General features: G+C 32.7%; 55 protein-coding genes, 2 tRNA genes and 1 other RNA gene (2 of these 58 cut by a window edge). 39 read left to right on the top strand and 19 right to left on the bottom strand.

Annotation, left to right across the window (positions count from 1 at the left end):
• The 4 genes in view from ABIN61_01610 to folK are tightly spaced (at most 10 nt apart) and all read right to left on the bottom strand, a layout consistent with a single transcriptional unit that may run on beyond the window.
• A protein-coding gene (locus tag ABIN61_01610; GenBank protein MEO0292903.1) for a flippase-like domain-containing protein crosses the window boundary here: on the bottom strand, window positions 1-949 show its 5' portion. The gene continues 107 nt to the left of window position 1, outside the view; the window shows 949 of its 1,056 coding nt (coding positions 1-949); its start codon is at window positions 947-949; its stop codon lies beyond the left edge, outside the window.
• Between the two features lie 10 nt (window positions 950-959).
• The gene (panC, locus tag ABIN61_01615; GenBank protein ID MEO0292904.1) at window positions 960-1,808 is read right to left on the bottom strand and encodes a pantoate--beta-alanine ligase; all 849 of its coding nucleotides are present in this window, start codon (window positions 1,806-1,808) and stop codon (window positions 960-962) included.
• A complete protein-coding gene (locus ABIN61_01620; GenBank protein ID MEO0292905.1) occupies window positions 1,808-2,440 on the bottom strand; it encodes a deoxynucleoside kinase in 633 nt (210 codons plus the stop codon). Before ABIN61_01620 ends, panC begins: the two co-directional genes overlap by 1 nt.
• Window positions 2,404-2,901, bottom strand: a complete 498-nt coding sequence (gene folK, locus ABIN61_01625) for a 2-amino-4-hydroxy-6-hydroxymethyldihydropteridine diphosphokinase (protein ID MEO0292906.1) — start codon at window positions 2,899-2,901, stop codon at window positions 2,404-2,406. Before folK ends, ABIN61_01620 begins: the two co-directional genes overlap by 37 nt.
• Window positions 2,902-3,017: 116 nt before the next feature.
• Here folK and ABIN61_01630 point away from each other — a divergent pair, with 116 nt between their 5' ends.
• Entirely contained in the window at window positions 3,018-3,590 is a 573-nt protein-coding gene (locus tag ABIN61_01630; GenBank protein MEO0292907.1) for a pyruvate kinase alpha/beta domain-containing protein, read from the top strand.
• Here ABIN61_01630 and ABIN61_01635 read toward each other — a convergent pair.
• From ABIN61_01635 to ABIN61_01645, 3 genes are read right to left on the bottom strand one after another with little or no spacing between them, the layout of a single operon-like run.
• Window positions 3,587-4,372: an energy-coupling factor ABC transporter ATP-binding protein gene (locus tag ABIN61_01635; GenBank protein MEO0292908.1), complete on the bottom strand. Its 786-nt coding sequence runs from the start codon at window positions 4,370-4,372 to the stop codon at window positions 3,587-3,589. The two genes, ABIN61_01630 and ABIN61_01635, sit on opposite strands and share 4 nt — an antisense overlap.
• Window positions 4,369-5,124 carry an energy-coupling factor ABC transporter ATP-binding protein gene (locus ABIN61_01640; protein MEO0292909.1) on the bottom strand — a complete coding sequence of 252 codons (756 nt, stop codon included), beginning with the start codon at window positions 5,122-5,124 and terminating at the stop codon, window positions 4,369-4,371. The genes ABIN61_01635 and ABIN61_01640 overlap by 4 nt, the downstream gene beginning before the upstream one ends.
• Before the next feature lie 12 nt (window positions 5,125-5,136).
• The gene (locus tag ABIN61_01645; protein MEO0292910.1) at window positions 5,137-6,039 is read right to left on the bottom strand and encodes a M23 family metallopeptidase; all 903 of its coding nucleotides are present in this window, start codon (window positions 6,037-6,039) and stop codon (window positions 5,137-5,139) included.
• Window positions 6,040-6,217: 178 nt separating this feature from the next.
• Between ABIN61_01645 and ABIN61_01650 the strand changes: the two genes are divergently transcribed.
• On the top strand, window positions 6,218-6,607 hold the full coding sequence (locus ABIN61_01650) for a hypothetical protein (protein ID MEO0292911.1): 390 nt from the start codon (window positions 6,218-6,220) through the stop codon (window positions 6,605-6,607).
• A gap of 11 nt (window positions 6,608-6,618) precedes the next feature.
• Window positions 6,619-7,887, top strand: coding sequence for a radical SAM protein (locus ABIN61_01655; GenBank protein ID MEO0292912.1), 1,269 nt, complete (start codon window positions 6,619-6,621; stop codon window positions 7,885-7,887).
• Here ABIN61_01655 and ABIN61_01660 read toward each other — a convergent pair whose 3' ends face one another.
• Window positions 7,888-8,616: a hypothetical protein gene (locus tag ABIN61_01660; protein ID MEO0292913.1), complete on the bottom strand. Its 729-nt coding sequence runs from the start codon at window positions 8,614-8,616 to the stop codon at window positions 7,888-7,890.
• Between the two features lie 215 nt (window positions 8,617-8,831).
• On the opposite strand from ABIN61_01660, the gene ABIN61_01665 reads away from it, so the two are divergent.
• Together ABIN61_01665 and ABIN61_01670 are read left to right on the top strand one after the other, a co-directional pair.
• Window positions 8,832-9,389, top strand: coding sequence for a hypothetical protein (locus ABIN61_01665; GenBank protein ID MEO0292914.1), 558 nt, complete (start codon window positions 8,832-8,834; stop codon window positions 9,387-9,389).
• 23 nt (window positions 9,390-9,412) lie between these two features.
• Window positions 9,413-10,573, top strand: a complete 1,161-nt coding sequence (locus tag ABIN61_01670; protein ID MEO0292915.1) for an MFS transporter — start codon at window positions 9,413-9,415, stop codon at window positions 10,571-10,573.
• Here ABIN61_01670 and ABIN61_01675 read toward each other — a convergent pair.
• Complete coding sequence (locus ABIN61_01675; GenBank protein ID MEO0292916.1) at window positions 10,570-11,553, bottom strand: DUF1573 domain-containing protein; 984 nt, start codon at window positions 11,551-11,553, stop codon at window positions 10,570-10,572. The two genes, ABIN61_01670 and ABIN61_01675, sit on opposite strands and share 4 nt — an antisense overlap.
• Before the next feature lie 113 nt (window positions 11,554-11,666).
• Between ABIN61_01675 and ABIN61_01680 the strand changes: the two genes are divergently transcribed.
• The 10 genes from ABIN61_01680 to ABIN61_01725 all read left to right on the top strand — a co-directional run bounded on the left by ABIN61_01680 (window position 11,667) and on the right by ABIN61_01725 (window position 20,737).
• Window positions 11,667-11,740: transfer RNA gene (locus ABIN61_01680), tRNA-Arg, on the top strand.
• Window positions 11,741-11,754: 14 nt separating this feature from the next.
• Entirely contained in the window at window positions 11,755-12,210 is a 456-nt protein-coding gene (gene tadA, locus ABIN61_01685; protein ID MEO0292917.1) for a tRNA adenosine(34) deaminase TadA, read from the top strand.
• Window positions 12,197-12,283 (top strand) — tRNA-Ser (locus ABIN61_01690). The genes tadA and ABIN61_01690 overlap by 14 nt, the downstream gene beginning before the upstream one ends.
• A 23-nt stretch (window positions 12,284-12,306) precedes the next feature.
• On the top strand, window positions 12,307-15,432 hold the full coding sequence (locus tag ABIN61_01695; GenBank protein ID MEO0292918.1) for an FG-GAP-like repeat-containing protein: 3,126 nt from the start codon (window positions 12,307-12,309) through the stop codon (window positions 15,430-15,432).
• Window positions 15,433-15,448: 16 nt separating this feature from the next.
• Window positions 15,449-16,063, top strand: coding sequence for a hypothetical protein (locus tag ABIN61_01700; GenBank protein ID MEO0292919.1), 615 nt, complete (start codon window positions 15,449-15,451; stop codon window positions 16,061-16,063).
• Window positions 16,063-17,397 carry a cysteine--tRNA ligase gene (cysS, locus tag ABIN61_01705; GenBank protein ID MEO0292920.1) on the top strand — a complete coding sequence of 445 codons (1,335 nt, stop codon included), beginning with the start codon at window positions 16,063-16,065 and terminating at the stop codon, window positions 17,395-17,397. Before ABIN61_01700 ends, cysS begins: the two co-directional genes overlap by 1 nt.
• The gene (gene rsmB, locus ABIN61_01710) at window positions 17,382-18,662 is read left to right on the top strand and encodes a 16S rRNA (cytosine(967)-C(5))-methyltransferase RsmB (GenBank protein MEO0292921.1); all 1,281 of its coding nucleotides are present in this window, start codon (window positions 17,382-17,384) and stop codon (window positions 18,660-18,662) included. The genes cysS and rsmB overlap by 16 nt, the downstream gene beginning before the upstream one ends.
• Before the next feature lie 3 nt (window positions 18,663-18,665).
• Window positions 18,666-19,418, top strand: coding sequence for a PASTA domain-containing protein (locus ABIN61_01715; protein ID MEO0292922.1), 753 nt, complete (start codon window positions 18,666-18,668; stop codon window positions 19,416-19,418).
• A complete protein-coding gene (locus ABIN61_01720) occupies window positions 19,418-20,119 on the top strand; it encodes a PASTA domain-containing protein (protein MEO0292923.1) in 702 nt (233 codons plus the stop codon). The genes ABIN61_01715 and ABIN61_01720 overlap by 1 nt, the downstream gene beginning before the upstream one ends.
• A gap of 15 nt (window positions 20,120-20,134) precedes the next feature.
• Window positions 20,135-20,737: a biotin transporter BioY gene (locus tag ABIN61_01725; protein ID MEO0292924.1), complete on the top strand. Its 603-nt coding sequence runs from the start codon at window positions 20,135-20,137 to the stop codon at window positions 20,735-20,737.
• A 40-nt stretch (window positions 20,738-20,777) separates the two neighbouring features.
• On the opposite strand, the gene ABIN61_01730 is transcribed toward ABIN61_01725, so the two are convergent.
• The 3 genes from ABIN61_01730 to ABIN61_01740 all read right to left on the bottom strand — a co-directional run bounded on the left by ABIN61_01730 (window position 20,778) and on the right by ABIN61_01740 (window position 22,420).
• Window positions 20,778-21,455: an HD domain-containing phosphohydrolase gene (locus ABIN61_01730; GenBank protein MEO0292925.1), complete on the bottom strand. Its 678-nt coding sequence runs from the start codon at window positions 21,453-21,455 to the stop codon at window positions 20,778-20,780.
• A 458-nt stretch (window positions 21,456-21,913) separates the two neighbouring features.
• Window positions 21,914-22,069, bottom strand: a complete 156-nt coding sequence (locus ABIN61_01735; GenBank protein MEO0292926.1) for a hypothetical protein — start codon at window positions 22,067-22,069, stop codon at window positions 21,914-21,916.
• Window positions 22,070-22,291: 222 nt separating this feature from the next.
• Window positions 22,292-22,420 carry an IS630 transposase-related protein gene (locus ABIN61_01740; protein ID MEO0292927.1) on the bottom strand — a complete coding sequence of 43 codons (129 nt, stop codon included), beginning with the start codon at window positions 22,418-22,420 and terminating at the stop codon, window positions 22,292-22,294.
• Window positions 22,421-22,672: 252 nt separating this feature from the next.
• Here ABIN61_01740 and pilB (ABIN61_01745) point away from each other — a divergent pair, with 252 nt between their 5' ends.
• The 22 genes from pilB (ABIN61_01745) to nadD all read left to right on the top strand — a co-directional run bounded on the left by pilB (ABIN61_01745) (window position 22,673) and on the right by nadD (window position 47,276).
• Window positions 22,673-24,364: a type IV-A pilus assembly ATPase PilB gene (gene pilB, locus ABIN61_01745; GenBank protein ID MEO0292928.1), complete on the top strand. Its 1,692-nt coding sequence runs from the start codon at window positions 22,673-22,675 to the stop codon at window positions 24,362-24,364.
• Window positions 24,365-26,098, top strand: a complete 1,734-nt coding sequence (pilB, locus tag ABIN61_01750; protein MEO0292929.1) for a type IV-A pilus assembly ATPase PilB — start codon at window positions 24,365-24,367, stop codon at window positions 26,096-26,098.
• A gap of 22 nt (window positions 26,099-26,120) precedes the next feature.
• Entirely contained in the window at window positions 26,121-27,197 is a 1,077-nt protein-coding gene (locus ABIN61_01755; GenBank protein ID MEO0292930.1) for a type IV pilus twitching motility protein PilT, read from the top strand.
• Between the two features lie 20 nt (window positions 27,198-27,217).
• On the top strand, window positions 27,218-28,423 hold the full coding sequence (locus ABIN61_01760; GenBank protein ID MEO0292931.1) for a type II secretion system F family protein: 1,206 nt from the start codon (window positions 27,218-27,220) through the stop codon (window positions 28,421-28,423).
• A 14-nt stretch (window positions 28,424-28,437) separates the two neighbouring features.
• Window positions 28,438-29,931, top strand: a complete 1,494-nt coding sequence (locus ABIN61_01765; GenBank protein MEO0292932.1) for an ATP-binding protein — start codon at window positions 28,438-28,440, stop codon at window positions 29,929-29,931.
• Window positions 29,928-31,259 carry a sigma-54 dependent transcriptional regulator gene (locus tag ABIN61_01770; protein MEO0292933.1) on the top strand — a complete coding sequence of 444 codons (1,332 nt, stop codon included), beginning with the start codon at window positions 29,928-29,930 and terminating at the stop codon, window positions 31,257-31,259. Before ABIN61_01765 ends, ABIN61_01770 begins: the two co-directional genes overlap by 4 nt.
• 9 nt (window positions 31,260-31,268) lie before the next feature.
• On the top strand, window positions 31,269-32,408 hold the full coding sequence (locus ABIN61_01775) for a GWxTD domain-containing protein (protein MEO0292934.1): 1,140 nt from the start codon (window positions 31,269-31,271) through the stop codon (window positions 32,406-32,408).
• A gap of 79 nt (window positions 32,409-32,487) precedes the next feature.
• Window positions 32,488-33,213: an NAD-dependent deacylase gene (locus ABIN61_01780; GenBank protein ID MEO0292935.1), complete on the top strand. Its 726-nt coding sequence runs from the start codon at window positions 32,488-32,490 to the stop codon at window positions 33,211-33,213.
• Complete coding sequence (gene prfA / locus ABIN61_01785; GenBank protein MEO0292936.1) at window positions 33,203-34,294, top strand: peptide chain release factor 1; 1,092 nt, start codon at window positions 33,203-33,205, stop codon at window positions 34,292-34,294. The genes ABIN61_01780 and prfA overlap by 11 nt, the downstream gene beginning before the upstream one ends.
• Complete coding sequence (gene prmC, locus ABIN61_01790) at window positions 34,272-35,099, top strand: peptide chain release factor N(5)-glutamine methyltransferase (protein ID MEO0292937.1); 828 nt, start codon at window positions 34,272-34,274, stop codon at window positions 35,097-35,099. Before prfA ends, prmC begins: the two co-directional genes overlap by 23 nt.
• Window positions 35,096-35,890 (top strand): NAD(+)/NADH kinase, encoded by a 795-nt coding sequence (locus ABIN61_01795; GenBank protein ID MEO0292938.1) that lies wholly within the window; start codon window positions 35,096-35,098, stop codon window positions 35,888-35,890. Before prmC ends, ABIN61_01795 begins: the two co-directional genes overlap by 4 nt.
• A complete protein-coding gene (gene recN, locus ABIN61_01800) occupies window positions 35,887-37,539 on the top strand; it encodes a DNA repair protein RecN (protein ID MEO0292939.1) in 1,653 nt (550 codons plus the stop codon). The genes ABIN61_01795 and recN overlap by 4 nt, the downstream gene beginning before the upstream one ends.
• Before the next feature lie 190 nt (window positions 37,540-37,729).
• Window positions 37,730-38,800 (top strand): glutamine-hydrolyzing carbamoyl-phosphate synthase small subunit, encoded by a 1,071-nt coding sequence (carA, locus tag ABIN61_01805; GenBank protein ID MEO0292940.1) that lies wholly within the window; start codon window positions 37,730-37,732, stop codon window positions 38,798-38,800.
• The gene (carB, locus tag ABIN61_01810) at window positions 38,800-41,985 is read left to right on the top strand and encodes a carbamoyl-phosphate synthase (glutamine-hydrolyzing) large subunit (protein ID MEO0292941.1); all 3,186 of its coding nucleotides are present in this window, start codon (window positions 38,800-38,802) and stop codon (window positions 41,983-41,985) included. The genes carA and carB overlap by 1 nt, the downstream gene beginning before the upstream one ends.
• Before the next feature lie 65 nt (window positions 41,986-42,050).
• Window positions 42,051-42,719: an OmpA family protein gene (locus ABIN61_01815; protein MEO0292942.1), complete on the top strand. Its 669-nt coding sequence runs from the start codon at window positions 42,051-42,053 to the stop codon at window positions 42,717-42,719.
• Window positions 42,720-42,809: 90 nt separating this feature from the next.
• A complete protein-coding gene (locus ABIN61_01820; GenBank protein ID MEO0292943.1) occupies window positions 42,810-43,319 on the top strand; it encodes a hypothetical protein in 510 nt (169 codons plus the stop codon).
• Window positions 43,320-43,404: 85 nt separating this feature from the next.
• Window positions 43,405-43,761, top strand: a transfer-messenger RNA (tmRNA) gene (gene ssrA / locus ABIN61_01825).
• Between the two features lie 15 nt (window positions 43,762-43,776).
• On the top strand, window positions 43,777-44,313 hold the full coding sequence (locus ABIN61_01830; protein MEO0292944.1) for a DivIVA domain-containing protein: 537 nt from the start codon (window positions 43,777-43,779) through the stop codon (window positions 44,311-44,313).
• 9 nt (window positions 44,314-44,322) lie between these two features.
• A complete protein-coding gene (locus tag ABIN61_01835) occupies window positions 44,323-45,156 on the top strand; it encodes a purine-nucleoside phosphorylase (protein MEO0292945.1) in 834 nt (277 codons plus the stop codon).
• A gap of 166 nt (window positions 45,157-45,322) precedes the next feature.
• On the top strand, window positions 45,323-46,009 hold the full coding sequence (locus ABIN61_01840) for a tetratricopeptide repeat protein (protein ID MEO0292946.1): 687 nt from the start codon (window positions 45,323-45,325) through the stop codon (window positions 46,007-46,009).
• Window positions 46,006-46,722 carry an outer membrane protein assembly factor BamD gene (gene bamD / locus ABIN61_01845; protein ID MEO0292947.1) on the top strand — a complete coding sequence of 239 codons (717 nt, stop codon included), beginning with the start codon at window positions 46,006-46,008 and terminating at the stop codon, window positions 46,720-46,722. The genes ABIN61_01840 and bamD overlap by 4 nt, the downstream gene beginning before the upstream one ends.
• On the top strand, window positions 46,719-47,276 hold the full coding sequence (gene nadD / locus ABIN61_01850) for a nicotinate (nicotinamide) nucleotide adenylyltransferase (protein MEO0292948.1): 558 nt from the start codon (window positions 46,719-46,721) through the stop codon (window positions 47,274-47,276). Before bamD ends, nadD begins: the two co-directional genes overlap by 4 nt.
• Before the next feature lie 14 nt (window positions 47,277-47,290).
• On the opposite strand, the gene ABIN61_01855 is transcribed toward nadD, so the two are convergent.
• The 7 genes from ABIN61_01855 to panD all read right to left on the bottom strand — a co-directional run bounded on the left by ABIN61_01855 (window position 47,291) and on the right by panD (window position 54,051).
• Entirely contained in the window at window positions 47,291-49,297 is a 2,007-nt protein-coding gene (locus ABIN61_01855; GenBank protein MEO0292949.1) for a VacB/RNase II family 3'-5' exoribonuclease, read from the bottom strand.
• Between the two features lie 24 nt (window positions 49,298-49,321).
• The gene (rpoN, locus tag ABIN61_01860; GenBank protein ID MEO0292950.1) at window positions 49,322-50,734 is read right to left on the bottom strand and encodes an RNA polymerase factor sigma-54; all 1,413 of its coding nucleotides are present in this window, start codon (window positions 50,732-50,734) and stop codon (window positions 49,322-49,324) included.
• Between the two features lies 1 nt (window position 50,735).
• Window positions 50,736-51,455 carry an LPS export ABC transporter ATP-binding protein gene (gene lptB, locus ABIN61_01865; protein ID MEO0292951.1) on the bottom strand — a complete coding sequence of 240 codons (720 nt, stop codon included), beginning with the start codon at window positions 51,453-51,455 and terminating at the stop codon, window positions 50,736-50,738.
• A complete protein-coding gene (locus tag ABIN61_01870; protein MEO0292952.1) occupies window positions 51,427-52,248 on the bottom strand; it encodes an LptA/OstA family protein in 822 nt (273 codons plus the stop codon). Before ABIN61_01870 ends, lptB begins: the two co-directional genes overlap by 29 nt.
• Window positions 52,249-52,262: 14 nt before the next feature.
• The gene (gene lptC / locus ABIN61_01875) at window positions 52,263-52,760 is read right to left on the bottom strand and encodes an LPS export ABC transporter periplasmic protein LptC (GenBank protein ID MEO0292953.1); all 498 of its coding nucleotides are present in this window, start codon (window positions 52,758-52,760) and stop codon (window positions 52,263-52,265) included.
• A 77-nt stretch (window positions 52,761-52,837) separates the two neighbouring features.
• The gene (gene lipA / locus ABIN61_01880; GenBank protein ID MEO0292954.1) at window positions 52,838-53,710 is read right to left on the bottom strand and encodes a lipoyl synthase; all 873 of its coding nucleotides are present in this window, start codon (window positions 53,708-53,710) and stop codon (window positions 52,838-52,840) included.
• A gap of 5 nt (window positions 53,711-53,715) precedes the next feature.
• Window positions 53,716-54,051, bottom strand: a complete 336-nt coding sequence (panD, locus tag ABIN61_01885; GenBank protein ID MEO0292955.1) for an aspartate 1-decarboxylase — start codon at window positions 54,049-54,051, stop codon at window positions 53,716-53,718.
• A gap of 292 nt (window positions 54,052-54,343) precedes the next feature.
• Between panD and ABIN61_01890 the strand changes: the two genes are divergently transcribed.
• Both ABIN61_01890 and ABIN61_01895 read left to right on the top strand, forming a co-directional pair.
• Window positions 54,344-55,870: a T9SS type A sorting domain-containing protein gene (locus ABIN61_01890; GenBank protein MEO0292956.1), complete on the top strand. Its 1,527-nt coding sequence runs from the start codon at window positions 54,344-54,346 to the stop codon at window positions 55,868-55,870.
• Window positions 55,871-55,937: 67 nt separating this feature from the next.
• Window positions 55,938-57,671: the 5' portion of a tetratricopeptide repeat protein gene (locus ABIN61_01895; GenBank protein MEO0292957.1), read on the top strand. It continues 246 nt past the right edge of the window; only the first 1,734 of its 1,980 coding nucleotides appear in the window; it begins with the start codon at window positions 55,938-55,940; its stop codon lies beyond the right edge, outside the window.

A 57,671-nucleotide genomic window follows, 5' to 3' on the forward strand; every position in this document is an offset into this window, starting at 1 on the left:
TTGTAAATACGCCAAGCAAATTTCTTCCAATTATTCCTAAGAACAAAACAGCAAAAACCCCTTCAGTTACTCCAGTTGCCCCAGGAGTTGGAGAAAAGAAAGAAAAAAATATGACTACTAACTGTAAAAAGGCGATCTTAAAGAAAGATTCTTCTATTCCAATTCCTTTAAGGAGTAAAGAAGCTATAAAGAAATAAGGAATATAAGTAATAAAAGTCAAGAAGAAGCTTCCTATTGAATGCCATTTCTTTTTCTTAACAAAAAACCAAAATCCTTCTTTCATTTCTTCAATTTCTTTGAAAAGTTTAAAGATCAATTTTGTTCCTTTTTTTCTTTTTTTCTTGATTAATCTATAAACTAAACGTTTTATAATTTCTGGTTTAATAAGAATAAATGTTATAATGAGTATTATGATAGAATAAACAATAATACTGTATTTGGATAAAATATTTATGGATTTTATCTCGGTTTCTTTAATAAGGATAGGAAAAAGAAAAGGAAATAGAACGAGCATCATTATTGAATAGAAAATAGCACGAAGAAGAATAATAAGACTCCCTTTCCCGTAAGAAATCTTTGCTTTCTTCAACAGGTATAACTGAACCGGGAAGCCTCCTGTCTGGAAAGGAGTTACTGCAGCGAGAAAAGCCCCTGTTAAAATAATCTCAATAGAGGTCTTTAAATCACACCATTTATCGCTTACCCCTTGGCATAAAAGAGAAATTCTACAGCTATCTAATAAAACGTGAATTACCCAACATAATAGAGAAAATAATAAAAAAAATGGGTCTATTTTTTTGAAAGCATAAGAAAGTTTTTTTATAATGTTTAAACTAAACTTTTTCCCTGGTTCAGGATCGGAAAAAAAGAGAAGGGCTAACATTGTAAAAACAAGAAGTATTACAAATAACTTAAGCCCTTTTCTCACTTTAGTTTTCAAGGTTGCCATTTTTTATCTCCTATTTTAGGGAAATTTCCATATTGTCTATGAGTCTGGCTTTCCCTATCCATACAGCCATTAAAACCCTAACTGTTTTTTTAACTTCTTTTACTTCTTCAAGAGTTTCAGGGTCTACAAACTCTATATAATCAATCTTTGGATACTTTTTTGTTTTAATTAGTTCTATCATCTTTTCTTTTAAAAATTCAACATCACAAATCCCATTTTCTACTAATTTTTTTGCAAGGATTAGAGATTCATAAAGAACGCTTGCTTCTTTTCTTTCTATAGGAGTGAGATAAATATTTCTTGAACTTTTAGCAAGGCCATCTTCTTCTCTAACAATTGGAGAAGAAATAATTTTTATTGGGAGATTTAAATCTCTTACCATTTTTTTTATAATCACATATTGTTGGTAATCTTTTTCTCCAAAAATAGCCAAATCTGGTTGAACAATATTAAAAAGTTTTAAAACAACAGTTGTAACTCCTCTAAAATGGTTCGGTCTAGTCTTCCCACAAAGCTTATCTGAAAGTTCTTCAACTTTGCAGAAAGTTTTAAATCCCTCTGGATACATCTCTCTTACCTCAGGAATAAAAACAGCATCTACTTTTTTCTCTCTAAGGAGCTCTAAATCTCTACTTTCATCTCTTGGATATTCGTTGTAATCTTCTCCTTCACCAAATTGAGTAGGATTCACAAAGATTGATACAACTACTACATCTGATTCTCTTTTTGCAACATCAACTAGGCTTAGATGTCCTTCATGGAGAAAACCCATTGTGGGAACAAACCCAATTTTTATATTTTTTCGTTTTTTTTCTAAGGAGTAATTTTGTTGTTCAGTTATTTTTCTAAAAATTTTCATTATCCAAGAGATAAATAGTTGATTCCTGTCCGGATTGAATCAATTTCTTTTTTTAATAGTTCAAGATGAGAAGGCTCGTTTAAGAAGTCGAACTCATTCGAATTTACAATCAATACAGGGCTCTTTTGAAAATGGAAGAAATACTCATTATAAGAACTTACAAGAAGTTTTATATAATCTTCTTTTATCTTTCTTTCATAAGTTCTCCCTCTTTTTCTAATTCTTTCCATCAAGGTATCAACACTTGCCTGAAGATAAACCACAAGGTCTGGTTTTATAATATCTTTTTCAAGAAGATTGTAAAATTTCTCATATATAATGATTTCCTTCTCGTTGAGGTTAATTAATGCAAACAATCTGTCTTTATCGAATGTGTAATCAGAAATAACTCTTCTTGTAAAAAGTTCTCTATTGGTTAAATTTCTAAGTTCATTGTAACGAGAAAGTAAGAAAAAAATTTGAGTTGGGAAGGCATATCTTTCAGGATCTTCATAAAATTGAGGTAGGAATGGATTACCATCTATATCTTCAAGAACCATTTTCGCTTCATATTCTTTTGAAAGTAATTTAACAAGGGTTGTTTTTCCTACCCCTATTACTCCCTCAACTGCAATATACTCCCAGTTTTCCATACTTTTTTCTTATCAGGAGATTTTAATAGTAAATTTTTAATCTTTTCTCCGCTTATTGGTTCTATTTCCTCTTCTGCGATTTCTGAAAGTGGTTCAAGGTAAAAGTTTCTTTCTCTAAGTAAAGGGTGAGGAACTACCAATTTTGGAGTTTTAAATATTATACCTTTGATAAGGAGAAGGTCAAGATCTATAATCCTTGGTTCCCATTTTCCTTTTTTCTTTCTCCCCATCTTTTCTTCTATAAAACACAGGTTAAAAAAAAGATCCTTAATAGAGCAATTGGTCCTTATAAAGACACAAGCATTTAAGAATTCTGGTAGATCTTCTCTTCCCCAAGGCTCGGTCTTGTAGATATGTGAGCCCTTAACCTCTCCAAGTTTCGAAATCATATTAAATGCTATTTGAAGATTTTCATCTCTCTTGCCAATATTAGAACCAAGAGAAATATAAGCTTGAATCATTTTTTAATATATTTTGATTATAATTTATGATTTGATATTGTCAACACTTTATTTTTCTTTTGCCTCTTGCGGATTTAAAAGTACCAATAAAATTATATTTAAAAAGGAGGGAATAAATGGAAAAAATTTCTATAGAGACTGTCTATTTTGAAGAACCCGGAGTGGTAAATACAGAAGAGACTCTTAAAATTGCTTTAAAACGTTTGAAAGAGCTAAGAATAGAACAAATTGTTATTGCTTCTACAACGGGATATACTGCTCTTAAGGCTATGGAGCTTTTTAAAGATCCTAAGCCTATAATTGTTACTCACTCCACAGGTTTTAATAAACCAAATGAACAGGAATTTCCAGGAGAGACGAGAAAGAAGCTTGAGGAGATGGGTGCTACTATTTTGACCTCTCTGCATTCATTTGGTGGAATAGGAAGAGCGGTTCGTAAGAAATTCCAGACTTATCAACTTGAAGACATTTTGGCTGGAACCCTTCGCATTTTTGGAGAAGGGACAAAAGTGGCTTGTGAGATTACTCTTATGGCAGCAGATGCAGGGCTTATAAATACGGATAAAGAAGTCATTGCGATTGGAGGAACTGGAAGAGGTGCTGATACTGCTTTGGTTTTAAAACCTGCAAATACTCAGAATTTCTTTGATCTAAGAGTGAAAGAAGTTCTTTGTAAACCTCGATTTTAGAATTTAAGTGCTTCAATAAGCTTTTCCGTAGTATAAGGTATTATATCTGAACGTAGTTTAATACCATTTTCTTTAAGTTTTTCTGCAAGGATTACACTGGAAGGAAGATCGCATCCAGCTTTTTTTACTAACTCCCAATCCACCTCTTGAGGTGGAAAAGAGAAAATTATTTTTCCATCCATAAGTAAACTAACTCTATCTACAAAAGAAATAACACTATCGAAATCTTGAGAGATTATTGTTATTCCAAGCTTCCTTTTTAAGGTTTTGAGTACAGTTACAACTTTATCTTTATTTTTCCAATCTAATCCCACAAAAGGGTCGTCAAGGATAAGATAAGTAGGTTCCCATATGAGAAGAGAAGCTAAACATAACATCCTCTGTTCTCCATAAGAAAGCTCAAAGGGAGAATGGTTCAAAATATCTTCGGTGAGCCCTAATAATTCTAAAGTCTCTTTAATTTTTTCTTTGAGGCTTTCCCTTTCTTCTTTTCTTATACCGTAAATCATCTCTTCAAGGACTGTATCGTTAAAGAAAAAATCTTCAGGAAATTGAAACATTAATCCCATTTTTCTTCTTAAACTACTAAGATCCCCTTTTGCTAAAAAGATCCTACCCTTATTTGGTTGAAGAAGCCCTTTTAGTATCATTGCAAAGGTGCTTTTCCCTGCACCTGTTGGACCAACCAAAAGGTGAAATTCATCTAAACCGAGTGAAATTGAGCAGTCTTTTATAATCTCTTTATCCTCATAGCTAAAACAAACATTTTTCAGAATAATCATTTAAACACTTCTATAATTTTCTCATATTGTGAGATCTTTTCTTTATTTTCTTCAAGTAATCTAAAGAAAGAAGAGTCATATGAGAAATGGAAGATTCTTTCCAAAATAGAGGCGCTCCCATTAAAAGTTATTTTGCCGTTTTCTAAAAAAACAACTCTCTCCCCAAAATTTATTTCTTTGAAATTCTGAGTTATTATTAAAAGGGAAGAATATGACTTTTCCCAAATTTCGTAAATCTTTTCTTTCCATTTTCTGTCTAGGAAAGAGGTAACTTCGTCAAATATGATATATTCTGGCTCCATTGAATAAACACTTGCTATGGCTACAATCTGTTTCTCTCCGGCTGAAAGAGAAAGGGGGTCCTTTTCTAGAAGAAACTCAAGATTAAAATCTTTAATTATTGAATGGACCTTTTCTTTTATTTCTTTTTTGTCTTCTTTTATATTACTTAAGCCAAAACTAATTTCTCTCTCTACATTAGTTGTAACAAATTGAGTTTCCGGATCCTGAAAAACTATCCCAATTTTTTTTCTAAGAGATTTCAAGTCATACTCTAAAATGTTTTTTGAATCTATAAAGATACTTCCAGAAGAAGGAGGTATTATACCTGCAAGTCCGAGAGCAAGGGTGGTTTTACCTGAACCATTTGGTCCTAATAGAACAATTTTCTCGCCTTTATCCCAGGAAAAATTAAAATTTTGAAGGATAGTATTCCCATTCCTTTTTAAAGTTAGAGCTTCAGCTTTTATCACAAAAGAGTTAGGTTAATAAGTATACGGAAAAGTGTCAAGATAACCCATAGGGTTTACTACGTTACCTAAAACCCTAACCTCATAATGTAAATGTGTTCCGGTGGTGAAACCTGTGCACCCCATTGTTCCGATTACATGGCCTCTTTTCACTTCCTGCCCTTCCTTAACATAGGCTCTATTTAAATGAGCATATCTGGTGGAGAAACCATATCCGTGATCAATCACAACAACATTTCCATAACCTCCCCAGCGACCTGCAAATGTTACTACACCATCAGCAGTAGCCACAACAGGAGTGTTTGCTCTATTAGATATATCATATCCTTTATGAAATTCTTTCCCTCCTGTAATAGGATGAGGTCTCCATCCAAAACCACTTGTGATACGTCCTGTAGTAGGCCATAATGAAGGGTAATGAGAAAGTTTATCTTGTAATTCTTTTAATTTATTATCAGCATTCTTAAGGGTTTGCCGTTCAAGTTCTATAAGATTAGCAACTTTTTCAATCTGTCTTTCTACTTCTTTTACTCCCGAATCTAATTCTAAAGAATAAAACTCTTTAGTTTTTTGGAAACCACCAGTTCCCATTTCTTTAATCGCTTTGTTTACAGCTCTTAATTTTCCTATAAGGGATAATATTTCATTGTTTCTACCTATCTCAGCTAAATTTTCTTGAAGAGATTCTACTTTTTGTTTAATCCCTAAAAACTTAGTTAAATATTCGTTTCTTTTATATTCCAATTTCTTATATTCTAATAATAAAGCCTTTTTCTTAGTTCCCTCAATGGTTATATAAGTAAAGGCGCCAAGTAATGTGCTCAAGACTATGATAGTATAAAAAACTACCTTTTCACTAAAAGTAATACTCCATATTTTCCCTTTATAGGTAATAAAGAGTAAAGTCCATTTTTTCATTATTATTAATTAATATTTTAATAATTTATAAGAAGTTGTCAAGGGGAATTTTGTGTTAAAGTTTAAGATAGAGGTAAATAGGCAAATAAGGATATTTTGACTTTTCTTATAAATCTTAGTTAAGACTTGACAAGCTATTATTAAATTTATAATCTTTTAAAAAGGGGGAGGTTTTTAAATGAAAATAAAAGAGATTTTTAAACTTTTGATTGCATTTATATTAATTTTTGGTTGTGAATCTGGTAATGTTAGATATTATGATATTCCTGTGCCTGAACGGTATGGAGCCTCAGAATATTACAAATTAACAGAGCAAGCAAAAAGGAGATATTTAAGAGAATATCTTGGGTATGATGAGGAAACAATTGAATATATTATAAAAGGTAAAGTTTTTAAGGGTATGAGCACTGAACAGGCTTTGTTAAGTTGGGGAAGACCTGATAATGTAGATAGAAAAGAAGGAAGCTGGGGGGTTCAAGAGAAGTGGTTTTATGATGTTGATTTTCAAGGATATAGTTCTAAATATCTATATTTCAAAAATGGGCGGTTAGAAGAGTGGAAAGAATAGTTTAGTTTTTAATGAAGATTTTGTTAATAAATCCACCTATATATGACTTTGCTGCTTATGATTTTTGGATGAAGCCTCTTGGATTATTGTATATTTCAAGTCTATTAAAAAAAGAGAAACACAAGGTTTATCTATTGGATGTTGTAGATAGATTAGATAATTATTTTAGGGAGATAAAAAACGATTCCTTAGGTAGAGGAAAACTTAAATTTGTAAAGGTTGAAAAGCCAAAAATCTTAGAGAAAATCCCTGGAAAATTCAAAAGATATGGTTTACCAAAAAGAGTGATTTTTGAAAGAGTAAAAGAGTTTAAACCAGAAGTTGTGATGGTGAGTTGTTCAATGACTTATTGGTATCTTGGGTTAATTGAAATTAGAGAAATTATAAATTCTTTAGAAAATAAACCCATCTTAATTCTTGGAGGGATATATCCTTCTCTTTTACCTGAGCATGCTAAAGAACTTGGATTTGAGCGAGTTTATCCTATAGGGGAAAAATATATTAAGGAGATAGATTTTAAGATCCCTGATCATTTTGGCCTTTTCCCTCTTCCGGATTATTCTCACTATTCAAGATTAAATTATGTCGCTTTATCTACTTCAGTTGGTTGCCCTTTTAGTTGTCCTTATTGTGCAACTCCTTATCTTTATGAGAAAAAAGAGGAAAAGGAAGAAGAGCAAGTTGTAGATGAAATTTATTATTTTTATAAAAAAGGGATTACAAAATTTGCTTTTTATGATGATGCATTACTAATTCCTCCAGAAAGATTTATTAACTTATGCGAAGAAATAAAGGAAAGAGGTATTAAGGCCTACTTTTTTACTCCTAATGGGTTACACCCACGTTTTATATCAAAAGAGATCGCTCGTCTTATGTATGAAGCGGGCTTTAAAGAACCTAGACTCTCTCTAGAGACTTCTGATGAGATTATTCAAGAAAAATTTTATTTAAAGACTTCAAACTATGAATATGTTAAAGCTATTGAGAATCTATTAAAAGTTGGATATAAAAAGGGAGAGATTTATACTTATTTACTTGTAGGAGTTCCAGGAATTAGTTATGAATCTGTAGAGAAATCAATTCTTTTTGTGGGGAAAGTGGGAGTAAAGGTTTCTTTGGCTGAATTTTCACCTATTCCAAAAACCCCGATGGATGAAAATTTGCCAGATCCTCTTCTTACAAACAATACTGTTTACTACCGTTATAAAAATGAAGAGGATAAGATGATAAAAGTTAAGAAATTAGCTAAAGAGGTAAATAAAAAAGCAACAAATTTTTAGTTATAGATTATCAATAATATTCCACTTTGCAATCCATTTTCCTTGTCTTTCTCCAGAAGGATCTAATTTTACGTAATCCTTAGGAAGATATTCCTCTTTTACCGGAACGTCAATTCCTATAAGCTCGAGAATATAACCTAGACGTGCAACTAAACTTTTATTCTTACACCTAATAGTATATTCCATCAATTTCTTTATAGAAATATTTTTAATAAGACTTTCTATAATTTCTCTTAACTTAATTAGGTTTGGTGCGTAGTCTAATTCCTCGAGACAATCTACAATTGCTTTTTCAGGTTCTGCCATTGTAACTTTATTACCGTTAATGTTTAAGTGGCAGAAACCAAAGAACTTATAAGGTTTTAATGTAATATATTTGAAATTGTAATTTTTAAACACAATGGATCTCTTTCTTTTAGGAGTTGCTATATAATAAGTTTCTTTATTAAAAAATCCTTTATTTATATATGCAGATAAAGCTGTTTCAAACGATATATAAGAAGGTTGAACAGTCTTTGATGCAATCAAAAATGGGCACTCGGTCCCCTCTGGTAAGGTATATTTTCCTTTTTCTATTTCTTCTATCATGTTATCCATCTTAAGCTGATATGCCATTTGAGAAGCATAATTATTTGAAATTCCAAAAATAGAACATATATCTGAAATCGTGAAGAAATTCAGACCCATTTTTCTTAACCTTGATAATACCTTTCTCTTAGATATAGCCATATTAAATTATAATAAATGATAATTTAATAGTCAAGAGGTTTCTTAGAGATTAAGATAGCTCCTTTTCTTTTTGAGAGTAAAAATTGCTTTATGCAAAATTTTTTGCATTTTAAGAAAAGTTGTTTTTTTAATTATTTGTTAATCAATCACTTGATTTTAGGAACAAAAATTGTATATTTTAGAATGGATCTTTAAAGATATAAAGGAGGTTAATAATGAGAAAAATTATGATTATTTTCTTATTTTTACAAGGAGCTCTCTTTGCTCAACAGCAAGCTATAGGACCGAGCCCTCAATCTCAAGAGGTAAATTTAACTTTTATAATACCAATGATTGTTGGGATATATGTTAATAACGATGCAGAGTGGAATTTTGGGAATATAACACTTAATCCTCTTAATCCTATTTATCCTCCTTTTTCTTATCCGGAGTATTATTTCCCCACAACTCCAAATTCCTCTCCTTATCAGAGAATTCAATATATGGTTTCTGGTGTTCCTTCAGGATCTCCTGTGGGTTGGTCTCTTATTGTATATGGAAGTGGAGATCCTGGTAATGGTATTCTTCTTTCTGATATAGAACATAGCCCTGCAGGAATGGGAAGTTGGAAGGCTTTTCATACAATTGCTGCTCCAGATACTCTTGTGACTGGCCTAGGGAATACAGGAGGATGGCAGATTTTAAATCAAGATTATAGAGTAAAATTGGATGGAGACGAAGAGCAGTCTGCTGGTGTAAGCTGCGTTCTTACTTATACAATTCAAACTCATTAATAATTTGTCTATTTAAAAAAATTATGAAGCCACTCAAAGACATTCCAAGAAATGTAAAAGCTCTTGGAATTGTGAGTCTTTTAAACGATGCGGCAAGTGAGATGATTTATCCCTTACTTCCTGTTTTCCTTGTTTCTGTTTTGGGCGCAGGACCAGGAATTTTAGGAATTGTTGAGGGAATTTCAGAGTCTACTGCAAGCCTACTTAAGCTAATCTCGGGATGGGTTTCAGACAAAATTAGAAAAAGGAAATTTCTTATTTTTATAGGTTATTTCCTATCAGGTCTTGGAAGGCCTTTGATAGGATTGGCTGGAATGTGGTGGCAAGTTGCTTTTATAAGGTTTTTAGATCGTCTTGGGAAAGGAATAAGAACTTCTCCACGAGATGCTCTTATTTCTCTTTCAACTCCTTCTGAGAAAAAAGGTAAATCTTTTGGATTCCATAGGGCTATGGATCATCTTGGAGCTATAATTGGACCAATTTTTGCTGTAATTCTTTTGAAGTTTGGCTTAAGCCTTAAAAGTTTATTTCTTTCTTCGTTATTACCAGGCATTATAACAATTATTATTGTAACTTTATTTGTTAAAGAGAAAGAATTTAAAAACAATTTTAGAAAAAATATTGGGGATTTTTCTGTTCTCTCAAAGAACTTTAAACTCTATCTTTTTATTATTATTCTTTTTACCCTAGGGAATTCATCCGATGCTTTTCTAATTTTAAAAGCTAAAGACACAGGAATAGGAGTTAACTTTATTCCTATTCTTTGGATTTTATTACATTTTGTGAAAATGGTTTCTTCAATTCCTGGTGGAGAATTATCAGATAAAATTGGAAGAAGGAAAGTGATCGCGGCGGGCTGGATTATATATGCTCTTATTTATCTTGGTTTTGGTTTTTCATTTAAAGCTTTTCATATTTGGAGTTTATTTGCTCTTTACGGTATATTTTTTGGTCTTACTGAAGGAGTTGAGAAAGCCTTTGTTAGTGATCTTGTAAATAAAGAATCCCAGGGGACCGGTTTTGGTTTATATCATCTAACAGTTGGAATCGCAGCTTTTCCTTCAAGTGTGATATTTGGTTTTATATGGCAAAAATTTGGTTCTTTTTCTGCCTTTGCCTATGGAGCTTTTCTTGGGATAATTGCCTCTATCCTTCTTCTCTCTTTAGTTAGGGAAAGGAATTAATCCTTTTCAATTATTTCTTTTATTTTTTCTACTCTAATATTTTCTTCAGTCAAAAACTCATTTTTTATAAAAAGAATAGGGCTTACTTTTAATTTTTCTACTTTAAAAGACTCACACATTTTTTCGTAAAGTTCTCTATTTTTCTTATCTTTAATATTAAGCCTCTTAACAGAGATAAAAGGAAATTTGTATTCTAAATATTTTAATTCATAAGATGCTCTTCTACATTTATTTTCCACATCATAAAAATAAAAAAGAGGTAGTGCTTCTTTCCTGTTTATAGGAATAACTTTATCAACCTCTATCTTTGGTAATTCACAATTTTTATAGAAACAATCCCTTATCTTCATTTCAAGTTTTCCCTCTATTTCTTCTTTTCCACCCAAGATTGAATTTCCAATTACCAAAATTGGAAAACACTCTCTTCTTTCATTAAGTTGTTTTTCGAACTCAATCAACCTTTCATAGTTTATAGGGAAATTAATTTCAAAATAATTAACCTTGAGTCTGTATTTTTTCTCTAATGGTCCTAATATGTTCTTTTTTATGAAATTGTAATCGTTACAATTCTTTGGAGAGAAAAGATTTAAAGTTATAAGAGGAGGAAGGACATTTGCTTTTATCTTAAGTTCAATAATAGGTTTCTCAGGATCATTTGAGTGAACCTTTACTCCTTTAGAAACCTCCCCTATATATGAATTTGAGCTGAAGGTTACCTCAACACTACCACTTCCACCTGGGGAGATTTTTGGAGAAGATAGAATTGCTCCAGTGCAACCACAGGTTGATCTAACTTTTTCAATAATGAGAGTATCATCGCCCTCATTAGTGAATTTAAAAATGTGAGTTTTTTGGGTTCTTTGTTCCATCTTCCCAAAATTAATTTCTGTCACCTTAAATTTTATAGAAGGTGTAGCCTGTAAATTTTTCCAATTTATTAATAATATTAAAGTAGCAAAGATTTTAATTATTCTTTTCATCTTATAATAATTTTAATTAAGAAGCTCCTATTTTTCAACCCTCTTTAATGAAAATCTTCTGAGAGAAATAGTCCTTGACAGTATAAGGCTTTATTGTATATTTTAAAAAGGATACGCCTGTAGCTCAACTGGATAGAGCAGCGGACTACGGATCCGCAGGTTGGAGGTTCGAATCCTCTCAGGCGTGTTTTTTTAAGGTCTATGGAAAGTAACGACGAGAAATGGATGAGAGAAGCTCTGAAGGAAGCCGAGAAGTCTTTCAGAGAAGAAGAAGTTCCAGTTGGGGCAGTTGTAGTTAGAAATGGAAGTATTATTGGGAGAGGGTATAATAGAAAGGAAGCTTTAAAAGATCCTACTGCTCACGCTGAGATAATAGCAATAACAGCTGCGGCTAATTCTCTTGGAGATTGGAGATTAGAAGGTTGTGAGCTTTACTCTACTCTTGAGCCTTGTCTTATGTGCGCTGGGGCAATAATTCAGGCAAGAATAAGTAGAGTGGTTTATGGGGCGAAAGATGAGAAGTTTGGATCGCTTGGTTCTGTAATTGATGTTAGAAATAAAAGATGGAACTGGAACTTTGAGGTGGTTTCAGGCGTCTTGCAAGAAGAAGCGGCGAATCTATTAAAAGAATTTTTTAAAAATAGGAGGGATGGCTGAGTGGTCAAAAGCGCACGATTCGAAATCGTGTTTCCGTGAAAACGGAACGGGGGTTCGAATCCCTCTCCCTCCGGCGTTTTAAAAAAGGAGAAAGAATTGATTTTTTTGTTTTTATCTATAGGAATTAAAGAGCCTCTAAATAGAGAAACAATGGATTCTCTTAGTATTTTTAGTGACCGGGAATTTATTGAAAAACAGATTGAGGTTTTTGCTCTTCATCCTGATCATCTTCGTCATTTTGGTCCAAATCGTAAATCTCCTTTGTTGAGATCTAGACAAAAAAGCGTTTTACAATCTTATAGAAAGACAAGAGTTGGAAGTGTCGATACAATTAGAATTGCTGCAATTAGAGTTGAATTCTTACCAGATACAACCTCTCTCACTACAGGTAACGGTAGATTTATTCTTATTGGAAGTGGGAATATTTGTGATACAACTTTTGACACAACATTAATTGACGGTAAGGTGAAAATTGACACTTTGATTACAAGAAACCTAACTTATGATCCTCCTCATGATTTTACTTATTTTAATAGATTATTAGAAGCCCTTCACAATTATTACTGGAAGGTTTCATATAATAAACTCTGGCTTGAGTGGGAAGTTTTCCCATCCCAGATAGATTCTGGATACCAATTACCTTATGAGATGAGCTATTATGGCGATCCAAAATACTTCGTTTTGGGTTTTTTTAAATTGCTTAGGGATGCTGTTCTTTGTGCGGATAATTCGGTTGATTTTTCCGATTTTGATATTGTAATTGTTTTCCATGCTGGAGCTCCTTGGCAGACAGATCTTCGTGGAGATTCTCCTTATGATATTTATGCAGGATATGGTTCTGAGATGCATAAAGTGTTTGGCTCCTATCTAATAGTTGATGGAGATACAATTGATGAAGGCATAATAATGCCTGAAACAGGATTTCAAGATGGTGTTGCTTCTTATTTACAGGGATCTCTATGCCATGAGTTCGGTCATGCTCTTGGTCTTTTTGATCTATACGATGTTTCAGGGAAAAGTATAGGGATGGGAGGATGGGCTTTAATGGGAACTGGGAACTGGAATGTTGGAGGGCTTGTTCCTCCCAGGATGTGTGCTTATAATAGAGTTAAACTTGGTTTTGATGAGCCTTATTTAATTGATAAAAATGCTACTTCTCTACCAATAAAATGGACTGGTAGTTTTGATTCTTCAACGCCAAAGATTTATAAGATTCCAATAAATGCCGAAGAATATTTTCTTATTGAGAATAGATTTGCTTATGTTAATCCAGACACTTTTCATTACGTTCTTCCTTGCACAACGAATCTTGACTCGAATGGCTATAGGGTTTGGAAAGATAATGTTTTAGTAAATATAGATGATTACGAATCTTCTCTTCCTTTACCTTTTAACTCTGGGGGTCTTGCAATTTGGCATATAGACGAAGAAAAGATTGGAATAGCTGAGAGTTTAAATATGGTAAACGTTGGTTCCCCAAAAGGGATTGACCTTGAGGAAGGAGATGGTATACAGGACTTTGAAAAGTCATTATCAAAAATTCAAAATATAAATGCAGCATTCTATGGCTCTCAATTGGACGTTTATAGTTTAAAAGGGTACAACTATGAATTTTCTTCTAAGACTGATCCTTCTTCTTGTGACAATTTGGGTAATTGGACTGGGATAATAATATCAAATATTTCTTCTCCAGATACAATAATGTTCTTTGATGTGTTTTTTAACAGAATTGTTTCAGGATTTCCGAAAAAGTTTGGGGATAGAATGGATGTTATATCACCCCAAGATCTTAATGGTTCGATTTATATTGGAGATATGGGGGGAAGAATTTATAGAGCAAATCCAGATGATACTTTATTTAAAATGTGCGAGATTGAAGATTCAATATATAAAGATTCTACCTACACTACTCCTCTTCTTTCTGATATTACTGGAGATGGTGAGGTAGAAATTTTTGATATGACTATAAAAGGTAAAATTTTCCTCTATGACCTCTATGAAAGAAAGCTGTTAGATTCAATGAGGGTGAGAGGGGAAATATATGGAAATGCATCTGCTTATGATCTTCTTCCTGGAGGGGGGAAAGAAGTTCTTTTTGGAACTTCTTATGGGGAATTACATCTCCTTAAATGGGATGGCAATAAACTCTTAGAAGCAGAAGGTTTCCCTGTTTATGTAGGAGATTGGTTGGTGGCGACTCCTCTTGTTATTGGAAGTTCTATATATGTTTTACCTGCTAGTGGTGTTCTTTTGAAGATTTCTAAGGAAGGGAAGATTATCTGGAGAAGGGGTAAAGAATGTGTTTCTTATAGTTTGTCTTCTCCTGTAGCCGGGGATTTAGACCGAGATGGAATAATGGAAATTATATGTTCCACTGGAGCAAAAAAAGTTTTCTGTGTAGATACATTAGGTGTGATTGAATGGGAAAGGAATTTACCTGCAAAAACTTATTTCTCAACCCCAGGATTAGGAGATATAGATGGAGATGGATTCCTTGAAGTTGTTTTAGCTGATAGTGCAAACATATTTGCCTTAAACAGAAACGGTGCTCTCCTAAATAATTTTCCAATAAAAATTCATTTTTCTACCCAACCTCAATCTTCAATTGTCCTTGCTGATGTAAGTGGAGATTCTTTGTTAGACATTGTCTTTGGCTCTCCGGATGGCGGGGTTTTTGCCTTTAATGGAGAAGGAAAGAAAGTTGCAGAATTTCCATTTGGGGTAGGAAAAATAACTTATTCTACCCCTTTAGTTTGTGATATGAATGGAGATGGTCGTTCGGAATTATTTATAGGCTCCTCCAGTGGATGGTTGTATGGTTGGGAGACAGACGGATTTTACAGAAAAGATGGATGGAATAGAATTTACTTTAATAATGATCATCAATCTGTTTTTCCTGATTCTTTTCTACCAGAAAATTTCCAAAAAGAAAAGGGTATAGGAATTGAAGAATTCTATGTTTATCCTTCTCCTATAAGAAGAGGAGAAGAAGCTTACATAAGGTTTACCTTAGGTTCTCATTCTTCTAATGTGATAATTAGAATATACTCTCTTTCTGGAAGGCTTGTAACAGAGAAAAGGATAAAAGGTAATTCTGGACAGAATGAAGTTCGAATAGATGAAGAACTCACCAAAGAAGCCAATGGGATTTATGTGGCTACTATTAATGTTGATGATAAGTGTTTCCGTAAGATAAAATTCGGTTTATTAAATAGATTTTAAAAAGGAGGACTTATAAATGCTTTTTTTCTCTATACTTCTTTCAATCACACCAACTAAAGCAGCATTCTCCTCTTTTATCATCCCGGGTTCTGGAGATCTTCTTTTGGGGAATAAAAGTAGAGGTTTCTGTTTTATGGCTATTGAAGCAGGGATTTGGTTTAATTTCTATAATTCTTTAAAAATAGAAGAAAAATTTGACAAGATATCCCGAAATTTTGCAATTTTTTATGCTTCTGCTAATCCTTATAACAACGAAAAGAAATATTTTGATGCAATGGAGAATTTTTTAACAAATGTTGATTATAACGAATATATAAAAGAGAAAGCTAGAAAATTGTATCCTGATACATTAGACGAGAAAATAATGGAAGAAAGAATTAAAAAAAGAAAAGAATACATTGAGCAATATTCCTACATAGATCCTGATTCTTGGTCCTGGCAAACTCAGAAGTTTGCAGATACCTATAGGGATCTTAGGAAGGATAAAAGAAGAGCTTCTCAGAGAGCTACAAATATTATTGGACTTGCTCTTTTCAATAGAACTGTGAGTTTCTTTGTAACTTACCTTTGGGGCAAGAGAGTTTCTGTGAATTTAAAAGAAAATGAGATTGAAATAGGATTTAGCTTTTGATGAGGTTATATAATACTTTGAGTAAGAAAAAAGAAGATTTTGTGCCTTTGGTTAAGGACACGGTGACCATTTATTACTGTGGAATGACCTTACAAGAATCTCCCCATATTGGGCATGTAAGAGCTGTTTTAACAGCGGACATTCTACATCGATATTTAAAATATTTGGGTTATAATGTAAAGTTAATAGTTAATTTTACGGATATTGATGATAAGGTTATTAGAAAGGCAAAAGAAGAAAGAAAGGATTATAGAGAAATAGCTTCATATTATGAGACAGAATACAGGGAGGTTACAAGAGCCCTTAATATCTTAGAGCCTTCTTTTTCTCCAAGAGCAACGCAGCACATTGAAGAAATAATAAAGTTAATAGAAAACTTAGAGAAAAAGGGATTTGCATATCAAAAGGATGGAGACGTTTTCTTTCGCGTTAGAAAATTTAAAGATTACGGAAAACTTTCGGGAAAGAAGATAGATGAATTACGTTCTGGAGTAAGGATTGAGGTTAACGAAAAGAAAGAAGATCCTCTTGATTTTGCTTTATGGAAGAAAGGAGAACCTTCGGAACCCTTTTGGTTTTCTCCTTGGGGTAAAGGAAGGCCAGGTTGGCATATTGAGTGTTCTAGTATGGCAATTCATTATCTTGGAGAGACCATTGATATTCATGGAGGAGGAACTGATTTAATTTTCCCTCATCACGAAAATGAAATTGCCCAAAGTGAGAGTGCGACAGGTAAACCATTTGCCAGATTCTGGATTCATAATGGAATGCTTAATATAAAGGGTGAAAAAATGTCTAAATCTCTATTTAATTTTATCCCTATAAAAGATCTCCTAAGAGAATATGACCCTAACGTAATTAGACTTTATTTATTACAGGCTCATTATAGAAATCCAATTGATTATGCTCCAGAGCTACTTCAACAAGCAGCTTCTGCGTGGGAAAAAATTATAAATTTTCTGAAAATCTCTGAAGGGAGAAAAGGTAACCTTATTCCTGAAATTATCAAAGCCTTTGAGGAGAGGATGAATGATGACCTTGGAACACCTGAAGCAATAGCTCTTATGTTTAATTTGATTAATGAGGGATTAAAAGAAGAAGAAAAAATAGGATCATATAGAGAAACGCTCTTTTTGATCCTTCAAGTTCTTGGTTTTAAACCTATCGAAAAAGAAACGGCGTTAAAACCCTTAATTGATGAAATTTTGACTCTTAGAAAAGAACTTAGAAAGGAAGGGAATTATAAGGTGGCTGATCAGATAAGAGAAGTTCTTCTTAAGATAGGTATTATAGTTCAAGATGACAAAGAAGGCAGCAGATGGTGGATAAGATAAGGGGAAGGGAATTAGCCTTAATAGCTCTAATTAATTTCGAAAAAAAGAAGAAAATCCCGAGTAAATTGGGTGGATTTAAAATTATTGAAAAAGGGAATAAGCCAAATAGGGAGATCCAGAAGGCTTATGATTATTTCTTTGGAACAGTTAAAATGATTAGAAGAATTGATTACATTTTAGAAAAACATTTAAAAAATAAAAGACTAGAAGAATTACCCCTTCCAATAAGAAATATTTTAAGAGAAGGGGTCTATGGTCTTTTGTTTAGTGGAGATCCAGAGTATGCAGTTGTAAATGAAATGGTGAATCTTGCAAAGAAGTTTGGTCATAATGGAACAGTAGCTCTTGTTAACGCTGTTTTGAGAAATATACATCCTGTAGAGTATCCAAAGGAAAGAATTGAATATCTTTCTATTTATTATTCCTTTCCTGAATTTTTGGTTCGGATGTTACTAAAGGATTATGGGGATGAAATCACGGAGAAAATTTTAAAAGAGAGTAATAAACCTCCCATCACTACTATTAGAGTAAATAGAATAAAAGTAACTCCAGAGGAGGTCGTGCAGGAATTGAAAAAAAAGGGATTTAAGGTCCAAGAAATTGAAAATAGAAAATATAATCTTATTTCTGAAAGTAAGGTTATTTATAGTGAGAGTTTTAAAAAGGGACATTTTCAAATTCAAGGGGTCACTCAAAATATTAACATAGAGCTCCTTTCTCCTCAAAGGGGTGAGATTATCCTTGATTTGTGCGCTGCTCCCGGGACAAAGAGCACAGGTATAGCAGAACTTATGGAGGATGAAGGAATCGTGTTGGCTGTAGATAAGAAAAATTTACATCTTATTAGCCAGAATGCAAAAAGATTGGGGATAAAAAGTGTTTATCCGGTTAAGGCTGATGTATTAAATTTTAGTGTTAAAGAAGTGGATAGAATTCTTTTAGATGTTCCTTGCTCTGGAACTGGGATAATGAATAAAAAGGGAGATATTAGATGGAACTTAACCGAAGAATCTCTTGAAAGACTTATAAAATTGCAAAGAGAAATGTTATGGAAGGCTTCAGAAAATCTTAAACCAGGAGGTATTTTAGTATATTCCACCTGTTCTGTTCTTAAAAGAGAGAACGAAGAACAAATAGAGTGGTTTTTAAGAGAGAAAAGTGGTTTCACTATTGACTATGCGAAAAATAATGATATTTTTATTAAGAATCTACCAGAAGAACCTTTTTACGATGGTGGATTTGGAGCAATTATTAGAAGGAGGTAGCAAATGTACTACCAACAGAGTTCTGGTAAAGTTTTCTGGATAGCTTTTATTACTTCTTTAATAGTTTCTTCTTTGGTTAGTTTTACTATGATATATCTTCTTCCGCAGGCTTTATCTAAAAGAGAAAGCACTATAGAAGTTCCTGATGTAGAAAACTTAGAGTTATCTGCCGCCGAAATTCTTCTCAAAGAAAAAGGCTTAAAGATGATCGTAGAAGATGAAAGATTCCATCCGACAGTAAAGAAAGATAGAATAATTTATCAAAGGCCAGCTTCAGGGGAAAGTGTAAAAAGGGGGTCTACTATAAGACTCGTTGTGAGTAAAGGACAAGAAGAAACAAAAGAGGGAGAACTTATAGTTCCTTCTGTTATTGGTTTTGAGCTTAATCAAGCGAGAGTTTTTCTTTCGGAAAAAGGGTTAACTGTTGGAGTAGTTGAGAGAGAAGAATCTGAGGAAGCAAAAGATATTGTTTTAAGAACAGTGCCTGAGCCAGGACAGAAGATTACAAAGGACATTCCTATAAAATTGGTGGTTTCCTCAGGGACGAAAAAGGTAGAAGTGCCAAATTTAAGGGGTCTTAGTGAATACAGAGCTCGGTTACTTCTTGAAGAAAGAGGTTTAAGTTTAGGGAGAGTCCTTTTTACAACGAGTGCAGAACATTCTTTTGACATTATTATTTATCAGAATCCGAAGCCGGGCGAGATAGTTTCAAAAGGAACCAAGGTTGATATCACCATAAATAAGGAAGGTGGTTAATGAAGAAAAAGCTTATATACATTCTCATCTCTATAGGTTCCTTCTTTTTTGGTTTTGGTTCTTTTTATTTCTTGATGCCTCTTATAGTTCGTCAAAGTAAACCTGTTGAGGTTCCATACCTGTATAATATGAGTATAGAGAGAGCAAAAAATTTGCTATCAACAATGAATCTTCGGTGTGTAATTTTAGATAGTGTTAATTCTACGGAAGTCCCAAGAGGTTATGTGGTTAGAACCGAGCCGCCTCCAAAAGAAGATGTAAGAATGGGAGGGGTGATAAAGCTTATTATTAGTAAAGGACCAAAAAAGGTCCGTTTACCTAACATTATAGGTCTTTCTCGGAAAGAGGCTATTGATTCTTTAAATAATAATGGGCTAACAAATTATATCTTCGTGAATTATCCTATATCTAATAGAGATTTAAATAATAAAGTTGTGAAAACAAAACCTGCGATTCAGGATAGTATTGAGGAGGGAGGAATGCTCACAATATTTATAGGTTCAACTAAAAAGAAAGTCTTTCTAATGCCTAATATAATTGGAATGAATTTACAAGAGGCTCAAGAAGAGTTGAGTAGACGGGGTCTTATCTTAGAAGAGATTAAGAGAACCACAGGAAGTGATATTGTTATTCAGCAATCTCCATTACCAGGAGTAGAAGTTACTTCTGGAGATAGAGTTAGAATTGTTGTGGGAAAATAAGATTAGGAGGGGAAAGTGTTAACTAGACTAAGAGAGTTAGAAATAAAAATGTTAGAAAAGAAATCTTTTTTAGAATTTACGAAAAGGATTTCTTTTTCTTTAGGATTTGCTTCTTTAGTAGGGCTTTCAACCCATCTTAAGATATTTCTTCCTTGGTCGCCTGTTCCCATTACGGCTCAAACTTTTTTTGTTCTATTGGGAGGAATTTTACTTGGTAAGTTTTGGGGAGGAATTGCTGAATTAATTTATGTGGGATTGGGTAGTATAGGTCTTCAATGGTTTGCAGGAGGAAACATATTAGGGCCAACCGGGGGTTATTTAATAGGGTTTGTTTTGGCAGGATTCTTTCTTGGATACGTAGTAGAGGTTTATAAACCGAAAGGTTTATTAAATATATTTTTTCTAATGTTATTAGCCAATTTCTTTTTAATATATATCCCCGGGATCTTGTATCTTGGATTTTATCTATCTACGATTAAAGGAAGTTTCCCCGGAATTTATCAGCTACTCTTAATGGGGTTATTTCCATTTATTCCTGGAGATTTAATAAAAATCTCCTTTGCTTCCATTATTGCTTCAGTTTTTATTAAAAGAAAAAATTTCTCTAACAAAACTTAATTATTTGCTTTTTGTTTAAAAAATCTATAAAAAGGAGGGATTATAGTTTTATTTTATTACCTTCTATAAGTTTTACACAAGCTTCAACTACTTCAGAGTCGTATAATTTATCTTTCCCTTCTATAATTTCTTTTAAAGTTTTTTCTATGGAATGAGGAAATCTATAAGGTTGGGGAGAGGTCATCGCTTCTAATACATCTGCTACCGCAAGAATTTTCGCTCCAATATCAATTTCATGTCCTTTTAGACCGTCAGGATAACCCGTTCCATCCACCCTTTCATGATGTTGAAGTACTATTATTGAGGTCTCTTCCATAACTTTAACCTTTGAGATTACTTTATATCCAATATATGGATGGAATCTGGCTATATCATATTCTAACTGAGTTAAACTTCCGGGTTTATTTAGAATTTCCTCGGGAATACATATTTTCCCAATATCGTGGAGTTTACTCGCAGCTCTTAAAGTTAATTTTTGTTTAAAACTTAAATCCATATATTCTGCTAATTTTTCACTTATTTCTGTGACTCTAGTTTGGTGACGACTTATGTGATTACTAACCTTTTCGACGTATTGTTCTATCGCGGAAAGAGAATTAGTTATTGCTTTTTTTAGATACTCAAATCGCTCGTGTAATTCGTCTGTTGTATTTTCACGATCGGAAAATCCCTTTTCCCATGTAACTACCTTTTTGTGGAAATCCACAAATGATTGCATTTCACATACACCTCCAGAAATTTTTAAAATTAAAAATTTTATTATTTTAATTAATTTATTATTATATCTATTTTTTAAATTTTGTCAAGGGAGGTTTTTTCCTTGCTGTTAAATCCAAGGCAGGTGGTGGACACTTTGAGATATTTTAACATTCACAAGGTCTAATTCCAGATTAAGAGTCACAACCATTTTCTTCTCCAGGAGTTTATCAAGATCCGCCGCAAACAAGTGGACAAGTTGAGGAGATTTGTTTCTCTCAATAAGTATCTCTAAAGTGTTTTATCCTTCTTGTTTGAGTTCTTTCTCATCGTATTAAAGAAAAATAGATAATTATTGACTTTATGAAAGAAATGCTCTTTCCCTTCAAAGACTTCTATATCAAAGAATTCTCTTTCTATTATTTCTATAGATACTTCCTATGAACTCCAGACCATTATCATATTGAAATCTGACTTTATTTAGATGGACCCATTTCCCTTTAAAAACTCACATGAAAGCCTGGCAAATATGCACGAATGAGCAACACTGATGTTCTCGTAATAGGCGGTAAAACCACTTGATACACATCTCCCACTATACTGATATTCTACCTGTTCGAAAGCATTAAAAGCCATCCTTTTCCTTCTCTCTTTTCTCTAGGTAATTCGTCTCGCATGTAAAATCCTTCTGGCGGTTTCATGGGAAACAGGAACTTAGAAATCTCTAACCAATACCTTTATTGACATTTTACCCTTCTCTTTGCGTTTTTCTAAAGATCCTCTATGTGTTTGGGTGTCTTATTATGGACTCCCTGAGGTGCTCTAGAACGATTATATAAGCCTTCTATGCCACATTTATCAAATTTTAAGCCATTTGTAAACGGTAGGTCTTCCTGTAGTAAAAATCTGAGCCGCCTCGGTTATAGACTCTTTTTTAGCATATTTTACGAGATCAAATCGAATTTTTACCTTATCAAGGGGTTGCATATTTTTATAACCTCGTCCTATTGAGAATAAAACATATATCTTCCTTTCATTGTTTGTCTTTGAAAGGAGGATATTTATTTTAACTATAATTGCAACTCCTTAATTCTTCTAACCAACAATTTTTAGGTTTATATTTAAATCTACCCTCTTTATCCCCAGAACCTCCACAAAGTGTCCACCTGCTTTGGATTTAATAAATTATTATTTTTCCTATCTTGACTTTTACATTAAAAAGGGTTATATTTATATAAAGTGAGAGTCGGAAGAATATTATTATTGGATGGTGTTATCACAGAAACACAATTAAAGGAAGCGCTAAAAAGGCAGCGAGAGGTGGGAGGACGTTTAGGTACAAACTTATTAGAATTAGGCTATGTTAACGAAAGACAACTTGTTAGCGCTCTTGAGAAAAGTTTAAACGTAAAAGGTGTTGTCCTTTCTGATTATCCTTTAGATAAAGAAGTTTTAAATTTGATTTCCCCTGATATTGCTAGAGCTTATGAGTGTGTTCCTGTAGAGAGGAAAGGGAAAACCCTTTATTTGGCGATGATAAATCCAAGTGATGTTCAAGCCCAAGAAGATATTAGATTTAAGACAGGGTATGACATAGTTCCTTTAATAGCAGCTGAAAAATCTATAAAAAGAGTTTTAAAAGAACATTACGAAACTAAGGCTCTTGAAGATGAGGTTGCGGAAGAGATGGGTCTTAAAGAAGAAATAGAAGTAATGGAAGAAAAAGAAGAGGAAGAAGAAGCATCTGTTCTCACCGCTCAGATTGAATCTGGACCAGTAGTCCAATATGTAAATTATCTTTTGAAAAAAGCTGTAATGGAAGGAGTAAGTGATCTACATATTGAACCTTTTGAAAAAGATGTGAGAGTAAGAGTGAGAATTGATGGAGTTTTGCACGATTTTCAACCTCCTCCTTTTAAACTTTATAAAGCAGTTGTGTCCAGAATTAAGGTTATGTCAAATCTTAAGATTCAGGAGAAAAGGAGGCCTCAGGATGGAAGATTTCAAGCTCAAATTATGGGAAGAAAAATCGATTTTAGGGTAGGGGTTGTTCCAACTGTTTTTGGAGAGAAAGTGGCTATACGAGTTCTTGACTCTGAGAGTATAGAGTTTGATTTAACTAAATTAGGATTAGAAGGAAAAGCTCTAAGTGATACTATGAATGCAATAAAGAAACCCCACGGGATTATCTTAGTTACAGGTCCTACAGGTTCTGGAAAGACAACTACCTTATATTCAATTCTCAGAGAGATTAATAATATAGAAATAAACATTTCTACTGCTGAGGATCCTGTTGAATACACACTTTTTGGAATTAATCAGGTTCAAGTTAGGGAAGAGATTGGTCTTAATTTTGTAGAAGCTTTGAAAGCTTTTTTACGTCAGGATCCTGATGTAATTATGGTAGGAGAAATAAGAGATAAACCAACCTCAGATATTGCTATACGTTCTTCTCTTACTGGCCATCTTGTTCTTTCTACTGTTCATACAAATTCTGCAGCAGCTACAGTTACTCGTCTTATAAATATGGGTATCGCTCCTTTTCTTTTGGCTTCAACTCTTGAACTTATTATTTCACAGCGATTAGTTAGGACAATTTGCCCAAGATGCAAAGCTCCATATGAAATTTCAGAAGAAGAGATTTTGAAACTTGGTTTTGATCCTTCAAGACTGAATGGTAAAAAAGTTTTTCGGGGTTTTGGTTGCGATAATTGTAAAAAAACCGGTTATAAAGGGAGAGTTGGATTGTTTGAAGTTATGGTGGTTAGTCCAACTATAAGGAAAATGATTGTAGAAGGAGCTACTTCAGACGAAATAGAATTAGAGGCAAGAAAGGAAGGAATGGAGACTTTAAGGGATGCTGGTATTAAAAAAATTCTTGAGGGGATTACAACTCTTGAAGAAGTGGCTAGAGAGACTCAGGAGAGATAGATGCAGAGAATAGGGGAGATTTTAATTCAGGCTGGCAAAATTACTCCTGAACAGTTAAAATTTGCTTTGCAAAAGCAAAAACAAGTAGCTAAAAGATTAGGTGCAATTCTTATTGAAGAAGGTTTTATTACAGATAGTGAGCTTGCAAAGGTTTTGTCTTTACAGTTTCGTGTTCCTTCAATTGATATTAAACCCGAAGATGTGGATAAGAGTGTTATTTCTCTTATAAATAATGATATGGCACAACGATATCAAGTTTTTCCTATTAGGAGAAAAGGTGGAAGGTTGGTCTTGGGTATGGTTAATCCCGGGGATCTAGAGGCTATTGATGCTGTTGAGTTTAAAACCGGTTTAAAAGTAGAACCTGTTGTTGTGAGTTACTGGAAAATGAATCAACTTTTAAATCAATTTTATCCAGTTACTAAAGAAATAGACAGAATAGAGAAAAAAGAAGAGATGGAAGAGCAATTTATTTTCACAGAAGAAGATGCGGAGGATATTTTTATAAGAGAATCTGAGATAGAAGAAGAAGATTGGAGGGCTGAGGCTCAAGAGAAACCTGTAATAAAACTTGTTAATTATTTAATTACATCGGCAGTGAAAAAGGGAGCTTCTGATATTCATATTGAGCCTTATGAGAAAACTTTAAGGGTTAGATTTAGAATAGATGGTGTGTTACAACAAGTAGCTGAACCTCCTTATAGATTAAAAAATGCAATTTCTACAAGAGTTAAAATAATGACTGGCACTATGGATCCTTCAGAAAGAAGGCTTACTCAAAATGGAAGGATAAAAATTAGAGTGGATGGGAAACCAATTGATATTAGAGTAAGTATAATACCAACAGTTTTTGGAGAGAAAGTGGTGATGAGGATACTTGATCCTTCGGCTCTTATGTTAAATATGGAAGATCTTGGTTTTGAACCAGATGCTCTTGAGAAATTTCAAAAAGCTATTCTTAAGCCTTATGGATTGGTGCTTGTTACAGGACCCACAGGAAGTGGAAAATCTACAACTTTGTATTCTGCCCTTGCTGCCTTAAATAAACCAGAAGTAAACATTATGACTGTTGAAGATCCTGTTGAATATAACTTAAAGGGAATAAATCAAGTCCAAGTTAATCCGGAAATAGGATTTGATTTCCCTGAAGCTTTACGAGCTTTTTTAAGGCAGTCACCAAATATAATCCTTGTTGGAGAGATTAGAGAAATAGATACAGCTTCTATTGCGATTAGGGCAGCTCTAACAGGACATCTTGTTTTATCCACTCTTCACACTAATGATGCTCCAAGTGCTGTTCACCGATTAGTGGACATAGGTATAGAGCCTTTCTTAATAGCAAGCTCTTTGAATCTAATTCAAGCTCAAAGACTTCTTAGAAAAGTTTGTAAAAATTGTAGAAAAAAGATAGGACCGGAGGATGTAGATAAGATAGACATTCTTAGAAGTATGGGTCTATCTAAAGAGGAAATATTAAATGGGAACATATACAAAGCTGGAGAAGGATGCCCGGAATGTAATTCTACAGGTTATAAAGGTAGGATTGCAATAACAGAAGTAATGCCTATCTCAATGAATTTGAGAAAAATGATTCTTGAGAAAGCAACAACCGATGAGTTAAGAATAGCTGCTCAGAAAGAAGGGATGCGAACTCTTAGGGAAGACGGAATTGTTAAGTTAAAAAAAGGTCTCACAAGCCCAGAAGAAGTTTTAAGAGTTACTGTAGAGGTTTAAAAACTTAAAGAAGGAGTTAACTATGGATTATGATATGAAAACTTTGCTTGAAGAGATGGTGAGTAGAGGAGCCACAGATCTCCATTTAACTACGGCTTCACCACCTGTTTATAGAAAAGATGGGATCTTGGAGAGATCCAATTATCCTCCTCTTTCACCAGCAGATATAGAAAAATTAGTTTATTCTATATTAAATGATGAGCAAAAGAAAAAGTTTGAAATGAAGAAGGAGCTAGATCTTAGTTTCGGAATACCGGGGCTATCTCGGTTTAGGGCTAACGTTTTTTATCAAAGGGGGCAAATTGCCTGTGCAATAAGGACAATCCCATTTAAAATTAGAACTTTTAAACAATTAGGTCTACCTCCTATTGTTGCCGAAATGGCGAATAAACAGAAGGGTTTAATCCTTGTTACAGGACCTACAGGTTGTGGTAAGTCTACAACTCTTGCAGCTATTATAGATAAAATAAATAGAGAGAGGAAAGTTCATATTGTGACAATTGAGGATCCTATAGAATATCTATTTAGGCACGAGAGAGCCATTGTTAATCAAAGGCAAGTTGGTGCTGATACAGATGGATTTGCAATTGCATTGAAATACATTCTAAGGCAGGATCCTGATGTAGTTATGATAGGGGAGATGAGAGATAGAGAAACAATGGAAGCGGCTTTAAATGTTGCTGAAACAGGGCATCTTACGCTTGCTACATTACACACAAATTCAGCTGTTGAGTCTATTTCAAGAATTGTTGATACATTCCCAGAAGAAAGACACAATCAGGTTCGAGCTCAGATTGCTTTTGTTCTAATAGGTATAATAACTCAAAGTTTAATTCCAAAGAAAACTGGCGGAAGAGCATTAGCAGTAGAAATTCTCATTGGAACCCCAGCTGTTAAAGCTTTAATAAGAGATAATAAGACTCATCAATTGTATTCTCTAATGCAAGCAGGACAGAAATATGGAATGGTTACAATGAATCAATCTCTTTATAAGTTATATATGGATGGAGAGATAACCTTGGAAGACGCTATTTCTTATTCAAGAGAACCTGGAGAATTGGAAGAAATGATAGCAAAGAAACAAATGGTTTTACATTAGTTTTGGAAAGGAGGTGAGGAGTGCCTGATTATATATGGAAAGGAAGAACAGCAAGTGGAGCGATAGAAAGTGGAGAAATTACAGCTGCAAGCTTAGAAGAAGTTAATAGAATACTAAGAGAAAGAAAGATTGTTCCAACTTCTATCAGACCCAAACCGAAAGAAATAACGCTTCCTTTTTTAAAAGGGCGAGTTTCTACAAGAGCTATCTCCGTTTTCACGAGACAATTTTCTGTTATGATTAATGCAGGATTACCTTTAATAAAATGTCTTGACATTCAAGTCTCTCAAGTTGAATCTCAACGGTTTAAAAGCATACTTAAAGATTTAATTTCTTCCGTTGAAGGAGGGTCTACTTTAGCAGATGCTTTGAGAGGACATAAGGAAATTTTTGGAGATTTGTATGTAAATATGGTAGAGGCAGGAGAAAAAGGAGGTTCTCTTGCTTCAATTCTTGCACGTCTTGCCGATTATCTTGAGAAATCAGAGGAGATAAAAAGGAAAATTAGAGGAGCAATGATTTATCCTGCAGCTATTCTTTTTGTGGCTATTGTTGCTACAGCTATTCTTCTTGTTGCAGTAATTCCAGTATTTTCTCAAATGTTTGCAGATTTAGGAGGGCAGTTACCTCTACCAACGAGGATTGTTATAGGGTTGAGTAACTTCGTAAGGAAATACATCCTTTTAATTTTTGGCGCGGCAGTTGGACTTGTTCTTGCAATTAGATATTACTATAAGACTGAAATGGGTCATTTCCAGATAGATGGTTTTCTTTTGAAGATTCCTATATTTGGGACTTTGATAAAAAAACAAGCAATAGCAAGGTTTTCAAGAACCCTTGCAACACTTATTTCCTCGGGCGTGAATATTCTTGACGCTCTTGAAATTACAGCTGGAACAACTGGGAATAAGTTAGTAGAAAATGCAGTTTTACGGTCAAGAGCTTCAATAGCTCAGGGAGAATCCATTGCAGAACCGTTAAGTAAAGAAAAAGAGTTATTTCCTCCAATGGTTGTGCAAATGATTACGATTGGAGAACAAACAGGAGGTCTGGATGAAATGCTTGTGAAAGTTGCTGATTTTTATGATGCTGAGGTAGATCAAGCTGTGGCTAATTTAATGAGTGCTCTTGAACCTATTGTAATGGTTTTTCTTGGAGGGATTATAGGCGGATTGGTTGTTTCAATGTATCTCCCAATCTTCAAAATGGCTCAACAATTTATGTAATAAAAAGGAATTCTGTGAACAAAATTAAAAGATATTGTATATACAGATTTATCTTATTTTTACTTATTTTCTTTCTTATTTTCATCTTTAGGGAAGAAAGGAAAAGTTTATTTCCTTTATTTTTGCTTTCTTCTATTTTTATTCTTGATGAAATCTTTGTTCTTTCTTCACAAAAGAACCCTAATTTATTTAATTTAATTTTAGATGGGCTCTATCTTTCTCTTTCTGTTATTTTTACTGGAGGAGCTGTAAGTCCCTTTATTCCTTTTTATCTTCTTCTTATTATGTTAACCGCATATATGCTTGAACCCGTTCACTCTTTTATTATAAGTGGTTATTCAATTCTCTCATATGGATTTATTTCGCTTTTTCTAAGGGAAAAAATTCCTGGGAATCTTATTATGGTTGCTTTACCCGAACTTCCAGGATTAGAAACTGTTTTAATCGAGTTTGTCGTATTTTCTTTTGCTTTTATTTTTACTTCTGCTTTTACTTCTCTTATTATTCAAGTTTTTAGGAGACAGTTAATTAGATTTAAGATAGACATTTCCGATATTGTTGAGGCTATTGAATACGGAATTGTTGCAGTGGATGAAGAAGGTAGGATAGTTTGGAAAAACTCTAAGGCTTCTAAGCTGCTTGGAGTTTCTCTTCCTCGAGGAGAAAGGTATTTAGAAGTTCTACCTTCTCCTTTTAATGAAGCTTTTGAAAAAATATTAAAGAAAGAAGAGAAACAAATTGAACTTGAAGTTGGAGGTAAAATTTTTACTATAAGGGGTAATAATTTTGAAGATAAAGGAGTTATTTTTACAATTAAAGATAGCACTGAAGAGAAGGAAATAGAAAGAAAGATGCAGATGAGAGAGAAATTAGTTACTCTTGGAAATTTTGCAGCAAATCTTGCCCATGAGGTTAGGAATCCTGTTTCTTCGATTAGAGCTTCAGCAGAACTAATTTCTCCTTCAAAAGGTAAGGTTAATAAAAATAAAAAAATAAAAGAGGTTATATTAAAGGAGTCTGATAGATTAGACTATCTTGTGGAAAGCTTTTTAGATTTTGCAAAGAGTTTTGATCTTGAATCTAAAGAAATTCAAGTTTATTCTCTAATTGAAAATGTTATTCGGGATTTGAAAAAGAGCAAATATTTTAATAAAAATATAAAAATTCAGAATAAAGTTGGAAAAGAATTTAAGATAAAAGGAGATTATAACCTTTTAAGAAGTGTTTTTTTTAATCTTGGGGTTAATTCTTTGAAAGCAATCTCTAAAGAGGGAACTGTAGAGTTTGGGGTAGAAGAAAATGATAAAAAAGTAATATTTGTTAAAGATACAGGATGTGGAATTAAAGAAGAAGATTTAAATGAGATATTTTCTCCCTTTTATTCGCGTTTTAAAGAGGGTTTTGGTTTTGGGCTTCCTATAGTAAAAAAAATATTAGATTTACACAATTTTGATATTGAGGTTAAAAGTAAAGTTGGAGAAGGAACGGAGGTTAAAGTTATCATATGAATGAACGGATTTTGGTAATTGATGATGAGGTGAGTATTCTTGAAGTTATTAAACTTGGGTTAGAAGAAAATGGATTTAAAGTAGATATATTTTCTGATCCAAAAGAGGCTTTAGAAAAATTTTCTATGGAAAATTATGATGCCGTTCTTACTGATATAAATATGCCGGAGATGTCTGGACTTGAAGTCTTACATCGGTGTAAGGAAATAGATCCGGAATCGGTTGTCATTCTTATAACAGCTTATTCTTCTATTGATTCTGCAATAGAAGCAATAAGAGGGGGTGCTTTAGATTATATAAGAAAACCTTTTAGGATGGAAGAGTTAATCTTAAGACTGAAAGAAGCATTGGAAAGAGTTAGAACAAAAAAGAGTTTGAAGACTCTTAGAGAGGAGAAACTTGAAGAATTTAAAATTATCGGAAATAATGAAAAGATAAGGGAGATAAGAGAGAAAATAGAAAAAGTAGCTTCAACCACTTCTCCTGTTCTTATTTATGGAGAAAGTGGAACAGGAAAAGAATTGGTTGCAAATTTAATTCATTATCACTCAAATAGACCTGGAAGATTTGTTCCAATTAATTGTTCAGCTTTTCCATCAGAGTTGTTAGAATCGGAGCTTTTTGGATATAAAAAAGGAGCTTTTACAGGAGCAGATAGAGATAAAAAAGGATTGTTCGAGGTTGCTAATAAAGGAACTTTATTTCTGGATGAAATTAGTACACTTCCTTTAGAACTTCAACCAAAAATACTTAGAGCTATCCAGGAGATGAGTTTTACACCCTTAGGAGGGACAAAAGAAGTTAAAGTAGATGTAAGGATAGTGAGTGCTACAAACGAGAATATTGAGAAACTTGTAGAAGAGAAGAAATTTAGAGAAGATTTATATTATAGATTGAATGTAATTCCCATAAGAATTCCGCCTCTTAGGGAGAGAAGAGAAGACATTCTTGCTTTGGTTCAACATTTTAATAAGAAAATTTCGGCAAGGCTAAATTTGAAGGAGAAGATTTTTACGGATGATGCTTATGAAAAATTGATGAATTATAAATGGCCTGGAAATGTCAGAGAATTAGAAAATTTTATTGAAAGGTTGATTGTTTTAGAGAGTTCAGAAGTTATTGATGCTTCTCTTCTTCCAGATGAAATTGGAGGTAAAGAGGAAGGGGAAAAGTTTAATTTAGAAGAGATAGAAAAAAGAACCATAAAAAGAGCGTTGGAAGTCGCAAGAGGAGATAAAAGCAAAGCTTCAGAACTTTTGGGAATTCACCCCTCAACTCTTTATAGAAAGATTAAAAGTTATAAGTTAGAATCTCTTTTAGAAGTGTGAGGAGAGAGAATGTTTTTTGTTTCATTTTTAATAGGATTTAGTGCGGATTTTCAAGTAGGAAGAGACACTAATTTTGTTCCTTATGTGATTGCAAGTTATAGAATACCTTTTTCTGATTTGGTATTTTATAAAAGGGATACTTTCTATTTAGGAGAATATCTCGTTTCTTTAGCTTTGAAAAGAGATAGATATCAAATGGGAGGCAAGAGTAAAAAAAATAAAATATTGGTTAATGATTATAATGAAACCAAATCTGAAAATCTTTACCATAGCGATTCCATTAAAGTGGAAGTTCCTGAAGGAGAAGTAGAAGTTATTCTTACTCTTTCAGATATTAATTCAAATAGAGTTTGGAGTAAGTCGGAAAAAATAAAAATCTCAAAACTAAAGTCCCCAGACATTGGCTCTATAAGATGGCTTTCTAATCCTTCTAAAGAGGTCTTTACAAATAAAGATACTGTTAAAATTAAGATAAATATTTTAAGTAAAGAAAAAGAAAAAATTGGATTGACTCTTTATTTCAAAGATGAAAAAGAGAAGGTTTTTTTTAAAAGGGATACAACATTTTTTGTTAATAAAATTCAAGAAGTAAAAGTTTTTATTCCTGCTTCTAAATTTGAAGAAGGTTTTTATACTTTTTTTGTAGAACTTAAGCCTATAGAGAGAAAAGAAGTAATAAGAAAATCTATTTCTTTCAGGGTATGGCACCCTTTTTTCCAATCTAAAAGATTTTTAGAAAGAGTTAGGCAAATGGAATACATTGCTACTTCAAGTGAGATAAAGAAATTACTAACCGCGGAAATAGAAGAGAGAGAAAAGCTATGGAATGAGTTCTGGGAAAGTAAAGATCCAACACCTGGAGATAACATAAATGAGATCCAAATTACTTATTTTGAGAGAGTTGACTATGCAAATAAGCATTTTTCGTACAATTCTCTCTTTGAAGGTTGGAGGACAGATAGGGGAAAGATTTACATCATTTTAGGACCCCCTGATTATATAACTGAAGAACCTGTTAGTAACATTTCAGAATATTATGCTTATCAAATATGGTATTATTATGATAAAAGGTATAAGTTGATTTTTGTGCAGCGATATCTTACAGGAGATTATGAGTTGTTAAATCCCCCTCCTGAATATTGGAGATAATTTTAAAGTAAAGTCTTTATAAATCTATATTTTTTAAAAAGATGTTGACAATAGAAAAATCCAAAATACTTTTATCTATATGAAGATAGATAAAGAAGTTTTAGAAAGGATAAAAAAAGCTGAAACTGCATTCGCTTTGACAGGAGCAGGGAGTTCGGCTCCCTCAGGCATTCCGACTTTTAGAGGCAGTGAGGGTTTTTGGAAAGATAAGACTCCTTTTTCTGTTGAAATGTTTAAAGAGAATCCTCAAATAGTTTGGGAATGGCATATAGAGATAAAAAATTTGATAAAAAAAGCAAAGCCAAATGCTTCTCATTTCACTCTTGCAAAAATGCAAAAATTTTTTAAAGATTTTGCAGTAATAACTCAAAATATAGATAATTTACATCAAGAGGCTGGTTCAGATAAAGTTATTGAGCTTCACGGTAATATTTACAGAAACAAATGCAATGATTGCGGAAAAAAATATGGAGAAATAGATACAAAAGAAATCCCTAAATGTGAAGAATGTGGAGGTTTGGTAAGACCTGATGTTGTTTGGTTTGGAGAACCTCTTCCATATGATGCACTTCTCGAAGCAAGAAGATATGCAGAGAGAAGCGAACTTTGTTTTGTTATAGGGACTTCAGGGGTTGTTCAACCCGCAGCTTCTATTCCTCTTATTGCAAAAGAATATGGAGCTTTTGTGGTTGAGGTAAATATAGAAGAGACAGTTTTAAGTAGATACTTAGATTATTCTATTTTTGGAGATGTTTCAATAGTTCTCCCTGAACTTTATGAGGAGTTGCTTAAAAATGGAGGATAACTTTTTTTTAGAAAAAGCAAAGGAATATAAAACTAAATATGAAGAAGTTCTGAAGGCTCTTCAGAGTCCTGAAATTATTACTGAGAAGAAAAAGTTTATAGAATTGTCTCAAGAGAAAAAAGCCTTAGAATTGGTGATAAAACCTTTTGATGAATACAATAAAATTATGGAAAAGATAAAGGAAGATGAAAATATTATTGAAGAAACAGAAGATAAAGAAATAATAGAACTTGCGAAAGAAGAGATTCAAAAGCTGAAAAAGGAAAGTAAGAGATTACTAGATGAAATAAAAGAGGCTTTGATCTCTGGAGATCCTGATGATGATAAGAATGTGATTCTTGAAATTCGTGCAGGAACTGGAGGAGAAGAGGCGGCTTTATTTGCCGCGGATCTTCTGAGAATGTATTCTCGTTATGCAGAAAGTAAAGGATGGAAATTTGAAGTGGTTGATTTTAATAAAACAGGGATGAATGGATATAAAGAAGTTATCACTATTATTTCTGGTAAAAATGTCTATGGGAATTTGAAATTTGAAAGTGGAATCCATCGTGTGCAAAGAGTTCCAATTACTGAATCTAGTGGTAGAATTCATACTTCTGCTGTGTCTGTCGCTGTTCTTCCCGAAAGAGAGGAGGTAGAAGTAGAGATAAAGCCTGAAGATCTTAAAATTGATTTTTATTCGGCCTCAGGTCCTGGAGGACAACACGTAAACAAATCTGCTACAGCTGTTAGAATTGAACATAAACCTTCTGGACTTGTAGTTACTTGTCAAGATGAAAGATCTCAATATCAAAATAGGATGAAAGCAATGAGGCTATTACGAGCAAAACTTTTTGAGTTTGAAAAAGAGAAAGAGGAAAATGAGATTAGAACGAAAAGGAGACAAATGGTCGGTTCTGGTGATCGAAGTGAAAAAATAAGAACATATAATTTTCCACAGAATAGAATTACCGATCATAGGATTAATTATACTAAGTATAATTTGGATTCTTTTCTTGATGGGGATCTTGATGATTTAATAGAAAGTTTAAAAGCAGCTAATAGGGAGGATGTTTTAAATGAAGTTAAGAGAAGCTCTTGATCTTGGAACCAAAGAATTATCCAGATTTAGCAATAATCCGGAGTTTGAGAGTTTTGTTTTTTTGGAAGAATCTACGGGTAAAAAGAGGGAAGAGATTCTAACTAATGAAGAAGAACTTGATGAAAAAGCCTTTTTGAAGTTTGAGAATTATTTAAGAAGAAGAAAAGAAGGAGAACCTTGGCAATATATAATTGGCTCTACAAATTTTCTTGGTTTTAAAATTTTTATAGAGGAAGGTGTTTTTATTCCTCGACCCGAAACAGAGTTTTTGACATTTTTAGCCATTCATAAATTGAAAAATTTAAAAGCTCCTTTTATTCTTGAAATAGGAACAGGTTCGGGAGCAATATCTTTAAGTATTGCTGGTTCTTTAAAAGAAGCTAATATAATTGCTACAGATATTTCAAGGAAAGCTATAAAAATATGTAAGAAAAATTTTGATTTCCATAATCTTAGATCTTATGTGAGTATAGTTATTGCAGATTTACTAAGTTGTTTTTCAAAAGAGGAAAAGTTTGATTTAATTATTTCTAATCCTCCATATATTCCTATAGAGAATTTAAGCAGTTTGGATGAAGTTGTTAAGAAAGAGCCTATGCTGGCTCTTAATGGAGGAGAGAATGGTGTTTATTTTATAAATAAAATATTGGAAGAAGGTTCTCTTAGATTAAGAAAAGGAGGGTATATTCTTATTGAAATTGATGAGGTTAATTTGCCTTATATAAAGATCCCTGAAAGAATTTACGCTTCGATTTTACCTGATCAGTTTGGAAGAAATAGAATATTATTTGGGATAAGAAAATGAAAAATAAAATAATCGTTTTTTATACTCCAGGAAAAAAATATATTGAAACTGTTTTGGAAAAAATAAAAGAAGCAGCAAAGAATAATAATTATTCAGTCTCTGTATATAAAAAAGAAAAAGAAGAGTTAAAAGAATTTGATTTTGGAATTGCAGTTGGAGGAGATGGAACATTTCTCTGGGCAGCTTCAATTGTATGTAAATTTAATCTACCAATTTTGGGAATAAATTTAGGGAATCTTGGTTTTCTTACTGATATTAAAAAAGAAGAAATTGATAAAGTTTTTTTGTATCTTAAAGATAAAAATTATTACATTCAGGAGAGGTCTCTTTTAAAAGCTAATTTTAAAGGAAAAGAAGAAATAGCTTTGAATGATTGTGTTTTTTCTTCAAAGGATATTAGAGTCATTAATTTAGATATATTTATAGATGATGAATTTGTAACTCAAATTTCAGGAGATGGACTAATTATTGCTACTCCTACAGGGTCTACCGCATATTCTCTTTCTTCTGGTGGACCGATTTTAAAACCGGATGTTGAGGCTTTTGTGATAACACCAATATCACCACACACTTTGACTTTTCGCCCTATTGTGGTTAGTTGGAAATCTCGTATTCTTGTAAAGGTAAAAAGATCGTGTAATTTTATTTGTGACGGGCAGAGATTATTTAATCTTGATGAAGATGAAGAAGTTTTAATTAGAAAAAATGAAAGCCCTTTGAAGGTTGTGAAAATTAAGGATTGGAAGTATTTTAGTATTTTAAGAGAAAAATTAAATTGGGGGAATAAATGATTAAGGAGATGAGAATTAGAGACTATGCTCTTATTGAACGAGTTGAATTAAATTTCTCTCCGGGTTTTAATGTCCTGACAGGTTCAACAGGTACAGGTAAGTCTATAATAATAAATGCGCTTTCTCTTTTACTTGGAGATAAAGGAGATATAACTTCCATAAGGAGAGAAACTGATAGAGCTATTGTTGAAGGGATTTTTAATAACTCTCCACGAATAAGTAAGATTTTAGATAAATACGGAATACCAGAAGAAGAGGAACTTGTTATAAGAAGGATTATAAATAGAAAAGGAGGAGGAAGAATTTACATAAATGGTTCTATTGCCAATATTGAGATTTTAAAAGAAATTGGGGATCTCCTTTTTGATATTCATGGTCAGCATGAGCATCAATTACTTATAAGAGAAGAAACTCATATAGATTTTTTGGATTCTTATGGTAAATTAATGGAAGAGAGAAAATTAATGATGGAGAAATTTGATTTGCTTAAGAGTCTAAAAAGAGAACTTATAGAGATAACTTTAAAAGAAAAGGAAATAAACGAAAAGAAGGAGCTATATGAGTTTCAGAGAAATGAGTTGGATTTTATAAAATGGGAACCTAAAGAATATCAAGAACTGATAGAGGAGAAGAGAAAACTTGATAATTTTGAAGAAATAAAAGAATTAATGTATTATGCGAGTTCTTTATTAAGCGATGGAGATCAATCAATTCTGAGTAAATTGTCTTTAGTTACTTCAAATGTTAAAAGGGCGGGAGTTTTTGATAAAACCTTGGAAGAACTTGGAAGGAGATTAGAAGAAGCAAATTTGATTCTTCAGGATTCTTCTTTGGAGCTTGACAGATATAGAGATAGGCTCTCTTATGATAAAGAGAGGCTTCTTGAACTTACAAATATAGTAGATAGAGTGGAGAATCTAAAAAGGAAGTATAAAAAAAGTTTTGAAGACCTTCTTATATTAAAGGAGGAATTAAAGAAGAAGTTTTTTGATATAGATTCCTTAAAAGAAAGGGAGAAAGAATTAATAAGAAAGATAGAAGACGAAGAGAAAAAATTTCAAGAATTAATAGATAAAGTTTCGGAAAAAAGGAAAGAGATTTCCAAAGAATTTGCCGAGAAAGTAGAAGAAGAGTTGAGAGATTTGGGCTTTGAGAAAGCTCATTTTAAAGTGGAGATAAAAGAAAAAGAAACACCAGATGAAAAAGGCAAAGACGAAGTAAGGTTTTTATTTGAACCAAACGTAGGTGAAGGATGGAATAGACTTTCAAGTATTGCTTCAGGGGGGGAATTATCACGAGTTATGCTCGCTTTAAAATCTATTCTTTCGGATGTGGATCAAGTAGAAGGGTTAGTTTTTGATGAAATAGACTCAGGAATAGGAGGAGGTCTTGCCAAGAAAGTAGGAGAGAAAATGAGAAAAATTGGGGAAAAAAGACAGGTCTTGTGTGTAACACATCTTCCTTCTATTGCTGCAGAAGCTAGTTTCCATATAAAAGTTGAGAAAAAAGAAAGAGAAGGGAGAACGGTTACAGAAGTTAAGGAAATCAGTGGTGATGAAAGGGTTGAAGAAATTGCAAGAATGATTTCAGGTGAAATTTCCATTGAAACAGCAAGAAGGCACGCTATTGAGCTATTAAGTAAAAAATAATTATAAATTTTGGTTGTTTCTAACTTATGCATTAAAAAAATTTTATAATCCCCTTGACAGAGTTATAATAGCTTATATATTGAAACGGGTAATTCGGTGAAGAAAGTAATCTTAATAATTAAAGAAGAGAAATTAGGGAATGTCTGTAAAACAGGTGTTTTTTTAATTGGTTTTTTGAGGAATTTAGTGAATGTCAAACAATGAAAGAATAGGGAAGCTTATCTTAGAAGACGGTTCTATTTTTGAGGGTTTTTCTTTCGGAGAAGAAAAAAATGTTAGTGGAGAAGTTGTTTTTAATACAGGAATGGTTGGTTATCCTGAGACTCTAACCGATCCTTCTTATAGAGGTCAAATTCTTGTTTTAACTTATCCTTTAATCGGAAATTATGGGGTTCCTGGAGATGAAAGAGAAGATGGATTATTGAAGTATTTCGAATCAGAGGAGATTCAGGTTAAAGGGCTCGTCATCTCAGACCTTTCGTTTGATTATTCTCATTGGAGTGCGAGACGATCCCTTATGGATTGGTTTAAATATAGTAAAATTCCAGGTTTATATGGAATAGATACAAGGATGTTAACGAAAAGGTTAAGAGAAAAAGGAACAATGCTTGGTAAAATTGTATTTAATAATGAAGATATCGAATTTGATAATCCAAATGAGAGAAATTTAGTATCCGAGGTTAGTGTAAAGGAGGTGATAGAATATAAAAGAAGTAGAAAAAGAATAGGTCTTGTTGATTGTGGAGTTAAGAATAATATAATAAGAGCTTTTTTAAAGAGAGATATATCTGTTATTAGATATCCTTGGGATTTTGACTTTACAAAGGATAAAATTGATGGAGTTTTAATCTCAAATGGTCCTGGGGATCCTAAAAAATGTGAAGCTACGATAGAAAATGTAAGAAAAGCTATTTCTAAAAATATCCCAATCCTTGGGATATGTCTCGGTTCTCAAATTCTTGGACTTGCTGCAGGAGCTAATACCTATAAGCTAAAATATGGACATAGAGGACAGAATCAACCTTGCGTAGAAGTTGGAACAAGGCGATGTTATATTACTTCTCAAAATCATGGATATGCTGTGGATGCTAAGACACTTCCTGAGGATTGGAGAGAATGGTTTTATAATAACAATGACCAAACAAACGAAGGGATAATCCATCTCTCTAAGCCTTTCTTTGGTTCTCAATTTCATCCTGAGGCTTCTCCAGGTCCAGATGATACTGAATTTATTTTCGATTTATTTGTGAGGGCGCTTTGATAAGAAGAGATATAAAAAAAGTTCTAATTTTAGGTTCTGGAGCAATCAGAATTGGACAAGCGGGAGAGTTTGACTATTCTGGCAGTCAGGCAATCAAAGCCCTAAAGGAAGAAGGGATAAAAACAGTTCTTATTAATCCGAATATAGCTACAATTCAAACTTCAGAATATTTAACAGATAAAATTTACTTTTTACCATTGGATGCTTATTTTGTAGAAAAAGTAATTGAGAAAGAAAGACCGGATGGAATTTTACTTGGTTTCGGAGGGCAAACTGGTTTAAATGTTGGAGCAGAATTGGGAGAAAACGGAATTTTTGAAAAATATGGAGTGGAGGTTCTTGGGACCCCGGTTGAAGTTATTTTAGACACAGAAGATAGAGCAAGATTTGTTAAGAAAATTACAGAAATAAATTTGAAAGTTCCTAAGAGTAAAGCTGTTACTGATGTTGAGGAGGCTGTTGAAGTTGGTTCTGAGATAGGATATCCTGTTATAGTCCGAATAGCTTATGCTCTTGGAGGTTTAGGTTCAGGAGTAGCCTATAAGGAAGAAGATTTAAGAATAATAGCAAAGAAAGCTTTTTCCTTTACAAAGCAAATTTTGGTTGAAGAATATCTCGATGGGTGGAAAGAGATAGAATATGAGGTTGTAAGAGATTGCTATGATAATTGTATTGTTGTGTGTTCAATGGAAAATGTTGATCCAATGGGTATTCACACAGGAGAGAGCATTGTTGTTGCACCTGTTCAAACTTTGACAGCTTCAGAGAATTTTAAATTAAGGTCTTATACAATAAAGGTGATTAGACATCTTGGAGTTGTAGGTGAATGTAATATTCAATATGCTCTTCATCCCGAATCGGGAGATTACCGAATAATTGAAGTTAATGCAAGGTTAAGTAGGAGTTCAGCCCTTGCTTCTAAGGCGACAGGTTATCCCCTTGCTTTTATTGCTGCTAAACTTGCTTTAGGTTATAGTTTAATCGAATTAAGGAATGCTATTACGAAGGAAACATCTGCTTGTTTTGAGCCTGCAATAGATTACGTTGTTCTAAAGTATCCGAGATGGGACTTGCAAAAATTTAAAAGAGTTAGTTTCAATATAGGTTCCGAAATGAAATCTGTTGGAGAAGTAATGGCAATAGGAAGGAGCTTTGAGGAAGTCCTCCAGAAGGCTATTAGAATGTTAGAGGTTGGAATGAATGGGGTTGTTTGTAATGATATAAAATTTGAGGATTTGGAAAAAGAGTTAAAAGAGCCAACAGATAAGAGAATTTTTGCAATTGTTGAAGCAATTAAAAGAGGTTACCCAATACAAGAAATATATAAGCTTTCGAAGGTAGATCCATGGTTTTTGTATAAAATAAAAAACATAATTGATGTAGAGGAAAAAATAAAAGGAAAGAAACTTGAAGAAATTTCTGAAGAGCTTTTAAAAGAGGCAAAAAGAAAAGGTTTTTCAGATAAACAAATCGCAATTCTTACAGGTTCAACCGAATTAGAAGTTAGAGAAACAAGAAAAAAGAAAAAAATTGTTCCTTATGTTAAACAGATAGATACTCTTGCTGGAGAGTATCCTGCTAAGACTAATTATTTATATCTTACATATAATGCTTCTGAGGATGACCTTGAATTTAATGAGAAAAATCAAGTTATTGTTCTTGGGGGAGGAGCTTACCGGATTGGTTCTTCTGTGGAATTTGATTGGTGTTGCGTAAATGCTGTCTCCACACTTAGAAATTTGAATTATAAAGCAATAATGGTAAATTACAACCCAGAAACCGTTAGCACTGATTACGATATTTGTGACAAATTGTATTTTGAAGAGATGAGTTTTGAGCGAGTTTTGGATATATATGAGAAAGAGAAACCATTAGGAATAATTGTATCTATGGGCGGACAGATTCCTAATAACCTTGCCTTACCTTTATATAAGAGCGGGGTTAAGATTCTTGGCACATCTCCTATTGATATTGATAGAGCTGAAGACCGACACAAATTTTCAAAATTACTTGACGAGCTTGGAATCTCGCAACCTCCCTGGAGAGAAGTAACTTCAATTAAAGACGCAGAAGACTTTGCGAAAGAAGTTGGGTATCCTGTTTTGGTTCGTCCAAGTTATGTTTTAAGTGGAGCTGCAATGAGTATTGTCCTAAGTGAGGAAGAATTAGAAGGTTATCTTAAGAGGGCTTCAGAAGTAAGTAGAGAACATCCTGTGGTTATAAGTAAATTTATTACAGGAGCAAAAGAAATAGAAATTGACGCTGTCGCCAATAAAGGGGAATTGTATTGCTATGCTATATCTGAACATGTTGAGAATGCAGGGGTTCACTCTGGAGATGCAACAATGGTATTTCCTCCTCAGAGAACTTACTTAGAAACAATGAGGAGAATAAAAATAATTGCAAAGAAAGTAGCAAGAGCTTTGAATATCACAGGACCTTTTAATATCCAGTTTATTGCAAAAGATAACGAAGTAAAAGTTATAGAATGTAACCTGAGGGTTTCAAGAAGTTTTCCGTTCGTTTCTAAATTTCTTAAAATTAACTTTATTGAGGCTGCAACGAAGATAATAATGGGGAAGAAAGTCCCTCCTTTAAAAAGCTCTGCTTTTGATCTTGATTATGTAGGTGTTAAGGCTCCTCAGTTTTCCTTTTCGAGATTAAAAGGTTCTGATCCAATTCTTGGCGTAGAGATGACTTCTACTGGGGAAGTGGGATGTCTTGGGGATGACTTTAATGAAGCTTTTCTGAAAAGTTTAATCTCTGTTGGTTTTAGAATCCCCAAAAAGTCAATTTTACTTTCCACAGGTCCTATTGATAGTAAAGCAGAATTCTTAGAAAGCACAAGAATTCTGAAAGATATGGGATTTGAACTTTATGCGACTAAAGGGACTGCCGATTTTATGAAAAGTAATGGAATAGAAGCAAAAGTTCTCCACTGGCCTTTAGAGAAAAAAGAACCTAATACCCTAACTTATATTGCGGATGGCAAGATTGATTTAGTGATAAATATTCCCAAAAATATTGAGAAGGAAGAGCTTGATAACGATTACTTAATAAGACGACAAGCTGTAGATTTCAATGTTCCACTTATTACAGACTTACAACTTGCTAAGAGATTAGTTGAAGCAATGCAAAAAACATCTCTTAGTGATCTTAAGATAAAAAGCTGGGATGAATATTGAACTCTTGACATATTACCAAAAATGTGTATTTTTAAATCAAAGCAAATCTTAAAAGGAGGTAGATTATGAAAAGAGGAGTAGTAGGAATAGTTTTAGTGCTTGTGTTAATACTGGGAGAGCTTGGTTGTGCAACCCGTCAGCAAACAGGAGCACTAGTTGGAGCAACTACAGGAGGAGTTGTTGGAGGGCTAATTGGGAAGAAGGCAGGAAATACAGCTTTAGGAGCTATCTTAGGAGCTGCAATTGGAGGTGCTGCAGGAGCCTACATTGGTCGCTATATGGATCAGCAGGCTGAAGAGATGAAACGAGATCTTGCTGGTGCAAAGATTGAGAGAGTTGGTGAAGGAATAAAGATTACTTTTGATTCTGGAATACTCTTTGATACAGGAAAATCAACATTAAAGCCAGAAAGTATGGAAGAATTGAAAAAACTTGCGAGAATATTAAATAAGTATAAAGATACCAATATATTGCTGGAAGGACATACAGATGCTATAGGTTCAGAAGAATATAATCTTGATTTGTCTCAAAGAAGGGCTCAATCAGTAGCAAATTATCTTGCCAGTTTGGGAGTTGATCCTACTCGTTTTACAGTGATGGGTTATGGAGAACAACAGCCTATTGCCAGCAATGAGACAGAGGAAGGTCGTAGATTAAATCGTCGTGTAGAAGTCGCAATTTACGCTAACGAACAACTCAAGAAAATTGCGGAGAAAGAAGCCGGTTCTGGATAGTTCCTGGTAATTAAAATCATATAATAAATAAAGCGGGAAAGAATAAGTTCTTACTTCTTTCCCGCTTTTAAGAGATATATGAGGTATAATATGAAAAAGAAAATATTTTATGGAATGATGATTTTTTTCTTTATAATTGGGTGTGAAGAAATTTCGGATGTCCTTACTACAATTTCTGGTAAAGTGAATTCAACGGAGTGTAAGGTTGTTCTTGCTATTAAAGGCGATGTAAATTTATTAAATTGTCTAAACGAGATAGATACTCTTAATGGTGAAGCTTTACGTGATCCCGATTTTTTTAGAGGTTATGATCTTGAGGTGGATAAAGATGGAACTTATTCTATCACAGTTTTTTCTTTCGGTTCAACTTATATAGCAGCAATTGATGATGATGGTGTAGTTGTAGATCGTCTCGATTCTCTCGATCATATAGGTTTTTATGGTGAGGTAGATACAATAATAATGTCAGGTTATGATACGATTATTTATAATAAACCAAAAACTATAGAAATAATGGAGAAAGTGGATCAAGAGAATATTAATATAGAAAATATGGTTGAGTATAAAAAGTTTGTGAATATTATTAATACAATTTTTTAATTAATTTCTTTCTTAATATTCTTTAATTTCTAAAAATAGGGGTTGACTTATATTGATTAGATTATTAATATATAAAATAAACAATGGGGGCGAATTGGATCTCGACGGAATACTGCTGGATTGTAAGTGGCACGCCGAGTTGTCATAACTCGTTAAACTGTGACATTTATAATAAATGGCAATCTCAATTATGCCATGGCAGCTTAATAAAAAGCTGCCCGTCCTCTTTAGAGTCTTCTCCTTACTCTAAAGAAGGGCGTCATAAAAAGGAGATAGGTTACAAAAATCCGCCAGTATTTTTGTAACCGAATTTAAAACTGGCTGAGCTATTCTAATCCTGTGATTGGGTAAAGGAATAGCGAGAAGAGAAACAATCACTAAGCGTGTAGAAGCTTACAAACAGGTATTTCGGACGCGGGTTCGATTCCCGCCGCCTCCACTTTAAAAAGGAGGTTTTATGAAAATAACACCTTTAGATATTAGAAAACAGGAGTTTAGAAGATCTTTTAAGGGATATGATAAAAATGAAGTAGATATTTTCCTTGAAATGTTAGCAAAGGAAATAGAGAATTTAATTCGTGAGAATAAAAGAATGGCGGAACAATTAAAAGAATTAGATTCCAAAATTGAAGATTATAAAAGAATGGAAAAAACTCTTCAGGACACTTTAACCTCAACTCAAAGAACAACTGATGAAATGAGAAGAAATGCAAGGAAAGAGGCTGAAATGATTATTCAAAAAGCTAAATTACAGGCAAGTGAAATTATAGAAGAAGCTGCTTCTAAAGTAAAAGATCTTCAGAGTCAAATTAGTGCTTTAAAAAGTCAAAGAAATGGCTTTATTATTCAGTTTAGAAGTTTTTTAGCTTCTCAGCTTAAAATGCTTGAAGAGGTTGAAAATATTAAGGGCCCAGAGATTACTGTTGGTCAAAAGGAGAAGGCTGAAGAAGTTGAAAAAGCAAAAATGAAAGTTCAAGAACTATTTAAGGAATAGAGGAGAGAAATGGCTTTTGAAGATAGAAGTTTTGAATCTTTGAGAGAAAGTAAAGAATATATTATAAAAAAAGTTAATTTTGAAAATTTTGATATCGGTATAATTCTTGGTTCTGGACTTGGAGATGTTTCTGAGTCGATTGAAAATCCCGTAAGGATCCTTTACAAAGATATCCCAAATTTTCCTACTTCTACAGTGAAAGGACATTCCGGAGATCTTGTTTGTGGTCAAATTAAAGAGAAAAAAGTTTGTGTGATGAACGGAAGATTTCATTATTATGAGGGTTATGATATGGATAAGGTCACTTTTGGCACAAAGCTTTTGTGTCTTTTGGGAATAAAGATTCTTATAGTTACAAATGCTGCTGGAGGTGTAAATCCTCTTTTTAAAAGGGGAGACATAATGATTATAACTGACCATATTAATTTTTTCCCTGAGCATCCTCTAAGAGGACCAAATGATGAACGGTTTGGTCCTAGGTTTGTTGATATGTTTAATACTTATGATAAGACTTTAGTGGAAAAGACAGAAGATATTGCGTTAAGGATGGGAATAATGATAAGAAAAGGTGTTTATTTTGGTCTCCAAGGTCCGACTTTTGAGACTGGAGCTGAATATAGAATGATAAGGATCTTAGGAGCAGATGCGGTTGGAATGTCAACGGTTCCTGAGGTAATTGTAGCGAAATGGATGGGAAGAAAAATCCTCGGTCTTTCAGTAATAACAGATATGTGCTTGCCTGATGCAATGGAAGAGGTAAGTCATGAAGTTGTTTTAGAAGCTGCAAATAAGGCCGCTCCTAAACTTTCTAAATTAATTGTTGAAGTTGTTAAAGAAATATAAAATCTCTCTAATATTACTCCTTTTGTTTTTTTGTTGCCGAAAAGAAAGCACTTATAATAAGGCTTTTGAATACTATCGCTCGCTTAAACCTACCAGAGCTTTAATTCTATTGGAAAACTCCGAAGTCCCAAGAGAAATTTTCCTTCAGGGAGAAATCTATTTGAATTTGAATGCCCCGAGGAGAGCTTTGAAGTGTTTTGATAAATTAATTGCTAAGGATCCAAAATGGAAACCTAAGGTTCTTGAAAAACTTATAGAAGAGGCTGAAAAATCTGCAAAGAAAAGAAAAACTTTTACTGCTGTAATGATTTATTCAAAAATTTTGGAAATAGACCCTGGATATGATCTAAAGGACAAAAATATCTTAATGGGAGATTGGTTTTTTGATTCGAGAGAATATGAGAAAAGCATAAATTTTTATATAAAGGGATTAGAGTATGATAACAAAAATGGAGATGTTAGGTTGAAATTAGCTCAATCTTACATAAGTATGGATGACTTAGTGTCAGCTTATGAAGTTCTTAAAGAAGCAATAAAGGAATATTCAAATTGGCGATTAAGATATTGGCTTGGAAAAATTTCTTTTAAACTTGGGGAAAAGAGATTTGAAGAAGGAAATTATGAATCAGCGGAGTTGTATCTTAGAGAAGTTATTTCTCTTGGAATTCCAGAGATCTTAGTTGATGATGCATATTTTTTATTGGGAGATATAAAGTTTAGTCAGGAACAATATGAAGAAGCAAAGGAGTGTTACCACAAGGTTCTGGAAATCAATAAATTAGCTAAACCTAGGATTAGAAAAGAGGCGGAAGAGATTCTTGAAATTATAAAAAATATGGAGGAAAAATCTTGAAGAGATACACTTTTTTACTTGTTGCTTTTCTATTTATTTCTTGTGGGAAAAATGTTATTCCCGAGCTAGGTTCTGCAGACGAAGAGTTTAAGTTAGCTGTTGAATTATTTAACCAAGGAAAATATAAAAAAGCAATTGAATACTTTAAAACTTTCTTTAATAGATATCCGGGAAGTCACTGGATTGACGATGCTCAATTTTATTATGCTGAATCATATTATAAATTAAAAATATATGATGAGGCACTTAATGAGTTCCAATTTCTTGTAAATAATTTTCCTAATTCTTCTTGGAGTGAACAAGGATTATTGAGGATTGCTCAATGTATGGAAAGGATGAGTCCTATACCTCAGAGAGATCAGACTTTAACAGAAGAGGCAATAAAGACCTATGAGATGTTTATAAAAAAGTATCCTTATTCAAAATGGTTAGATGAAGCTAAAGAAGGTAAGAAAAATGCTGAAGAAAAGTTAAATAAGAAGTTACTTGAAATTGGGGAGATGTATCTTAAAGTAGGTATTAAGGAAGCGGCGGTTTTTTATCTTGAAAAAGTGGCAGAGAAAAGCGAGAGGTGGAAAGATAAGGCCAATTTATTACTTGGGGATATAGCTCTTTCTAATAATTCTGATTCTCTTGCAATTTCATACTACGAGAAAGTTGAGGGAGAATTAAAAGAAAAAGCCCAGAAAAAATTGAGTAAGTTGAAAAAGTGAAAGGAATTTTTGGTGGGAATTTTGATCCTGTCCATATTGGGCATTTAATACTTGCTACAGATGCATTAGATTTATTAAACCTTGAAAAAATATTATTCGTTCCAGCCTGGCGTTCTCCTTTTAAGAATTCTGAGGATTCTCTTCCATTTAAAGACAGATATAATATGTTAAAATTAGCTACAAAGAGTAGTAAATTTTTTGAAGTTTTAGATATAGAGTCTAAAAGGAAGGGAATATCCTACACCTATGATACAATAAAAGAATTACTTAAAAAAGAAAAAGAACTTTGTCTTCTTATAGGGGAGGATCAGGCTTGTGATTTCAAAAAATGGTATAAATGGGAAGAAATTTTAAAATTGGTGAAAGTTTTTGTATTTAGAAGGAGTGTAGTAATCCCTAAAAAATTTCCAAAGGGCTTAATCCTACTTAATTCAAGAATAGTCCAAATATCTTCAACAGAAATAAGAGATAAAATTAAAGAAGGCAAACCAGTTGATTTTCTTCTTCCAAAGGAAGTTTTAACCTACATAAATAGACGCAATTTATATAAATAAAAACATCAAAAATTTTATTTTTTCTTTTCTATTTTACCTGCAAATTCAAAAGTTAATTCCCCTTTTAAAGGAGAAACAGTATAAATATTGCATAGTAAAAGGTCTCCTATATGGAACTTATAATATTTACCTGAAAGAGAACTATTTGTTATTTTATAGCTGTCGGGAGGGAGCATCCTAATAGGAATGAACCCTGTTACAAGGAAATCTTCCAGTTCTACCCATATTCCATTAGATGAAACATTTGTTATTATTCCTTTTACAGCCTTATCAGGATTTTTTTCTAAATATCTTAAAATGAAGTAGGTTGTTATTTCTCTTTCTGCAGAATCTGCTTTCCATTCTTGCTCAGTTGCATGGTCGGCTATCAATTTTAATTCTTCCTGTGAGTAACTTTCTCCAAAAAGTAGTCTTTGAACAACAATATCAGGATACCTTCTTATAGGAGAAGTAAAATGGGTATATAGCTTTGACCCCAAACCATAGTGAGGTTGGGGTCTTGCAATATATCTTGCTTTTTTCATACATCTTAAAAGTTCGTAATTTAACACTCTTCTGTAAGAAGAATCTTTTATTTCCTCAAGAAATTTGGATAAATCTTTCCTTTCTAAAGATGGGAGGTGGAATCCAAGATTTTCTACAAGTTTTTTAAATTGTTCTAATTCTCTTTTTTCTGGTTCTTCGTGAATTCTATAAAGTCCAGGATTTTCACTTTTTTCTAATTGTTCCGCCACAGCTTCGTTTGCAGCTATCATAAATTGTTCAATGATTTTGTGTGTCCATAGTTCCTTTATGGGGAGAATACCTACTGGTTCAGAGTTATCGAAGATTACTTTCACTTCCTCTTTGTAGAAGTCAAGATATCCTTCTCTTCTTCTCTTTTCAAAGAGAATTTTTGCAAGTTCTGAAGCGATTTGGAGGTCTGACTCTAACTCAGAATTCTTTTTCCCATCAAGAATCTCTTGGGCTTCTTCATAAGAAAACTTTTTATAAGATTTTATTTCGGATTTGTAAAACTCTTTCTTTATGGGATTACCCTTTTTATCAAATTTAATGTAAACCGTTATTGTGGGTAATTTTTTGTTCTCCTCAAGACTTAAGGATCTAGTTATTTCTTCAGGCATCATAAAGTAGGTTTCGTTTGGAAGATATGTAGTGCAGCCTCTCTCTTTGGCTTCTTTATCAATAGCTGAATCCTTTTTTACTACATCACTAACAGCAGCAATATGAACCCAGAGATGAAACCCATTATTGTCTTTATTTACTGAAATCGCATCATCTAATTCTTTAGCATCAGAAGGGTCAATAGTAAATGTCTTTAAAAAAGTAAAATCTTCTCTCCTTTCAGTTGAAATAAAAGAAAAATTTTTTGCTTCATCTAATGCTTTTTTTGAAAAGGTATTTTCCAAATTGTATTCTTCTTTTACAATGACTTTGTATAAGTTACTTTTATTTATTTTTTTACAAAATTTTACAAGAGGTGGAAGGGTGGTTGTCGTCCATTTTACAAATTCAACAAGAATGTAATCTCCTTCTTTTATTTTATTATCGATCTCTTGAATTTCAAATAAATGAGGGATATTTTTATTTTGTGGTTTAAACATCAATTTCCCGTCTATAGAGATTACTTCTCCTATAAAGTATTTTCTGGAACGTTCTAATATCTTTTCTATTTTTGCTTTCCATCTACCTCTTGATTTTCCGATTATTCTTCCTAAAACTAGGTCTCCATTTAAAGCTGTATAAGTGTTTCCGGGAGCAATAAACAAATCTCTCATTTCGGAAGAAGGCATTAGGAAACCAAATCCTTCGCTTTTTCCATCAAAAATTCCTTTTATATATCCTACTTTATGGGGAAGAGCAAATTTTTCCCCTTTTGATACAATTTTACCTTGTTTTTCAAGCTCTTTTAACGTGGACCTTATGTGTTTACCACACTTTTTCTTAAGAACTTTTAAGCTTATATAACCTGAGCGACTTCTCTCGAGTATATCAAATATGCATTGAATTTTTTTCTTCATCTTTAAGATTTAAATTATTTCTTTTTAATCTAAGACTTCTTTTTTCCTTTTTGATTTAGGAGGTATCCCCATTTGAGTTCTATATTTTGCCACGGTTCGTCGATTAATATTTATTCCTTCTTTTTCTAATTCTTTTTTTATTTCTATATCAGACAATTTCTTACTCCCTTCCGATTCAATCATTCTTTTTATCTTCTCTCTAATTAAGTTTGTAGAAATGCTCTGCGTTTCTGTTTTAAGCCCTCCACTCAATAGATATTTTATAGGAAAAACTCCTTTTGGAGTTTGAATATAGGTATCTTTTATATATCTTGAGATAGTAGATTCAGATAAATTAGTATTTTCTGCTATTTTTTTGAGAGAAAGGGGTTTCATATACATTACTCCTTTCTCAATAAATTCTTTTTGGGTATTTAATATATACTCTATTACTTTTCTAAAATTCTTCTTTCTTAACTCAAGAGTTTGGAGAATTATTCTTATCCTTTCCATCCACTTTTCAACAAACTTTATTGTTTTTTTATCAAATTTTTCAGGGGCTTGTAGGATTTCAATATATTTTGGATTTAATCTAAAGAAAGGAAGTTCAGGCTCATTTATAGAAATTTTTAATTCTTTATCTTCCTTTTCAACAATTATAGAGGGTATAACATAATTCACTTCCCCAAAACTACTTCCTAAAAGACGAGGTGTAATTTTCCCAATTTTTTTTATGGCGTTTTTTACTTCTTCTAAGCTTATGTTTAATTTTGTAGCAATCTTTTTTATTTCTTTTTTCTTATATTCTTCCCAGAAATCGTTGACTATAGTGAGTTCCAATTTTGGGTCTTCATAGTTTCTTTCAAGATATAATCTTATTGCCTCTCTTTCGTTTCTTGCCCCAATCCCTGGAGGAGCACAATCTTGGATAATCTTAAGGACTTTTTCTACATCCTTTTCTGGAATATTAAAATATTCGGCTATTGTTGGGAGAGGAATGTCTAAAAATCCATTATCATTAAGTGAATCAATTATGTATTCTCCAACTTCTATCAATTTTTCATCAGACAGTTCCATCCTAAGATCCATTTTTAGCTCTTCATAAGGAGTTGATACATAAGGTATTTGAAGACCTTCAGATTCTTCCTCTTCAGATGGAGTGAAGTAATTAATAAAATCTTCTTTAAAAAAATCTCTTAATTCTTTATTAAGAAGTTTCTCTGTTGATTCTTCATCTTCGGAAGAAGGAGGCTCTTCTATCTCTATTCTCTCAGGAATTTCTTCTTCTGGCATTATTAGTAGTGGATTTCTTTCTATCTCTTGTCTTATTAAATCTTTTAACTCGAGATGAGGACATTGTAAAATTTTTATCATTAAGACCTGAAGAGGACTTAACTTTTGCTCAAGCCTTAAACCATGTCTTAGTTTTTGTATATAAAATTTTTTATCTTCTTCCATTTTATAACCTAAATTTTTCTCCTAAATACAATTTTTTAGCTTTCTTACTTGAGATGAGATCCTCTGCCTTACCTTTTAGAATTATTTCTCCATCATACATTAAATAAGCTCTATCTGTGATCTCTAAAGTTTCTCTCACATTGTGATCGGTTATTAAAATTCCTATATTTTTCTTCTTAAGCACTAACACCAGTTCTTGAAGTTCTTCTCTAGTGATTGGATCAATTCCAGTAAAGGGTTCATCTAAGAGTAAGAATTTGGGGTTTGAAGTGAGTGCTCTTGCAATTTCAACTCTTCTTCTTTCTCCTCCAGAAAGATTATAAGCCATTCTTTTAAGGATAGGGGTTAAGTTAAATTCGCTCACCAAGAGATCGAATCTTTTTTTTCTTTCTTTAGGATCCTTGACTAAAATTTCAAGTACAGAGAGTAAATTATTTTCAACTGAAAGACCTCTAAAAATTGAAGCCTCTTGAGGTAAATAACCAATCCCTAATTGGGCTCTTTTATGCATAGGTTTATCTGTGATTCTTTCTTTATCTAAATAAATTTCTCCTGATTCCGGTTTTATAAATCCTGTTATCATATAAAAAGTCGTTGTTTTTCCTGCCCCATTTGGTCCCAAAAGGCCAACAATTTCTCCTTGCTCTACCTCAAGTTTTACATTATTAACAACTGTTTTTCTATTGTATTTTTTAACTAGATCTTCCGCTCGTAGTATCATTTTTAATAAATCTTCCTCTTGGGTTTCCTTTTACAAGCACACTGTCTATTGTTTCTTTATTGTAATAGATATTTATTGTGTCTCCCCACACAATATTCTTACCTTCCTTAGTTTGTGTTGCGACTTTTCCATATAATGCTCTTAAAATATTGGTCTTATGGTCAACAGTAATGATTTCACCCATTATAGAATCTTTATTTTTTACAATTAATGGCTCATTTATTAGAGTAGAAATATTTTTATTTATATTATAAAGTAACTTTCCAGAACGCCCATAAAAATCTCTATGGTTAAAAATAACTTCAGAAATAAATTTATAGGTAGAGTCTTTTAGAGTGTAAGTAGTCTTATCTGCTGTAATCGTTATACTTGGGGTTTTAAATTCTGGCTTGCCTTTAATTATTATAGAATCTTTACAGAAATCTGCTCTTTCTCCTTTTACTTCAATTGTATCAGAAGTATAGATTAAACTCCCAAACAAAATTCCTTTTTCCTCCTCCTTAAAGAAAACCAAGGAATCCCCTTTTAAAGTATCTTCTCTCCATATTTTTATATTCCCTTTTCCAAAGATAGTTTTAAATGGAATTTTATAATTTAAGACATTAGAACTCATAGAAAAATTTTTACTTTTTAAAAAGACGCTATCAATTAAAGCTAAGGAGGTATCTGTTTGAAAAGCTTCTTTTGCTCTTATGTAGATTTCGTCAGAATAAATTTCAACACCTCCTTTAAATATAGTTTGATTTCTATCAATAATTTCTACAGTTCCTGAGCTAATTTTGTATGGAATCATTAAAAAGAAGAGGATCATTTAAATTCACCTTCTCCAGTAAACTTTTCTTTTATGATTATTTTTTTTAAATCTGGATCTGCTTCAAGCCCTTTACCTTTATAAGTTTCTTTTCCTTTAGAGTATTTAATTTCACTATCTGTGAAGATTTTTTGTCTATCTTCAGACCAGTTTAACTCATCTGTCCATAATTTCATTGAATCACTAGATGTAATTACCACATTTCCCATTACCTTTAAATCTTTATTATTATTGAAAATAAATCCACTATCAGCCTTTAAAATAGAAGAAATTCCTGAATTTATCTCAAAAAATTCCACTTCTAACCCATATATGGAAATTGTATCTGAGATTTTTGCTTTTTTTGCAATTAATCTCCAACTAAGCTTACTTCCTTTATAATTTTTGAGAACAAAAGAAGATAAGCTTTCTTCCTTTTTTATATTTTCTGTTTCCTCTGGATTTCTACAACTCCAGAAAGAAAGGAGAGCAAATATTAAAAATATCTTATTCATAATATAAATATAAGCTTCCAAAATTAAAAGTCAACACAAGAGGTAAGAAAGCCTATAGAATCTTAAAGGTCATTACTTTATGATTTAGTTTTTCCTTTAACAAAATAGAAGATAGTTGCTGATTTATATGAACTCCTCACAAGAGGTCCAGAAGCTACATAATCAAATCCAATCTCAAAAGCGATTCTCTCAAGTTCTTTGAATTCTTCATAGGATAAATATCTTTTCACGGGTAAATGTTTAAGAGAAGGAGGAAAATATTGTCCGATTGTCACTATTTTACATCCTACTCTTTTTAATTCTTTCAGAAGTTCTATTACTTCCCTTTTTTCTTCTCCCAATCCTACCATAAATCCACTTTTTGTTAGGAGTCTACTATTCTGAGAAGCTTCTTCTAAGATTTTAAGAGACCTTTCATAAATGGCTCCTAATCGAACCTTTGGGTAAAGCCTTGGAACAGTTTCTATATTATGACCTAAAACATCAATATTAGATGACAATACTTTCTTTAAAGAATCTAAGTTTCCTTTAAAGTCAGGAATAAGAACTTCTACTTTTATTCCCTTATTTAATTTTTTTATTGCTTTAACAGTTTTTTCAAAAAACCCAGCTCCTCCATCCTCAAGATCGTCTCGAGTTGGAGAAGTGATTACCACATAATTTAGATTTAGTTTTTTTATTTCTTTTGCAATCCTAATAGGTTCAGTTTCATCTATTTCTTTAGGAATTCCTTTATTAATTGCGCAAAATTTGCAATTTCTTGTGCAAATATTTCCCATTATAAGAAAGGTAGCTACTTTTTGAGAAAAGCATTCTCCAATATTTGGGCATCTTGCTTCTTCGCAAACCGTATAAAGATTTCTTGAATAAAGAGCCTCTTTAAGAGATTCAGCAAGTTTTTTTCTTTTAAGAGCTTTTTTAATCCATTTGGGAAGAGGGGGGGTATTCAAAGTTTTTATTCTATTATATTGTTATTTTCATCAACCTTAATTATCTTCGGTGTTAAATTTCTATCCGGGGTTAAGGCAAAGGACATTATTATGACTCTATCCCCAACTTTCACAAGGTTAGCTGCAGCTCCATTAACACAGATTTCGCCTTTTTTTCCATAAATAACATAGGTCTCAAAACGATTTCCGTTCTCTACATCACTTACAAGAACCTTTTCATAAGGCAAAATATCGGCTTTTAAGGCAAGTCTTTCGTCAATTGTTATTGAGCCCTCATATTCTTTATTTATTTCAGTTATTTTACCCATATGTATTTTGGATTTAAGAACCTCAAATAACATAATAAAATATTACCTTTATGTTTCGCTTTGTCAATGGCTATAGAAATTTAAAATTCTTATTTTAAAAGGTTGAGGGGTCACTTTTAGCTGAGTTCGAGATTTGAAGTGAGGGACTCAGCTGTTTAGTTGAGAGAGTGACCCCCCGATATTTGAAAATATTAATATAATATAATAAAAAAATTACTTTTTGCAATAGGTTTGATTTATCTTTTGTTACAAAATTTATAAAAATATTGACAAAGTTATAAATATTGTTATAATATTTATTGAATAATTAAAAAGGAGGTTAGATATGAAGGATATAAAAAGATTAGTATTGCTTATTTTTTTGCTTACTTTTGTAGCAGCTCAAGCTAAAGATTTAAAGCCCGAAAATAGTGCTAAACTCAGGTGGGGGACAGATCTCCTTCTTTATGATGGCAAAGTTAGAATTGATTTTTGGGGCGCTTCTTATGGAATAGATGATGATGAAATTGATATGGATTATTTTGCAGACTCTACTGTTCTCACAGTTGTTGCCTGTCCAGATTCAACATTAAGAGTTTTTAAGTCGTTGAATTCTGGAGAAAGTTGGAGTTTAGTTGAAGAGGTAAAATTTTCCAACGAGATAACTGAACCTTATGTCATAAGAGGTTCTGATACAACTTACCATATCTTTTGTCGTCATTTTTTTAGTGGTGGAGATATCTATTCGGCGAGTTATAAAATTTCTAATGATGAACTAATCCCTGGAACATCCCAGTTTTTAGCCCAAGCCAATGATTCAGTGAATAGTTATTCTGTGTGTTCAGATAGGGGTATTAGGAGTAATTATTCTATTTTCGTTGCCTATGCAGGTGGGACAGAAAGTAATGCAAAGATAAAATTTACTAAAACTCAAGATAGAGGATTTACCTGGAGTACACCGACTCAGATTGCCACAGGTAATGTTTCTTTACCAGATATTACCTATGCTCCTGATAGTATTTTATATTTAGCTTATCGGTCCTTTTCGGATGGAAAATATATGATACGAGTGCGTCGCAGTCTAAATTTAGGAAATAGTTGGGGTTTTTTCCCTTTTTGGCCTAAAACACTTGAATCAGACTCTAATTTTAAAATGCGTCCAAAAATTGCGGCAGCTTATGATGGTTCTGGAAATGTTTGGGTGATTTGGGCAAAGTATGCTAATGAATGGAACTTAATGTGGTCTTGGAGTCAAGATTCCGCAGTGACTTGGTCAACCCCTCAAGCTGCAAATAGCACTCCGGAAAATCAAGAGATTCTACCAAATATAATGATTTTTGAAAATCCAACATTTGGCCTTAATCCTTTTGTAAGTTATGTAAGAGCTACTTCTGATTGGCAAAACCCAATTGTTCGTTCTTTTATTTGGTATTCTAATGACAGTGCATGGGGACCAGATACCTCTTATGCAGATTATCCGACTAGTCTAATAAGACCAGCTGTAACTATGTTTACTTTATTCCCTGCGATTGCGTATGTTGGAGAGAATAACGAGAAAGTTTATTTTGATTCATGGGGAAATACACAAGGTATTGAGGAAGATATTGTAAACAGAAAGATTTCTTGTATTCTTGATCGTTCTATAGCTACAAATGAGGCAACTCTAAGATATACTTTGCCAATAAGAGGTTATGTAAATGTTTCTTTATTCAATCCTCTTGGTCAAGAAGTTAGAACTTTGTTTGAGGGAATTAATGAAATTGGAGAAAATACCCTAACCTTTACTACGGATGGTTTATCTCAAGGGATTTATTATATTGTGGTTAATACACCAAGTGGAACCGGAACAGCAAAACTGGCGGTAATAAAATAGAAAAGATACGTTTTGAAACTAAAAGAAGGGAGAGGGGACTCTCCCTTCTTTTCCAAATATAAGGAAGTTGATAAAAAAGATAATCGATAAGATAGAAAAAGAGAAGTATTCATTTATAAATATTTTTTTAACTCTTTTTTCCATTATTTTAACAAGAAATATCCTTGAGAGTTCTTTTGAAGAGAAACAAATTTTGGGTTTTTCTATTATTTTGTCTAATTCTTTCTATATGTTATTTGTTCATTTTCCTTTGTTTTATTTTTCTATTTTTTTATGGGTTCTTCTTATTTTTAAATTTTTAACAAAAGAAGAATTAGTGAAGATTGTAAATTTCTTAACCTTCGGAATTTCTGTCATAGTTATAGCTCCAATAATTGATGTTTTGGTTTCAAAAGGAAGTGGTTATAATTTAGCTTATTTAAGTAGCTTTAAAGAATTAAGAGAGGCTCATAGATTTTTTCTTTTTTGGAAGGACATTTACGAAGCAAGTTGGGGTCAAAGAGTAGAAATATTACTTATCCTCTTTGGTAGTTTTTTCTATGTTGTAATGAAAACAAAAAATTATTTTAAATCTATAATTGCTCCTCTAATTATTTTTGTTGTTATTCTCATTCACGGGGTTCTTCCGAATACAATTGCCAATATTCCTCTTTATCTCGGATACAAGAAATTTAACCCTACTACATTTTTAAATAGTGGCATTCTACCAATAGATAGCCAGAACTATGGGGTAATTTTCTCTACATCTATCATTTTGGCTCTCATTTTAATTAGCTATCTGGAAAAGAAAAGATTAAGAGAATTATTGAGTTCAGAATACATCTTTATTTCTGTTTCTACTTTTTTTATTGGGATATTATATGCTTTATTTCTCATTTTAAAATATTATACTTTTTTATTGATGGATCCAATATTTTATCTTATAATTTTTTTAGGAATATGGATTATAATTCTTACTAATAGGGTTTCACAGGAAAAGTTGGATTCTCTTGAATTCCAAGGGATTGTAACAGGAATAATAATTTTCAGTTTATCTCTAGGATGGATATTTTTAATTTTGGTTTTTATTCTCTATCTTTTCAAAAAATTTTTTCGTCCAAAATGGGTTTTAATTTTACCATCTTTTTTAGCAGGGTTTTCTTTAATTTTCCAAGATTACACGTTAAAAGCAATAATTCCAATAGAAAAGAGAGTAATAGAATTAAGAGGAAAAGAGCTCTCTGCTTGGACTTTCTTTTTAAACAAAGAATATAAAAAGGCATTGCTTCTATATTTGAGAATAAATAGTTTAAAGAAAAGTGACAAAGAGACTGAAAAAAGAATAGGACAATGTCTTCTTAATCTTGGAAATTTAGATGAAGGAATTAAACTTCTTGAAAAGATAGTTAACCCGGATTATGAAACAATTCTTTCTTTAGCTCAAGCATACACCCAAAGTGGCAAATACAAAGAAGCTATTGATCTTTATAAAAAAGCTATAAAGAAAAAGCTTTCTTATGGGGAATTTTATGGAAAAATTGCTCAACTTGCTTCAAGATTAGGAGAAGAGAATGAACTAAATTTAGCTATAGAAAAAGCCTCACGATATGGAATTCCTAAATATAAGCTTTATCAGATAAGAGGTGATTTTTATCTTAGTAAAGGAGATTTAGAGAGTGCTTGGAAGATGTTTAATATCTCCCTTAGTTATAATCCACGATTTGAGGCTTCCCTCTCTGGAAAGGGTATAATATATTATAAAAAAGGTAATCTTAAAGAAGCAGAAAAGCAATTTCTGAAAGCTCTTGAAATTGAACCTGAT

The organism is candidate division WOR-3 bacterium, from assembly GCA_039804165.1.
Taxonomy (GTDB): domain Bacteria; phylum Hydrothermota; class UBA3072; order UBA3072; family UBA3072; genus JAFGHJ01.

Coding starts and splice junctions, on each gene's coding strand:
- ABIN61_01870 (MEO0292952.1), bottom strand. CDS start 52,248: ATGATTCCATACAAAATTAGCTCAGGAACTGTAGAAATTATTGATAGA.
- ABIN61_01855 (MEO0292949.1), bottom strand. CDS start 49,297: ATGAAGAAAAAAATTCAATGCATATTTGATATACTCGAGAGAAGTCGC.
- ABIN61_01665 (MEO0292914.1), top strand. CDS start 8,832: ATGAGAAAAATTATGATTATTTTCTTATTTTTACAAGGAGCTCTCTTT.
- panD (MEO0292955.1), bottom strand. CDS start 54,051: ATGTTATTTGAGGTTCTTAAATCCAAAATACATATGGGTAAAATAACT.
- ABIN61_01780 (MEO0292935.1), top strand. CDS start 32,488: ATGAAGATAGATAAAGAAGTTTTAGAAAGGATAAAAAAAGCTGAAACT.
- ABIN61_01630 (MEO0292907.1), top strand. CDS start 3,018: ATGGAAAAAATTTCTATAGAGACTGTCTATTTTGAAGAACCCGGAGTG.
- ABIN61_01820 (MEO0292943.1), top strand. CDS start 42,810: ATGAAAAAGAAAATATTTTATGGAATGATGATTTTTTTCTTTATAATT.
- rsmB (MEO0292921.1), top strand. CDS start 17,382: ATGGTGGATAAGATAAGGGGAAGGGAATTAGCCTTAATAGCTCTAATT.
- carA (MEO0292940.1), top strand. CDS start 37,730: ATGTCAAACAATGAAAGAATAGGGAAGCTTATCTTAGAAGACGGTTCT.
- ABIN61_01735 (MEO0292926.1), bottom strand. CDS start 22,069: ATGGCTTTTAATGCTTTCGAACAGGTAGAATATCAGTATAGTGGGAGA.
- pilB (MEO0292929.1), top strand. CDS start 24,365: ATGCAGAGAATAGGGGAGATTTTAATTCAGGCTGGCAAAATTACTCCT.
- ABIN61_01890 (MEO0292956.1), top strand. CDS start 54,344: ATGAAGGATATAAAAAGATTAGTATTGCTTATTTTTTTGCTTACTTTT.
- ABIN61_01720 (MEO0292923.1), top strand. CDS start 19,418: ATGAAGAAAAAGCTTATATACATTCTCATCTCTATAGGTTCCTTCTTT.
- prfA (MEO0292936.1), top strand. CDS start 33,203: ATGGAGGATAACTTTTTTTTAGAAAAAGCAAAGGAATATAAAACTAAA.
- ABIN61_01635 (MEO0292908.1), bottom strand. CDS start 4,372: ATGATTATTCTGAAAAATGTTTGTTTTAGCTATGAGGATAAAGAGATT.
- ABIN61_01830 (MEO0292944.1), top strand. CDS start 43,777: ATGAAAATAACACCTTTAGATATTAGAAAACAGGAGTTTAGAAGATCT.
- panC (MEO0292904.1), bottom strand. CDS start 1,808: ATGAAAATTTTTAGAAAAATAACTGAACAACAAAATTACTCCTTAGAA.
- ABIN61_01715 (MEO0292922.1), top strand. CDS start 18,666: ATGTACTACCAACAGAGTTCTGGTAAAGTTTTCTGGATAGCTTTTATT.
- ABIN61_01755 (MEO0292930.1), top strand. CDS start 26,121: ATGGATTATGATATGAAAACTTTGCTTGAAGAGATGGTGAGTAGAGGA.
- ABIN61_01770 (MEO0292933.1), top strand. CDS start 29,928: ATGAATGAACGGATTTTGGTAATTGATGATGAGGTGAGTATTCTTGAA.
- ABIN61_01650 (MEO0292911.1), top strand. CDS start 6,218: ATGAAAATAAAAGAGATTTTTAAACTTTTGATTGCATTTATATTAATT.
- ABIN61_01645 (MEO0292910.1), bottom strand. CDS start 6,039: ATGAAAAAATGGACTTTACTCTTTATTACCTATAAAGGGAAAATATGG.
- folK (MEO0292906.1), bottom strand. CDS start 2,901: ATGATTCAAGCTTATATTTCTCTTGGTTCTAATATTGGCAAGAGAGAT.
- ABIN61_01835 (MEO0292945.1), top strand. CDS start 44,323: ATGGCTTTTGAAGATAGAAGTTTTGAATCTTTGAGAGAAAGTAAAGAA.
- ABIN61_01740 (MEO0292927.1), bottom strand. CDS start 22,420: ATGCAACCCCTTGATAAGGTAAAAATTCGATTTGATCTCGTAAAATAT.
- ABIN61_01660 (MEO0292913.1), bottom strand. CDS start 8,616: ATGGCTATATCTAAGAGAAAGGTATTATCAAGGTTAAGAAAAATGGGT.
- lptB (MEO0292951.1), bottom strand. CDS start 51,455: ATGATACTACGAGCGGAAGATCTAGTTAAAAAATACAATAGAAAAACA.
- cysS (MEO0292920.1), top strand. CDS start 16,063: ATGAGGTTATATAATACTTTGAGTAAGAAAAAAGAAGATTTTGTGCCT.
- tadA (MEO0292917.1), top strand. CDS start 11,755: ATGGAAAGTAACGACGAGAAATGGATGAGAGAAGCTCTGAAGGAAGCC.
- prmC (MEO0292937.1), top strand. CDS start 34,272: ATGAAGTTAAGAGAAGCTCTTGATCTTGGAACCAAAGAATTATCCAGA.
- ABIN61_01700 (MEO0292919.1), top strand. CDS start 15,449: ATGCTTTTTTTCTCTATACTTCTTTCAATCACACCAACTAAAGCAGCA.
- ABIN61_01655 (MEO0292912.1), top strand. CDS start 6,619: ATGAAGATTTTGTTAATAAATCCACCTATATATGACTTTGCTGCTTAT.
- ABIN61_01775 (MEO0292934.1), top strand. CDS start 31,269: ATGTTTTTTGTTTCATTTTTAATAGGATTTAGTGCGGATTTTCAAGTA.
- ABIN61_01815 (MEO0292942.1), top strand. CDS start 42,051: ATGAAAAGAGGAGTAGTAGGAATAGTTTTAGTGCTTGTGTTAATACTG.
- recN (MEO0292939.1), top strand. CDS start 35,887: ATGATTAAGGAGATGAGAATTAGAGACTATGCTCTTATTGAACGAGTT.
- ABIN61_01795 (MEO0292938.1), top strand. CDS start 35,096: ATGAAAAATAAAATAATCGTTTTTTATACTCCAGGAAAAAAATATATT.
- rpoN (MEO0292950.1), bottom strand. CDS start 50,734: ATGGAAGAAGATAAAAAATTTTATATACAAAAACTAAGACATGGTTTA.
- ABIN61_01675 (MEO0292916.1), bottom strand. CDS start 11,553: ATGAAAAGAATAATTAAAATCTTTGCTACTTTAATATTATTAATAAAT.
- ABIN61_01730 (MEO0292925.1), bottom strand. CDS start 21,455: ATGCAATCATTTGTGGATTTCCACAAAAAGGTAGTTACATGGGAAAAG.
- lptC (MEO0292953.1), bottom strand. CDS start 52,760: ATGAATAAGATATTTTTAATATTTGCTCTCCTTTCTTTCTGGAGTTGT.
- ABIN61_01620 (MEO0292905.1), bottom strand. CDS start 2,440: ATGGAAAACTGGGAGTATATTGCAGTTGAGGGAGTAATAGGGGTAGGA.
- ABIN61_01670 (MEO0292915.1), top strand. CDS start 9,413: ATGAAGCCACTCAAAGACATTCCAAGAAATGTAAAAGCTCTTGGAATT.